The sequence below is a fragment of the Microbacterium sp. zg-Y1090 genome (assembly GCF_030246945.1).
GTDB lineage: Bacteria > Actinomycetota > Actinomycetes > Actinomycetales > Microbacteriaceae > Microbacterium > Microbacterium wangruii.
Window position 1 is genome coordinate 113,895 of the sequence record NZ_CP126742.1, and the last position, 57,671, is coordinate 171,565.

Consider the following 57,671-nt stretch of genomic DNA (forward strand, 5'->3'; position numbering starts at 1 on the left):
ATGACCGTCCGGCCCGCTCCTACGATGAGCGTCCGGCCCGTTCGTACGGCGACCGCCCGCAGCGCGATGACCGTCCCGCCCGCTCCTACGACGAGCGCCCGGCTCGCTCGTACGGTGACCGCCCGCAGCGCGATGACCGTCCGGCCCGCTCCTACGGCGACCGCCCGGCGCGTTCGTTCGACGACCGCCCCCGTCGCGATTCCGCTGACCGTCCGGCCCGTTCGTATGGCGACCGCCCCGCGCGTTCGTTCGACCGTCCGCAGCGCGACGACCGTCCCGCCCGTTCGTATGGCGACCGCCCCGCGCGTTCGTTCGACCGTCCCCAGCGCGACGACCGTCCCGCCCGCTCGTTCAACGACCGCCCCGCGCGTTCGTTCGACGACCGCCCGCGTCGCGATTCCGGTGACCGTCCGGCTCGCTCGGACTGGAACGCCGAGTCCAAGACGAAGGCCCAGGAGGCCCACGTCGACGTCGTGCACGAGCGCCTGCAGGCCGAGGCCGTGCAGGCCGGCGAGGTCGCCGATGTGACCTTCTCGAGCCTCGGACTGGGCGACAACATCGTCCGCGTCCTGCAGGACCTCGGCGCACCGACCCCGTTCCCGATCCAGGCGGCGACCATCGCCCCGATCCTCGAGGGCAAGGACGTTCTCGCCCGCGGCCGCACCGGCTCCGGCAAGACCATCGCCTTCGGCGCTCCGCTCGTGGAGTCGCTGCTGCGCTCGCAGGCCGGCAAGCGTCGCGAGTTCGGTCGCCTGCCCAAGGCGCTCGTGCTCGCCCCGACCCGTGAGCTCGCGCTGCAGATCGACCGCACCATCCAGCCGATCGCGCGCAGCGTCGGCATCTTCACCACGCAGATCTACGGCGGTGTGCCCCAGGCGCGCCAGGTCGGCGCGCTGAAGAAGGGCGTCGACATCATCATCGGCACGCCCGGTCGCATCGAGGACCTCGTCGCACAGGGCAAGCTCGACCTCTCCGAGGTGCAGATCGTCGTGCTCGACGAGGCCGACCACATGTCGGAGCTCGGATTCCTCGAGCCGATGCAGCGCATCCTGCGCCTCGTCGCCGACGGTGCGCAGAAGCTGCTGTTCTCCGCGACACTCGACCGCGAGGTCGCCGCGCTGGTCGACGAGTTCCTCGTCGAGCCGGCCGTCTACGAGGTCGCCGGTGAAGACCAGGACTCCAGCACGATCGACCACCGCATCCTGGTGATCGACCACCGCGACAAGGCCGAGATCCTCACCTCGCTCGTGGACCGCGAGGGCAAGACCCTCGTGTTCGCCCGCACCCGCGCCTACGCGGAGATGCTCGCCGAGCAGTTCGACGACGCCGGCATCCCGGCCGTCGCGCTGCACGGTGACCTCAACCAGGCCAAGCGCACCCGCAACCTGCAGCGCCTCACCGAGGGACGCGTCAGCGTGCTCGTCGCCACCGACGTCGCCGCCCGCGGCATCCACGTCGATGACATCGACCTGGTCATCCAGGCCGACGCGCCCGACGAGTACAAGACGTACCTGCACCGCTCGGGCCGCACCGGCCGCGCGGGTCGTGCGGGCCGCGTCGTCACCCTCATCCCGCGTCAGCGCCGCCGGCGCATGACCGAGATGCTCGACCGCGCCGAGATCGAGGCTCCCTTCGACGAGGTGCGCCTTGGCGACGACCTCCTCGAGGAGATCGCCGGCCGTCAGCTGGCCGACGTCGACGCGTAAGCACGCTCCCGAAGCGCCGGTCGCCCCCACCCGGGCGGTCGGCGCTTCGTCGTTCCCGGGGCGGTCGGCGCTTCGTCGTTCCCGGCGTAGGAGATGTCGCGGGCGTAGGCGGTTCCGGCGCGGATTCGTCCTGCGCTGGTCGCATCTCCTGCGCTCGTGACGGGGCGCCGAGGGTGCCGCTCCGTGGGTGGGGTGCCGGGGTGCTCCCGCGCTGACGGGGTGCGGGGGTGCCGCTCGTGACGGGATGCCGCGGGCGCGCGTCGCCGCAGGGCGGGCCTGCCGCCGTCAGAACAGCGCCGGTGCCGCCGTCGCGGCCGCGGCCGCCCGCCCGCGAGCGGTCGTGACCACGGGGCCGGGGCGTGCGGGACGGCGGGGCTCGTCGTCCTCTTCGCCACCGGTGAGCCGGTGAAGGCGCAGCAGCGGCCGCACCCGTCGTGCGAGCCAGGTGCGGTACGCCTTCGGCGCCATCACGGATGCCCCGGGGTAGAGCCCGTGGTACGACGACACCAGCTCCGGATGCTCCCGCGCGAGCCACTGCAGGAACCAGGGCTTCACGCCGGGGCGGAGGTGCATCGCGCCCCACACCACGCGCCCGGCACCCGCGGCGGAGATGCGGCGCAGCGCATCGTCGAGCACCGCGACCGAGTCCGTGAGGTGCGGCACGATCGGCATGAGGAAGACCGTCACGCGGAACCCCGCCTCGCGGGCCGCGCGCACGGTGTCGAGCCGCGCCTGGAACGACGGCGCCCCCGGCTCGATCGCGGCACGCAGTGACTCATCGGCCACGGCGATCGACATCGCCAGCGAGACCCGCACCTGCTGGGCGGCGTCGCGCAGCAAGGGCAGGTCGCGACGGATGAGCGTGCCCTTGGTGAGCACCGAGAACGGCGTGCCCGATTCGGTGAGCGCGCCGATGATCCCCGGCATGAGCCCGTAGCGGCCTTCGGCGCGCTGATACGGGTCGGTGTTGGTGCCGAGCGCGACCGTCTCGCGCGCCCACGACCCGCGCCGCACTTCGCGCGCGAGCACATCGGCGACGTTGATCTTCACGACGATCTGCGAGTCGAAGTCGCGCCCGGCATCCATGTCGAGGTACTCGTGGGTGCCGCGCGCGAAACAGTAGACGCACGCGTGGCTGCAGCCCCGGTAGGGGTTGACCGTCCAGTCGAAGGGCATCGCCGACACCGCCGGCACGCGGTTCAGCGCGGACTTGCACTGCACCTCATGGAAGGTCATCCCCGCGAACTCGGGCGTCGTGACCGAGCGCACCAGGCCGTCGATGCGCTCCATTCCCGGAAGCGCATCGGCGTCCACCACCCCGAGCTCCTGACCCTGCCACCGCATCGTTCCACGGGAACAGATCTTCGACACTCTGTCAATGCGGCGGCGCGGCGCACCTCGAACACTCCCGCGCGGCCGATGCTGTCGGGAGCGCCGCGACGGGGGACAATGAAAGGGTGACGGACCCCCGACCGCCCGAATCGCGACGCGCGCTGCGCACGGCGCGAGGTTCGGCGCGCGGTGGAACGGCGACCGCGACGGCGACGGCCCCCGTGGCCCCGGGCCCACGGCGCCGGCGCCGAGCGGCGCGGCGACGCGGCGCCGTCGTGCTCACGCTGCTGACCGTGCTGATCGTGTGGGGAGGCGTCTCGCTCGTGACGCTGCTGTCGGGCTCCGGCGACGGCAGCGGCGACGCGCTCTCACCGACGCCCGCCGCGGCTCCCGCGCCGCGGGTGACGGCTCTTCCCGTGCCCGCGCTGACCCCGCCGCCCGTCGCGGATGCGGTCGCGGACACGCCGCCGGCGCCGGCGGCCGTCGAGGGCATCTGCGCCGAGCCGGCCGTCTCGGCGGCGCTCGAAGCCGGCGACGATGCCGCCGCGATCGCCGCCGCGGGCGGTGCCGCCGTCTTCCGCGAGGCCGTCGCCCGCGGGGCGGCGCTGTGCATCGACCTGTCCGATCCGGCGCGGCTGTGGGCCGTCGTGAACAAGCAGCGACCCTATTCCGTCCCCGATCACGTTCCGGCGTCGCTCGTGTCCGCCGGCTCCATGCAGGGCGGCAACCAGGTGATCCTCCGTGAGGACGCGGCCGCGGCGCTGCAGGCGATGGCCGATGCTGCGCGCGCGGCGGGGGCGGAGTTCGGGGTGCAGAGCGGGTACCGCTCCTTCGGCATGCAGCAGTCGATCCATGACGCGCAGGTCGCCCGGCTGGGCGCCGCCGAGGCCGAGCTGGTCAGCGCCCGGCCGGGATACAGCGAGCACCAGTCCGGCCTCGCGGCCGACGTCGTGTCGTGCGTGGACGGGTGCGGCACCCTCGACGGCCTTGCGGGCAGCGCCGCCGACCGCTGGATCCGCACGCACGCGTGGGAGTACGGCTGGATCGTGCGGTACGAGGACGGGTACGCGCCCGTCACCGGATACGCGTACGAGCCGTGGCACCTGCGCTACCTCGGCCACGACCTCGCCCGCGCCTACCATGACGGCGGATTCCACTCGCTCGAGGAGTTCTTCGAGCTCCCTCCGGCGCCGGCATACCCGGGCTAGCGTCACCCTCCAGAGTCCGGAACTCAGTTCCGCACTTCACGGCATCCGATCCCACAAACGCGCACCTCGAGACCGGCCCAGAGCCTAGACTCGGGTCATGGCGGCGCCGCCCGAGCGGGCGCAGCGTCGCACCCGGATCCACAGAAGCACGGCGGCCGCGGCGCCGACCGACACCGAAGGAGGCGCGCCATGGAGCGTGACATCTACGACGAGGACCACGAGGCATTCCGCGAGGTCGTCCGCGAGTTCATCAAGCGCTACGCGACGAACGAGAAGCGCGAGAAGTGGGATGCCGACGGCGAGATCGACCGCGAGACCATGCTCGCCGCGGGCGAATCCGGCCTCATCGGGCTGTCCGTCCCCGAGGAGTTCGGCGGCGCCGGCATGCTGCAGGACTACCGCTTCCGCACGATCGTCAACGAAGAGGTCATCGGCGCCGGCGCCGGGTCGCTCGCGGGCGCGTTCGGCATCCAGGACGATCTCGCGGTGCCCTATATCGTGCACATGGGCACGCAGGCGCAGAAGGAGAAGTGGCTGCCCCGCATGGCCACCGGCGAGGTGCTCGGCGCCCTGGCGATGACCGAGCCCGGCGCCGGCAGCGACCTGCGCGGCATCAAGACCACCGCCAAGAAGGTCGACGGCGGCTACATCGTCAACGGCGCGAAGACGTTCATCTCCTCGGGCAAGACCGCCGACATCGTGGTGACGTTCGTGAAGACCGGCGAGGGCACCCGCCCCGACGCCTTCAGCCTGCTCATCCTCGAGAACGGGATGGAGGGCTTCGACCACGGCAAGAAGCTGCACAAGATGGGCTCCCACGGCCACGACACCGCGGAACTGTCGTTCACCGACGTCTTCGTGCCCGAGGAGAACCTCATCAGTGGCACCGAGGGCCAGGGCTTCGTCCAGCTGATGATGAACCTGCCGCTCGAGCGTCTGTCGATCGGCATCGCCGCGGCATCCGCCTCGCAGGCCGCCCTGGCGTGGACGGTGGAGTACACCAAGAGCCGCGAGGCGTTCGGTGAGCGCATCATCGACTTCCAGAACACTCGCTTCAAGCTGGCGGACGTCGCCACGACCGTCGACGTCATGTGGGCGTACCTCGACAAGGCGCTCATGTCCTACAAGGAGGGCAAGCTCACCGGCGAAGAGGCCGCGAAGGTGAAGTTCTGGACCACCGACCGCGAGTGGGAGATCCTCGACACCTGCGTGCAGCTGCACGGCGGGTACGGCTACATCACCGAGTACCCCATCGCCCGGGCGTTCCTCGACGCGCGCGTGCACCGCATCTACGGCGGCACGAACGAGATCATGCGCGACATCGTCAGCCGCAAGATCGCCGGCAAGCGCTGACCTGCACCTGACGCACCCGGATGCCGCGGCCCCACCGGGGGTCGCGGCATCCGTCGTTCGCGGGGAGGTCAGCCCCGTGGCCAGAAGACGACCAGCAGCGCCCCGGTCACGATCCAGAAGGCGACGACGAAGACGGTGTCGCGGGTGCGCCAGGGCACGAGATGCCGCTCGGTGCGGTCGGGGTAGGCCCCGAAGGCGCGGGAATCCATCGCCAGCGCCACCCGCTCGGCGTGACGGATGGCCCCCGCCAGCAGCGGCACGAGGTATCCGGCACCGCGGGCGATCGCGGCGAACGGCCCGCGGCCGCCGTGCGAGCCGCGCACCCGGTGTGCCTGGCGGATCACGTCGAGCTCGTAGCGGAACCGCGGCACGAACCGGAAGGCCGCCAGCGCCGTGTAGCCCACCCGGTACGGCACGCGCAGCTGCTGAACGAGCGCGCGCACCAGGTCGGGGCCGGTGGTGGTCAAGCCGGCCATCAGTGCCAGCGCGACGATCGCGCCGAGCCGCAGCGCCGTGGCCATGCCGATCTGCAGCGCGCCGGCATAGAGCGTCCAGCTGCCCGCCTGCAGCACCGGGGCGGTGGCGGCGACCCGGTCGGCATCCACCCAGACGCTCATCCCGAAGCCGATGAGCAGGATGCCGAGGGGCACGGCGGCCAGCAGCGTCGCCGCCAGCCGCGGCGTCCAGCGGGCGCCCACGATGACGACCAGATATGACAGCAGGAGGAAGGCCAGCGGTGTGGTGAGGTCACGGGCGAAGACGAGGATGGTCATCGCCGGGAGCGGGGCGAGGAACTTCGCCAGCGGGTTCAGTCCGTAGAGGAACCGTGCCGCGGGCGCGGGTGCCGCCTCGGCGTAGGGATCGGCCACCACCGTCATCGTCCGCCTCCCGGGAGGTCGGCCAGGCGCACCACGGACTGCAGGCGGGGATGCCGCGTCACCCCGCGCAGCGCCTCCCGCAGGGGCGGCGGACGCAGTCCCGCCCGCGCGAGCAGGGCCTCATCGGCGAACACCTCGGCCGTCGCTCCGGCGGCGAGCAGACGGCCGTCGCCGAGCACGACGGTGCGGTCGGCGTACTCGGTGACCAGCTGCATGTCGTGGGTGACGACGATGATCGTCGTGCCCTGGCGGTTGAGGTCGCGCAGCAGTGTCAGCAGCTCGTCGGCGCGGGCACGGTCCTGGCCGAAGGTGGGCTCGTCCAGCACCAGCACCGGCGCCCCCGCCACGAGCGCCGTGCCCACCGACAGGCGTCGCTTCTGGCCGCCGGACAGCAGGAACGGGTGCACGTCGGCCTTGTCCGCGAGGCCGAACCGCTCGAGCAGCTCGTCGGTGCGCTCCCGCACCTGGGGCTCGGGCACCCGCTGCAGCCGCAGGCCGTGGGCGAGCTCGTCGAACACGGTGCCGGCGATGAACTGGTGCTCGGGATTCTGGAACACGAAGCCGATGCGACGGTGCAGCGTGCGGGCGTCCGCACGGCCCGGATCGATGCCCCCGACCTCCACACGCCCCCGCGGCGGGCGCACGACCCCGGCGATCGCCTGCACGAGCGTCGTCTTGCCCGCCCCGTTGGCGCCGACGACGGCGACGAACTCGCCCGCGCGCACATCGAGGTCGACGTCGTGCAGCACCTCGCGGCGCCCGCGGGCCACGGTGAGTCCGCGCACCTGCACGACGGGGGCGTTGCGGCGGCGGGCGGGGGCGGATGCCGGCGCCGCGTCATCCGCGGTCCCGGTCGGCGTGACCGGGGCGGGCTCGGCCTGCAGGGCGTCGCGCAGCTCTCCCGGGGTCAGCGGCAGGGGGTCGAGACGGTATCCCGCACGGCGCAGGCGCAGCGCCGCCAGCGTCGCGGTCGGCAGCCACACCCCCATGTCGTGGAGTTCCGCGGCGCGGGTGCGCAGCACGTCGCCGACGGGGCCGTCCACGACCGTGCCTCCCGCGGCGTCGAGCGCGACCACCCGGTCGACGAGGCCGATCGCGGCATCCAGGTTGTGCTCGATGAGCAGGATCGCCCGGTCGCCGGTCGTGGCGATATCGCCCAACGCCCGGTAGAACTCCTCGATGCCCCGCGGGTCCAGGTTGGCGGTCGGCTCGTCGAGCACCAGCAGGGGCGAGTGCAGCGCCAGCGCGCACGCGATGGCCAGGCGCTGCCGGCCGCCGCCGGAGAGGTGGTCGGGGTTCTCGCCGCGACGCTCCCACAGTCCCACCCGGTGCAGCGCCTCCTCGGCGCGGGCCAGCACCTCGGGTGCCGGAAGCCGCAGGTTCTCCGGTCCGAAGGCCACCTCGTCCAGCACCGTCCCCGTCACCAGCTGGGCGTCGGGGTCCTGGAACACCATGCCCACGCGGGTCGCCAGTCGCGCGACGGGGGTGGTGCCGGCATCCTCTCCTGCCACGCGCACGCTCCCCGTCACCGCGGCGGGCACCGCCTGCGGGATCAGCCCGTTCAGCGACAGCGCGAGCGTCGACTTTCCGGAGCCGCTCGGTCCGAGCAGCAGCACCACCTCGCCGGGATCGATCGAGAGGGTCGCCGATGTCGGCGCCGACGACGCTGCGCCCGGGTAGCGCACGGCCAGGTCGCGCACCCGCAGCAGCGGCGGCGTGGGGTCGGCGCTGTCCGCCGGGACGGACGCGGCGGACTCGTCGCGGGGAGCGGAGGTCACAGGCATCCAGAGCGCAGGGGGACGGGGTCTCCCCCCACGGTAGCCCGCCCTATCTTCGCTGCCAATCGCGCACGCTCAGCGCGCGACGGCGCGGGCGACGCCGGCGTTGCGCAGGCCGCGACCGACCGCGAGCCCGGCCGCCGTCCACGCCACCGGTCCCAGCACCGATACCGAGAGGTAGGTCACCTGGGCCCAGGGCGCGAGAGAGCCGAGGTCGGCGACCATCGCGACCACGAACGCCACGATGGCGCCGAGGATGACCGCCGAGATGAAGAAGCGCCAGGCCTGCCACACCCGGTAGCGGGTGGCGGCGGCGACGAGCTCCTGGATGCCGCCGAACAGCAGCGCGGTGCCGATGAACCGCAGGGCCCAGTGCGGCGCGAGCGCCGCCCCGACGAGGGCGGCCATGAGGTGGGTGAGCAGTGCCACCCACGGCAGGCGCAGCGCCTCCTGCGCGATGATGCCGGGCAGCACGTGCACGCCGAGCACGACGCCGTAGATGATCGGGAACGCGGCGATGACCAGGGGCGTCAGCCAGCTTCCGACGGCGGCCATGATTCCGGTGGCGACGCCGATCGCGGCGCAGGTCAGCAGGACGCGCGTCGAAAGTCGGGAGGTCGCAGGCACCCGTCCAGGCTAGCCGTGGCACCTGCATGGCGGGCGGGAGGACGACCGGAGAAAACCGAAAGACCGGGAAGCGCCCGCTCAGAGACCCTGGGTCAGATCCGGCGCCGTCGGCGGGTCAGGCGCACCCCTGGCAGCGGCGGGGCGGGCACGCGCTCGGGGCCGTGCCCGACGACGTGCCCGAAGCGGTCGGAGTCGGCCTCCCATGCCTCGCGTGCCTCGACGATCTCCTCGTGCGAGCGGCCGACGAAGTTCCACCACATGACGATGTCGCTCTCGAACGGCTCTCCGCCCAGCAGGAACAGGGTCGCCGGTTCGTCGGCGGTGACCTGCACGCCGGAGGGCCCCGGCGGAAGGTAGAGCAGCTGCTGCGGGGCGAGCGGCACGTCGTCCTGCCCGTCGAGGTGTACGAGCGTCGTGCCGGTCACCCCTGCCAGACCGTGCTCCCACGCCGCCTCGAGCGGCAGGTGCACGCGGGTACCCGCGGGCAGGCGCACCTCCGCGCCGACGAGGGGGGTGTACACGGATGCCGGTGAGGCGGTGCCGGCGAAGCGCCCCATCACGACGGTCGCCTCGGCTCCGTCGTCGAGCGCGACGACCGGGAGCTGCTCATGCTGCTCGAACGCGGGCGACCCGTGCCGGCGCGACTCCGGCAGCGCCACCCACAGCTGCAGCGCGTCGAGGGGTGCGGGGTCGTCGCCGAGCGAGTACTCCGAATGGGCGATGCCGGCGCCGCTGGTCATGAGATCGAGCGACCCGCGGCGCACGATCACGTCGCTGCCCAGGGTGTCGCGGTGGCGCACCTCGCCGACGAGCGGCCACGTGACGGTCTGCAGGCCGATGTGCGGGTGCGGCTCGACCCGCATCACCGTCGACTGCGGTCCGAACCGGTCGAAGAAGCACCATGCCCCGATCGTGGGGAGGGCGCGCTGCGGCAGGCTCCGGTGCACCGTCATGGCCCGCAGGCCCCCCAGCGGCACCTCACGGGCGTCGAGCATCAGCACCCCGGCGCCGGGGGCGGTGGCCGTCGCAGCGGGGGTGGGCGCGTCGGTGGGGGCGGCCTCCGCGTCCCAGCGGGTCATGAGTCCTCGGTGTCGGGGTCCGTGCTGCCGAGGTCCTCCACGAGCGGCCAGTGCACGGTGAGCCCGGGCACGTCGTTCTCCTTCAGGTAGGACGCGACGAAGGGGCACAGCGGCTCGACCTCCTCGCCACGGCCGGCGACGTCGGCCAGCGACTCGGCGACGAGGTCGGTGGCGAGACCGCGCCCGCGGAACGCCGGGTCGATCTCGGTGTGGGTGAAGCGCAGACGCCCGTGGCCGTCGGGCTCGAACTCGGCATAGCCCGCCAGTACGTCGGCGACACGGATCTCGTAGCGGTTCTCCTCGTCGTCTCGCGTGACGGACGGCGGTGTTTCGAGCAGGGCCATGGTGGCTCCTTCCGGTCGATTCGTCCCAACGTATGCGGCAGGGCCGTTGTTCCGCGAGGGTCGGGGTCTGCCGTTCATCGCGCGTCCTGTGCCGTTCGTCGCATCCTCGTGGCGCCGCCGACCGCGACAGCGGCGCCGGTTCCTACTTTGGAGGCACGCAATGTCGCGTGCCCGAAGGAGACCCGATGACCGCTCATCCCCCCACGCGCGGCGGCGCCACCGCGCCGCCGGAACCCGACGCAGACCTTCCTCCCGTCGCCGTCCCCGAAGCCGAGCTCGAGCGCGAGGCGCGCTGGACCCTCCCGAAGATCCTGATCTGGACCGCGATCGCCCTGCTGGGCGGTGTCGCCTGGGTCATGCTCGCCATCGTCCGCGGCGAGACGGTCAACGCGATCTGGTTCGTCTTCGCGGCCGTCTGCACCTACCTCATCGGCTACCGCTTCTACTCCAAGGTGATCGAGAAGCACATCACCCGCCCCGACGACCGGCGTGCGACCCCGGCGGAGTACCGGCAGGACGGCAAGGACTACGTCCCCACCGACCGTCGCGTGCTGTACGGGCACCACTTCGCCGCGATCGCCGGCGCCGGTCCCCTCGTCGGTCCCGTGCTCGCCGCGCAGATGGGGTATCTGCCCGGCACGCTGTGGATCATCGTCGGTGTCATCCTGGCCGGCGCCGTGCAGGACTACCTCGTGCTCTTCTTCTCGATGCGCCGAGGCGGCCGCACGATCGGTCAGATGGCCCGCGACGAACTGGGCCGCATCGGCGGGACCGCGGCGATCCTGGCATCCCTGCTCATCATGATCATCATCGTGGCGATCCTCGCGCTCGTCGTCGTCAACGCCCTCGGCGAGAGCCCGTGGGGCGTCTTCAGCGTCTCGATGACGATCCCGATCGCCCTGTTCATGGGCTGCTACCTGCGGTGGATCCGCCCCGGGCGCATCACCGAGATCTCGATCATCGGCTTCGTGCTGCTGATCGCGGCGATCGTCGCAGGCGGCTGGATCGCCGACACCGAGTGGGGCGCGGCGGTGTTCACGCTCGACCGCACCACCATCGCCGTCGGCATCATCATCTACGGCTTCATCGCCGCGGTGCTGCCGGTGTGGCTGCTGCTGGCGCCCCGAGACTACCTGTCGACCTTCATGAAGATCGGCGTCATCGTCATGCTGGCCGCGGCCATCGTGCTCGTGCGGCCGGAGATCACGGTGCCGGCCTTCAGCGAGTTCGCCGGCGGAGAGCTCGGACCGGTGTTCTCGGGACCGATCTTCCCGTTCCTCTTCGTCACCATCGCCTGCGGCGCCCTCTCGGGGTTCCACGCCCTCATCGCCTCGGGCACCACCCCGAAGCTCATCGAGAAGGAGCGCCAGACCCGCTTCATCGGCTACGGCGGCATGCTGATGGAGTCGTTCGTGGCGATCATGGCGCTGGTGGCGGCGATCTCCATCGACCGGGGCATCTACTTCGCCATGAACGCCTCGGCCGCGGCGACCCTCGGCACCGTCGAGGGCGCGGTCGCCTTCGTCAACGGCCTCGGGCTCTCGGGCGTGAACCTCACGCCCGAGATGCTCACGTCCACGGCCGCAGCGGTCGGTGAGGAGAGCATCATCTCCCGCACCGGTGGTGCCCCCACGCTCGCCCTGGGCCTCGCCCACATCATGCAGCAGGCCCTCGGCGGCCAGGCGCTCATGGCGTTCTGGTATCACTTCGCGATCATGTTCGAGGCGCTGTTCATCCTGACGGCGGTGGATGCCGGCACCCGCGTCGCCCGCTTCATGCTGCAGGACTCGATCGGGGTGGTCATCCCGAAGTTCCGCGATGTCTCATGGCGACCAGGAGTGTGGATCTGCACGGCGGTGATGGTCGCCGGCTGGGGCGCGATCCTCATCCTGGGCGTCACCGATCCGCTCGGCGGCATCAACACGTTCTTCCCGCTGTTCGGCATCGCCAACCAGCTGCTGGCCGCCATCGCGCTGGCGGTGGTGCTGGCCATCGTGGCCAAGCGGGGGAAGAGCTACGTGAAGTGGCTGTGGATCATCGTGCTGCCTCTGGGCTTCACGGCGGTCGTCACGATCACGGCATCGATGTACAAGATCTTCTCGCCGGTGCCTCAGGTGGGCTACTGGGCCAACAACGCCGCGTTCCGTCAGGCGCTCGCCGACGGCGAGACGTCGTTCGGCACCGCGCCGACGGTGGCGGCGATGGAGGCGGTCGTGCGCAACACGGCTGTGCAGGGAACGCTGTCGATCATCTTCGTGACGCTGGCGATCATCGTCATCGCCACCTCCGCCATCGTCACCATCAGGGCCATCCGCGCCGGCGGCGGCGCCGACCACGAGGACCCTGCCGTCCCGTCGCGCCGGTTCGCACCTGCCGGCTTCATCGCCACGAAGGCCGAGCGCGAGATCGAGAAGCAGTGGGAGCAGCTGCCGGCCGATCGGCAGCCCACGGCGAGCGGCCGTCACTGATCGGGGGGTCGGTGATGAGCCGGGCGGATGCCGCAGCCGCGTCGCACGAGGGACTGTGGTCCCACGTGCGACGGGCCGGCCGCGGCATCCGCTGGTACATCGAGACGCTCATGGGCGACCGTGCCTACGAGACCTACGTCGCGCATCACCGCACCGTGCACCCCGGGGAGGCGCCCCTCACGGAGCGGCAGTTCTGGCGCCAGAAGATGGACGACCAGGACCGCAACCCCGGCGCGCGCTGCTGCTGAGCGCCCCTAGGCTTCGCTCATGCCGGATGCCGTGGTGATCGCCGGCCTCGTGGGTGTGGCCGTCGGGGCGGCGCTGGCGCTGGGGCTGGTGTTCGCGCGCCGGGTGGCCCGTGGCACCCGCGACCTGGGCAGCGACGCGGAGCGTGCCGAGCACCGCACCCTGCACCTGGCCGCTCAGGCGGCGGCGGCGCTGCGCGGTGGCGGGGCGCCTGCGGACCGCGCCCGCGCGGCGAGACACCTGCGCACCCTGCTGGGAGCGGGGGCGGTGGCCATCGTCGGGCCGCACGACGACGTCGCCGTCGACGGCGGCGCGGCCGATGCCGACACCGTGGCCCGCCGGGTGGCGGCGCGCGTGCGCGCGACGGGACGCCGTCAGGTGTTTCCCCGACCGCAGGCCGGCCAGCCGGAGTCGGTGGGGGCCCCGATCATCGTCGACGGTGAGCCGTGGGGCGCGGTCGTGGCGTTCGCCGACCCGGTGCGCGCTCCCCTCGTGCGTGCCGTCGGCGACGTCGCCGACTGGTGCGCGGCGCAGCTCGCGCTGGGGGAGCTGGAGACGAACCGCACCGCCCTGGCCGAAGCGGAGCTGCGGGCGCTGCGGGCGCAGATCAGCCCGCACTTCATCTACAACGCCCTCACCGCCATCGCCTCGTTCATCAGCACAGACCCGCCCCGGGCGCGGGAGCTGGTGCTGGAGTTCGCGGACTTCACGCGGTACTCCTTCCGCCGGCAGGGGGAGTTCACGACGCTCGCCGAGGAGCTCGGCAGCATCCACTCCTACCTCGCCCTCGAGCGCGCGCGCTTCGGCGAGCGGCTCGCGGTGCGCCTGCGTGTGTCCCCCGAGACGCTGTCGACGGTGATCCCGTTCCTGTCGGTGCAGCCGCTGGTGGAGAACGCCGTGCGGCACGGTCTCGAACCGGGCGAGCGGGGCGGCATGGTGACGATCGCGTCGGTCGACGACGGGACGCACACCGAGATCACCGTCGAGGACGACGGGGTCGGCATGTCTCCCGAAGCCGCCGCGGCACTGCTGGCCGGGGAGCCGACGGCGGGGCACGTGGGGCTGCGCAACGTCGACGCGCGGCTGCGCCAGTTGTACGGTCCGAGGGGCGGCCTCGTGCTGGAGACGAACCACGGCGCCGGCACGCTGGTGCGCCTGCGGGTGCCGAAGTCGCAGCCCCGTCACGAGACGGGCGTCGCGTGAGCGCGGCGCCCGGTGCCGACGACACCGCGCGTCGGCCCGCGCCGGTCATCGACGTGCTCGTGGCCGACGACGAACCGCCCGCCCTGGCCGAACTCGTGGCGCTGCTGGGCGGCGACGGCCGCATCGGCACCGTGCACGCGGCATCGGGCGGGCCCGAGGTGCTGCGGCTGCTCGAGCGGCACCGGGTGGCCGCGGCGTTCCTCGACATCCACATGCCCGGCCTGTCGGGGCTCGACCTCGCCCGAGTCTTCGACCGGTACGGCCCTCGGCCGGCGGTCGTCTTCGTCACCGCCGACGAGGCGCGGGCCGTGGACGCGTTCGACGTGGACGCGCTGGACTACGTGCTCAAGCCGGTGCGGGCGGAGCGCCTGCGGCGGGCGGTCGACCGGGCGATCGCGGCAGCCTCGGCGGAGGCGGGGCCGGTCGCCGCCGTCGCCGACGAGACCGTCCCGGTGACCGTGGGGTCGGCGGTGCGGCTGGTGCGCCGCAGCGAGGTGCGCTGGGTGCACGCGCAGGGCGACTACTCGCGGCTGTGGACCCCGTCCGGCGGGCATCTCGTGCGCATCCCCATCTCCGAGCTCGAGGAGCGGTGGGCTGCGGCCGGCTTCATCCGCGTGCACCGCTCCTACCTCGTGCACCGCGACGCGGTGGTGGAGGTGCGGCTGTCAGGCGCGGCGCCCACCGTCGTGCTGGCGGAGATCGAGCTGCCCGTCAGCCGCCGCCTCGCCCCGGTCGTGCGCGAGCGTCTGGTGCGGCCCGCCTGAGGGCGTGGGCGGCAGCGGTAGCGTCGGGGCATGGATGCCGGGAGCGGGGGCGGGCCGCCCGAGCGGGTGCGCGTGACGGCGCCGGCGGCGCCCGCCGTGGCATCCGTCACCCGGGGTATCGCCGCGTCCGGCGCTCCGGTGCGTGAGGCCGGCACGGTCTATGTGCGCTCGCTCGTCCGTGTGCAGCTGCGCCTGGCCCTCGGATGCCTGCTGGCGTTCCTCCTCGTGGCCGGAGCGTTCACGGTGGCGATCTTCGTCGTCGCCGGCCTCGACGAGCCGGTCGTCGCGGGGGTGCCGCTGTCGTGGTTGATGCACGCGTACGGCTACTACCCGATCATCCTCGCCTTCGCCGTGGTCTTCGCCCGCGCGGCCGGACGCAACGAGCGACGGTACCGCGCACTGGCGGAGCCGGAGCCCGCGGAAGGGACGGCGCCGGCGTGAGCCCGCTGCTCGATCTCACCGCCATCGCCCTGCTCGTGGCGGCGACGGCCGTGCTGGGGTTCGCGGGGCTGCGCATCAGCCGCACCACCGGTGACTTCTTCGTCGCCTCCCGCAGCGTGCGCCCGGTCTGGAACGCGTCGGCCATCAGCGGTGAGTATCTCTCGGCGGGCACGTTCCTCGGCCTGGCCGGACTCGTGCTGCTGTCGGGGTCCGACGGCTTCTGGTTCCCGATCGGATACGCCGCCGGATACCTCCTCGTGCTGCTGTTCGTCGCCGCACCGCTGCGCCGCAGCGGCGCGTACACGATCCCCGACTTCGTCGAGGCGCGACTGGAGTCGCGCATCGCACGTCGCGTCACGAGCGCGATCGTGCTGATCACCGGATGGCTCTACATCGTGCCGCAGCTTCACGGCGCCGCCATCGCCCTCGGCGTCGTGGCCGATGTGCCCGGGTGGGTGGGGTCGGTGGTGGTGGCGGTGCTGATCGCCGGCATCGTCGCGGCGGGCGGCATGCGCGCCGTGACGGCCGTGCAGGCCATGCAGTACTGGCTCAAGCTCACCGCGCTGGCGCTGCCGGCGGTGCTGCTGCTGATCGCCCTGTCCGACGGCGAGCCCGCGTTCGACCCCGCCGCCGTCTTCCCCGCGGAGGCGGGACCGGCCGGGGCGGACGTGTACCGCACGGCGTCGCTGCTGCTGGCGCTGCTGCTGGGGACCATCGGCCTGCCGCACGTGCTCGTGCGGTTCTACACGAGCCCAGACGGCGTCGCGGCCCGCCGCACGACGGTGCTCGTCATCGGGATGGTGGGGGTGTTCTACGCGGTGTCGAGCACGATGGGCCTCATCGGCCGGGTGGTCGCACCCGACCTGGCGCACCCGGGCATGGCCGACACGGTCGTGCTGGCCCTGCCCTCGCGGGTGTTCCCCGGGCTGCTGGGCGAGCTGCTCACCGCGCTGATCGTGGCGGGCGCGTTCGCGGCGTTCCTCGCCACCTCGTCGGGCCTGGTGGTGTCACTGGCGGGCGTCATCAGCCAGGACGTCTTCTCGGGCTCGGTGCGGTCTTTCCGCCTCTCGGCGGTGCTGTGCACGATCGTGCCGCTGGCCGTCGCGCTGCTGACCGTCCCGTCGGGCCTCGTCTCCAGCGTCGGCACGGTGTTCGTCTTCGCCGCATCGGCGCTCACCCCGGTGCTGCTGCTGGGGGTGTGGTGGCGCGGCCTGACCGCCCGCGGCGCGACGGCGGGGATGGTGTGCGGTGCGGTGTTCTGCGGCGGCGCGCTGCTCGCTTCGGGGCTCGCCCCCGTCGAGGGGTGGACCGCCGGCCCCGTCGTGCGCGCCCTGCTCGACCAGCCGGCGGCGTGGACCATTCCGCTGTCGACCCTCGTCGTCGTCGCCGGCTCGCTCGCCGACCGTCGCCGTCGGCCCGGTCGCACCGAGCGGTATCTCGCGCGCCTGCACCAGCCCGAGCGCCGGGCGGACGCGGCCGGTTGAGTGCGTCAAGCCCGCGGGTCCGCGGGCGCCGCGGGGCGGCGATGGCCGCGCGCACAGCCGCGTCGGGCAGACTCGACAGGGTGACCCTTCTCGACGCCGTCCGTGCCGCCCCCGAACCCGACGGCGTGTACGACGCCTTCGTCGGCTGGGCCGCCGAGCGCGGCTTCGCCCTGTACCCGGCGCAGGACGAGGCGGTGATGGAGCTCGTCTCCGGTGCCAACGTCGTGCTGTCCACGCCCACGGGAACCGGCAAGTCGCTCGTCGCGATCGCGGCGCACGCGGCATCCCTCGCCCAGGGTGGGCGCACCTATTACACCGCACCGATCAAGGCGCTCGTCAGCGAGAAGTTCTTCGCCCTGGTCGACATCTTCGGCGCCGAGAACGTCGGCATGGTCACCGGTGATTCCTCGGTGAACCCCGAGGCGCCCATCGTCTGCTGCACCGCCGAGATCCTCGCGAACATCGCGCTGCGTCAGGGGGCGGATGCCGAGGTCGACCAGGTCGTGATGGACGAATTCCATTACTACGGCGACGTCGAGCGCGGCTGGGCATGGCAGGTGCCCCTGCTGCTGCTGCCCCGCGCGCAGTTCCTGCTCATGTCGGCGACCCTCGGCGACGTCACCGGCATCGCCGACGACCTCACCCGCCGCACGGGGCGGCCGACCGCCATGGTCACCGGCGTCGAGCGGCCGGTGCCGCTGCATTTCTCCTACGAGCGGCGCCCCGTGCACGAGGTGGTCGCGTCGCTGCTGGATGAGAAGGAGCGGCCGGTGTACATCGTGCACTTCTCGCAGGCGGCGGCGCTCGAGCGCGCGCAGGCCCTGGCCAGCGGCAAGGTCGCCACACGCGAGCAGCGGGATGCCATCGGCGAAGCCATCGGCGGCTTCCGCTTCAACACCGCGTTCGGCAAGACCCTCTCGCGCCTGGTGCGCGCCGGCATCGGAGTGCACCACGCCGGCATGCTGCCCCGCTACCGGCGTCTGGTCGAGACGCTCGCCCAGCGCGGACTGCTGCAGGTGATCTGCGGCACCGACACCCTGGGGGTGGGCATCAACGTCCCCATCCGCACCGTGGTCATCACGGCGCTGTCGAAGTACGACGGCACCAAGATGCGCCAGCTCTCCGCGCGCGAGTTCCATCAGGTGGCCGGGCGCGCGGGCCGCGCCGGCTACGACCCGTACGGCAACGTCGTGGTGATGGCGCCGGAGTGGGAGATCGAGAATGAGGCGGCCCTGCGACGCGCCGGCGACGACGCCGCCAAGCGCAAGAAGATCGTGCGCAAGAAGGCGCCCACCGGGGCGGTCAACTGGGGCCTCGGGTCGTACGAGAGACTCATCCAGGCCCAGCCCGAGCCGCTCGTGCCGCACCTGCAGCTGACGGCGGCGATGCTCATCAACGTCATCGGCCGCGGCGGCGACGTCTTCGGCAACGTGCGCTCCCTGGTGTTCGACAACCACGAGCCGCGATGGCGGCAGTACGAGCTCGCACGGCGGGCGCTGGCGATCTTCCGCACGCTCGTGGCCGCGGGGATCGTGGAGTCCGCGGCTGACGGCATCCGCCTCACGGTCGACCTGCAGCCGAACTTCGCGCTCAACCAGCCGCTGTCGCCCTTCGCGCTCGCCGCCATCGAGCTGCTCGACCGCGACGTCGAACTGGGGCGGGGGGCGGATGCCGCGGCGGGCTCCGTCGGTACCGGGCACTACGCTCTCGACGTCGTGAGCGTCATCGAGGCGACGCTCGACGACCCGCGCGCGATCCTGAACCAGCAGGAGTACAAGGCGCGGGGCGAGGCCGTCGCGGCGATGAAGCGCGACGGCATCGAGTACGAGGAGCGCATGGAGCTTCTCGAGGAGATCACGTACCCGAAGCCGCTCGCCGAGCTGCTCGCCCAGTCGTTCGAGGTGTTCGCGTCGAGCCAGCCGTGGGTGCGCGACTTCCATCTGTCGCCGAAGTCGATCGTGCGCGACATGTACGAGCGCGCGCTGTCGTTCGGCGAGTTCGTGGCGCTGTACCAGCTCGGCCGCAGCGAAGGGCTCGTGCTGCGCTACCTCAGCGACGCGTTCCGCGCCATCCGGCAGACGGTTCCCGCCGAGGCGCGCACCGACGACCTGCTCGACGTCATCGAGTGGCTCGGGGAGCTCGTGCGGCAGGTGGACTCGAGCCTCGTCGACGAGTGGGAGGCGCTGACCCACCCGTCCGACGACCCCGACGCGCCGGTCGTTCCGCCCGCACCGCCGTCGGTGCTGACCAACCGCCGGGCGTTCACGGTGCTGGTGCGCAATGAGATGTTCCGCCGCGTGCGGCTGGCGGCGCTGCAGGACGACGAGGCGCTCGAGGCGCTCGACCCCGACGTCGGATGGCCCGACCGGCTCGACGCGTACTACGACGAGCACGAGGAGATCCTGGTGGGGGGACCCGCTCGGTCGCCCGCGCTGTGCGTCGTGGACGAGTCGGATGCCGCCGAAGGGCTCTGGCGGGTGGACCAGATCATCGACGATCCCGCCGGCGACCACGATTGGCGCATCCGGGGCGAGGTCGACCTTGCGGCATCCGCCGAAGAGGGCGCCGCCGTCGTACGCGTGACCGAGGTCGTGCGCCTGTAGCGGGTGCGCGTCCGGACGGTGCGGACGGCGCCCGCCGCGGGCACAATGGCACGGTGACGACCTACCTGGCGTTCCTGCGGGCGATCAACCTGGGGGCGAAGCGGGTCTTCCCGAAGGACGACATCCGCCGCGTCGTCGACGAGGCCGGCTTCGCCGACGTCGCGACGCACATCAACACCGGCAACGTGCGGTTCACGACGTCGATGCGCTCCCGGGCGCGCATCGAAGACGTGCTCGAGCGGGCGTTCGCCGCCGACCGCGGCTTCGACGTGCCCACGATCGTGTTCTCCCGCGAGGAGTTCGCCGAGGTCGCCGCCGCTGCCCGCGAGCTCACGGCATCCCACCCCGGCCTGGCGCGCCACTACGTCTACCTCATGAAGCAGCCGCCGTCGGACGATGCGGTCGCGGCGGTGACGCAGACCGCGTCGCCGCTCGGTGAGATGGTGGTGCGGGGCCGCGCCGCGCATGCGCTGCTGCGCCCGGGCTACGAGGACGGCCGGGTCGATCCGCTGGGCGCCGCGAAGCTGCTGGGGGTCGCCACCAACCGCAACGCCAACGTCATCGCCGCCATCGCAGAGCGGTGGTGCTGAGCGCTCGAGCACGGGCGGGGAGTCATCCGCACGTCGTGGCTTTCCGGCGGATCGCGGCGTAGCCTGTCGCCACCGACGGAGGGGGAGCGATGGCCCTGTGGAGACCGCGACGACAACGCGACTCCTCTGGCGCGGTGACGGACGAGGAGCGCATGGCGCGCTACGTGTACCTGCTCAGCACGCTGCCGCCCACGGTCATCGAGCGTGCGCACGAGGCGGCGTTCGGCCGGCTGTCGCTCGAGCGTCGCAAGGAGATGTTCGAGCGCCTGCGGCCGTTCATGTCGGCGCGGGAGCGCGTGCGCGCGCCGCAGCCGGCACTGCTGGCGAGCGTGCTGCAGAGATTGATAGTGGGTGCGGGGGGCGCGGCAACGGGAGCGAGGGCGATCACCGGGGTCGGCGACGATCGGGGCGGCACCGACGCCGCGGGCAGGCGAGAGCGTGCCGGAGTCTGGCCGTTCGACGACCCGCTGCTGGTGGCGCTCGTGGCCGGGCACTTCCTCACCTCGGCGACGATCGTGTCGTATTTCTCCGTGGGCGCCGGGTCGCTGTCGCTCGCGGGAGAGCCGGCGTGGGTCGGCGAGATCGCGGGGGTGCCCGCCGACGGCGGGGCGGTCGGGGGCGGCTTCGACGGTGGGGCGGGGTCCGGTGACGGCGCGTTCGGCGGGTTCGACGGCGGCGGGTTCGGGGGCGGGTTCGACGGCGGCGGGGGCGGCTTCGGGGGATGACCTCAGCCCGGTGTCAGCGGGCCTGGGTAGGGTGTTCGGGTGACAGACGGGCGTGAGACGACGGATGCCGGCTGGGCGCCGGTCGAGGCACCCCCGTTCGATGCCTACGAGCCGCCGCCCGACGAGTGGGCGCCCCCGCCGGACGACGGCTGGATGCCCCCGCCCGACGAGGCGTGGTCACCGCCCCGCGCGGCAGCCGCCCGCGCGGCCCCGCCCACCGCGGCATCCGCCGGGCTGAGCCTGCCGCCGCGCCGGGAGTTCACCGGTGCCGACCCGGCGGTCGTGCTGAAGGAGGTCTTCGGCTACGACGCGTTCCGCGGCGACCAGGGCGACATCGTCTCGCACGTCGTCGGCGGCGGCGATGCCGTCGTGCTCATGCCCACCGGCGCGGGCAAGTCGATCACCTACCAGGTGCCGGCGCTCGTGCGCCCGGGCACGGGACTGGTGATCTCGCCGCTCATCGCGCTCATGCACGACCAGGTCGACGCGCTGATCGCCAACGGCGTGCGCGCCGCCTACCTCAACTCCACGCAGTCCGCAGCCGAGCGGCAGGCCGTCGAGCGGGACTATCTCGCCGGCGAGCTCGACCTCGTCTACGTCGCCCCCGAGCGGCTGTCGAGCCCGCAGACGACCGCGCTGCTGCAGCGCGGCAAGCTCAGCGTCATCGCCATCGACGAGGCCCACTGCGTGTCGCAGTGGGGCCACGACTTCCGTCCCGACTACCTCGCGCTCGGCGATCTGGCCGACCGGTTCCCCGGCGTGCCGCGCATGGCGCTGACGGCCACCGCGACCCGCGCGACGCACGAGGAGCTCACTCAGCGCCTGCAGCTGCCGACCGCGCGGCACTTCGTCGCGAGCTTCGACCGGCCCAACATCCAGTACCGCATCGTGCCGAAGGTCGACCCGCGCCGCCAGCTGGTGTCGTTCATCCGGTCGATGCCCGACGGGTCGGCAGGCATCGTCTACGCCCTCAGCCGCAAGTCGGTCGAGCAGACCGCCGAGTACCTGCGCACGCAGGGCCTCGACGCGCTGCCGTACCACGCAGGGTTGGATGCCGGCATGCGGGCGCGGCACCAGTCGCGGTTCCTGCGCGAGGACGGCGTCGTGATGGTCGCCACGATCGCGTTCGGCATGGGCATCGACAAGCCCGACGTGCGCTTCGTCGCGCACATCGATCTGCCGAAGTCCGTCGAGGGGTACTACCAGGAGACCGGTCGCGCCGGTCGCGACGGCGAGCCCGCCATGGCGTGGATGGCGTACGGCCTCGGCGATGTCGTGCAGCAGCGCCGCCTCATCGATCAGAGCCCCGGCGACCGCACGTTCAAGATGCGCATGGGGCAGCACCTCGACGCCATGCTCGCGCTGTGCGAGACGGTCGAATGCCGGCGCCAGAACCTGCTCGGGTACTTCGGGCAGGAGTCCGGTCCCTGCGGCAACTGCGACACGTGCCTGGAGTCGCCCGAGACCTACGACGGCCTCGTGCCGGCGCAGAAGCTGCTGTCGACGATCGTGCGGCTGCAGCGCGAGCGCAACCAGTCGTTCGGCGCGGGGCACCTCATCGACATCCTCCGCGGCGCCGACACGGAGCGCATCCGCCAGCAGGGTCACGAGCGGCTGGCGACCTATGGGCTCGGGGCGGACCTCACCGACCAGGACTGGCGATCGATCGTGCGGCAGCTGCTGGCCCGCGGCATCCTCGTGGCACGGGGCGACTACGGCACGCTCGCGCTCGGGGAGCCCGCCGGGGCGGTGCTGCGCGGCGAGACCGCGGTGCCGCTGCGCCGTGACACGATCGGGCGACCGGCGGCGGGGGCGCGGGTCCGCAAGGCCTCGGCGGCCGACAGCCTGGGCGAGGGCGACCGCGGCCTGTTCGAGGCGCTGCGGGCGTGGCGCGCCGAAACCGCCCGCGAGCAGGGCGTGCCGGCGTACATCGTCTTCGGCGATGCGACCCTGCGCGCACTCGCCGAGCACCGGCCGCGCACGCTCGCGGACCTGGACGGCATCACCGGCATCGGCGCCAAGAAGCGCGAGGCTTTCGGCGAGGCCGTGCTGGCCGTCATCGCCGCCGCCTGAGCGCTCGCGCTCGGGCATCCGTGCTCGCGACGCCCGATCGGTGAGTCGGTCGTGCTCCCGCTCGGCGGGTCGGCCATGCTCCCGCTCGGCGGTGAGTGTGGGGATGGCACAACCGGGGCGGGCGGTGCGCGCGCCGAAGGGTGTGGACACTGTGCAAACGGTTTGGGTCGGTGTTGTGGGACACCTACGGTCGAAAGACTCCGTCCACCTCGCCGAAGGGTGACCCATGACCGACGCCGCCGTCCGTCCTCACAAGCCCGCGACCAGCACGCGCACCCCCGCCGGCGGGGCGCCCACCGCTGCGCACACCGCCGAGCAGGCCCACGACGCCCGCATCGACATCCCCGCCGTCACCGAGCTGCTGCTGGGGACGTGGGCCGACACCCGCCGCGAGGCGCGCGAGATGGTCAAGGACCCCGCGCTGTGGCGCGTCGACGGACTCTCGATGGTCGAGCACCGCGAGCGGGTGCTCGAGCAGCTGCGCATCGTCGTGCGCCACGGCGGCTCGCGCCGTGCCTACCCGAAGGAGTACGGCGGCCTCGAGGACAACGGCGCCAACGTCTCCGCGTACCTGGAACTGGTGCTCGCCGACCCCAGCCTGCAGGTCAAGGCCGGCGTGCAGTGGGGCCTGTTCGGCTCGGCGATCCACCACCTCGGCACCAAGATCCACCACGACAAGTGGCTGCACGACGTGATGACCCTCGATCTGCCGGGTGCCTTCGCGATGACCGAGACCGGGCACGGCTCCGACGTCGCGGCCGTCGGCACGACGGCCACCTACGAGCCCGAGACCGAGGAGTTCGTCATCCACACCCCCTTCCGGGGGGCGTGGAAGGACTACCTCGGCAACGCCGCGCTGCACGGCCGCGCGGCGACCGTGTTCGCCCAGCTCATCAGCGGCGGCGTCAACTACGGCGTGCACTGCTTCTTCGTGCCGCTGCGCGACGAGAAGGGCGACTTCCTCCCCGGCGTCGGCGGCGAGGACGACGGCGTCAAGGGCGGCCTCAACGGCATCGACAACGGCCGTCTGCACTTCGACCACGTGCGCATCCCCCGCGAGAACCTCCTCAACCGCTACGGCGACATCGCCCCCGACGGCACGTACTCCAGCCCGATCGCGAGCTCCGGCCGCCGCTTCTTCACGATGCTCGGTGCGCTCGTGCAGGGCCGGGTGTGCCTCGACGGCGCCGCGACCAACGCCACCGCCGCCGCCCTCACGATCGCCGTGACCTACGGCAACCAGCGCCGCCAGTTCGACAGCGGCACCGGCACCGACGAGGTCGTGCTGATGGACTACGCGCGGCACCAGCGCCGCCTGCTGCCGCACCTGGCGGCCACCTATGCGCAGTCCTTCGCCGGCGACGAGCTGATCAAGAAGTTCGACGGCGTCTTCAGCGGACGCGCAGACTCCCCCGAGGAGCGCGAAGACCTCGAGACGCTCGCGGCGGCGCTGAAGGCGCTGTCGACGTGGAACGCCCTCGACGCCATCCAGGAGGCCCGCGAGGCGTGCGGCGGCGCCGGGTACCTCGCCGAGAACCGGCTCGTCGGCCTGCGCGCCGACCTCGACATCTACGCCACCTTCGAGGGCGACAACAACGTGCTGCTGCAGCTGGTGGGCAAGCGCCTGCTGAGTGATTTCGCGAAGCAGTTCAAGGGCGCGGATGCCGCCGCCCTCGCCCGCTTCGCCGTCGGCCAGACCGCGGGCAAGGTCTTCCACGGCGCCGGCCTGCGCCGGCTCGGCCAGACCGTCACCGACTTCGGCTCCACCGCGCGCTCGGTCGAGCTGGGCCTGCGCGCCGATCAGCAGCACGACCTGCTGTCCGCACGGGTGCAGCAGATGGTCGCCGACATCGCCGGACGCCTGCGCCCGGCCGCGAAGATGTCGCCGGCCGACGCCGCCGCCCTGTTCAACGAGAACCAGTCCGAGCTGATCGAGGCCGCCCGCGCCCACGGGGAGCTGCTGCAGTGGGAGGCCTTCACCGACGGGGTGAACCGGGCCCCCGACGACGGCACCCGCCAGGTGCTCACCTGGCTGCGCGACCTGTTCGGGCTGTCGCTCATCGAGAAGCACCTCGCCTGGCACCTGATCCACGGCCGGCTCTCCACCCAGCGTGGTGCGGCCGTGTCGAGCTACATCGACCGCCTGTGCGCGCGGCTGCGGCCGCACTCGCAGGACCTGGTCGACGCCTTCGGCTTCGAGCCCGAGCACCTGCGCGCGCCCATCGCCTCGGGCGCCGAGCACGAGCGGCAGGAAGAGGCCCGCGCGCACTATGCGGCGCTCGCCGCGTCGGGCACCGCTCCGGTGTCGGAGAAGACGCTGCACAAGCGCCAGAAGTGACAGGCCCGGCCGGGCGGGGGCCCGAACCCCGCCCGGCCCACTCTCCCCGCACCGCCGTCGTCGTCCGGCCGTAGGGTGGCGGGGTGAATCCCGCCATCCGTATCGGCCCCGACGGCCTGGCCCGGTGCGCGTGGGCGGACGCCGACGACGAATACCGCCGCTACCACGACGAGGAGTGGGGTCGCCCGCTGCACGGCGACCGCGCGCTGTTCGAGAAGCTGAGCCTCGAGGGCTTCCAGGCCGGCCTGTCATGGATCACGATCCTCCGCAAGCGCCCGCGGTTCCGGCAGGTGTTCGCCGGCTTCGACCCCGCCGTCGTCGCCGACTTCGACGAGAGCGACGTCGAGCGGCTGATGGCGGATGCCGGAATCGTGCGCAACCGGGCGAAGATCCTCGCCGTCATCGGCAACGCCCGCATCGTGCGCGAGTGGGACCCGGGTGAGCTGGACGCGCTGATGTGGTCGTTCGCGCCGTCCCCGCGCGCGGAGCGCCCGACGACCTTCGCAGAGGTGCCCGCGGTCACCCCGGCATCCGCGGCGCTGTCGAAGGAGCTGCGCCGGCGCGGCCTGCGCTTCGTGGGCCCGACGACCATGTACGCGCTCATGCAATCGGCCGGGATGGTCGACGATCACCTCGTCGGCTGCTGGCGCGCGTGAGCCCGACGGCATGGGGAGTTCTCCCCACAGGAGCGGCGCGCCGATCACGTTAGGGTGGACAGCGGCGCCGACGAGAGAGTCGGACCCGACGCCACGCAAATCGCTGGATGAGACAAGGGGGATCGTCCTTCCATGAGGTCCTTTGCGTGGATCGGTGCGCGCCCGCGCACCCTGGCGTCGGCGGGCATCGTCACCGTCTCCGCTCTGGCGATCACCACGATGGCGTTCCTCTACGAGGGGTTCCCGACCACCGACGTCGAGCTCAACGACGGCTCCGTCTGGGTCACCAAGCAGGACAGCTACCTCGTCGGACGCTTCAACGACGCCTCCGGCGTGCTGGACGCCGGGCTGCGCACGGTCTCGGACACCTACGACATCGTGCAGCACGGCCGCACGGTGCTCGTCCTCGACGAGGAGAACTCCTCCGTCGCCCCTGTGGACGTCGCCACGGTCTCCACGACCGCCGATGTCGACATCCCCGCGGGGTCATCGGTGGGCGTGGGCGGCGACACGGTCTCGGTGCTGGAGCCGACCGACGGCGCGCTGTGGGTCACCTCGCCCTCGGCCCTGCAGGGCTTCGCCGCCGCTGCGGACGACCCCGTCGCCAGCTTCGGCAAGGGCGCCGTGTCGGTCACCGGTGCCGACGGCACCGTCTACGTCGCCTCTCCCGAGCAGGGGACGGTCACCACGGTGCGCCCGGGTCCCGAGCAGGCCGACGTCTCGGCGCAGGAGGTCGAAGGGCTCGACAAGGGCGACGACGTCGCCATCACGGTCGCCGACACGACGCCGGTGGTGCTGAACCGCACGGACGCGCGGCTGTGGGTGGCGGGTCTCGGCCTGCGCGACCTCGACGGCGTCGCCGACGCGGTGCTGCAGCATCCCTCGACCTACAGCGGCCATGTCGGCTACGCGACCCCCACCAGCCTCGTGACCGTGCCGCTCTCCGACGGTCCCGTCGCCGAGGTCGAAGCCGGTGGCACCGGTGCGCCCGCCGCGCCCGTCTCCCTCAAGGGCTGCGTCTACGGCGCCTGGGGAGGCTCTGCCCGGTTCGCGCGCGACTGCCCGCACGACACCGACGACCTGGTCTCCGACATCCCCGGCATGGCGGCGGATGCCGCCGTGGTGTTCCGCGTGAACCGCGACGTCGTCGTGCTCAACGACGTCGTCGCCGGCTCGGCGTGGACGGTCACCGACGCGCTCGAGCTCGTCGACAACTGGGACGACATCATCCCGCCGGAGGGTGGTGACGAGACCGACCAGACGTCGACGGAGGTGGCCGAGGAGACGTCGCTGCCCGAGCGCACCGAGATCAACCACCCGCCGGTCGCCGAGGACGACGACTTCGGCGTGCGGCCGGGACGCACCACCGTGCTGCCCGTGCTCGACAATGACAACGACCCCGACGGCGACGTGCTGACCGCGACGGCGCAGGGCGGGGTGTCGATCGGGGAGATCGCGCCCATCTACGGCGGGCGCGCGCTGCAGATCACGGTTCCCGAAGGCGCGACCGGTCGGGACGTGTTCACCTACGAGGTGAACGACGGCCGCCCTGGCGGCACCGACCAGGCCACCGTCTCCCTCGAGGTGCGACCCTGGACGGTGAACCAGGCGCCGGTGCAGCGCAAGGTGCCGGTGGTGGTGGTCGAGCAGGGCGGGCAGGTGACCTACAGCACCCTGCTGGACTGGGTGGACCCCGACGGCGACGACATGTTCCTGCGGTCGGCCGTCGTCGATGGCGGTGACGAGGTCGATTTCGCCTCGGACGGCGAGATCACCTTCCGCGCCGTGGGCTCGGTGCAGGGCCGGCGCGAAGTGGCGATCACCGTGTCCGACGGCGACAAGGACACCGTCGGCGTCGTGCAGGTCGATGTGCGCCCGGTCGGCTCCACGAAGCCGATCACCACGCCCGATCACGTCGTGCTGCGGGTGGACGAGAAGGTCACCGTCTCGCCGCTGGACAACGACGTCTCGCCCAGCGGCGCTCCGCTGCGTCTCGCCCGGGTGACCGAGGTCGCCGGTACCCGATTGCAGCCCGACTACAACGCCGGAACGTTCTCGTTCGCGTCGTCGACTCCCGGCGTCTACTACGTGCAGTATCTGGCCACCGACGGGCCGCAGACGGTGATCGGCCTGGTCCGCATGGACGTGCTGCCCCAGGCGGACGCCGACGAGAAACCCGTCGCCGTGCGCGACGTGGCGCTGCTGCCTTCCGGGCAGGATGTGCGCATCGACGTGCTCGCCAACGACTCCGACCCCTCCGGCGGCATCCTCGTGGTGCAGTCGGTGACGGTGCCGCCCGACGCCCGCGTCTCGGTTGCCGTCACCGACCACCGCTACCTGCTCGTGACCGACCAGTCGGGTCTGTCGCAGCCGGTGACCATCCAGTACCAGATCTCCAACGGACGCCACTCCGCGCAGGGCGACGTCGTGGTGATCCCCATCCCCGCCCCCGCGCAGCTGCGCCCGCCGGTGGCCGCCGACGACTCCATCGTGGTGCGCGCCGGAGACGTGGCGACGATCCCGGTGATGGAGAACGACTACCACCCCAACGGCGACGCGATCCGGGTGCTGCCCGACCTGATCGACCCGTTGATGGACCCTGCTGACGGCGAGGTGTTCGTCTCGGAGGACACGTTGCGGTTCCGCGCCGGTCCCGAGGCCAAGACCGTCTACGCCACCTACGAGGTCGCCGACTCCCAGGACCAGAAGGATGCCGGCTACGTCACCATCCAGATCCTCCCCGTCGACGCGGAGAACAACCAGGCGCCGCGCCCGCGCGACCTGACCGCCCGCGCGCTCAGCGGCACGGCGGTGAAGATCCCGATTCCGCTCGACGGGATCGACCCGGACGGCGATTCGGTGCAACTGGTGGGCGTGGCATCCGCGCCCGGCAAGGGTCGCGTGCTCGAGGTGGGACAGAACTTCCTGCGGTACGAGCCCTTCGGCGACGCCACGGGCACCGACGAGTTCACCTACACGGTGCAGGACCGGCTCGGCCGCTCGGCGACCGCCTCGATCCGCGTGGGCATCGCCCCGTCGGCGGCGGTGAACCAGGCGCCCTTCGCGGTGAAGGACGTCGTGCTGATGCGGCCGCAGCGCACCGTCGCGGTGCCTGTCACCGTGAACGACTCCGACCCCGAGGGCGACGAGATCGTGCTGCTCGAGAGCGGGCTGGAGGTGCCCGAGGGCATCGAGGCGTCGGTGACGGGTGACCGCGTGTTCATCACCAGCGGTGAGGAGCCGGGGACCAAGACCCTCACCTACACGATCCGCGATGCGCAGGGCGCGTCGGCCGTGGGCGCCCTGGTGGTCACGGTCGACCCGGACGTGCCCCTGCAGGCGCCGATCGCACGCGATGACCGGGTGACCATCGCCGACATCGGCGACGGCGAGACGGTCGACGTCGAGGTGCTGCTCAACGACGAGGACCCCGACGGCGTGCGCGATCGCCTCGCGATCACCACCGACGAGGAGGACGTGTCGGTGGGCTCCGGCGGTGTCGTGCGCGTGCCCGTGCTGCCGGAGGCGCGCGTCGTGCGCTACGACGTCACCGACGGCGACGACCTGTCGGCCGCGGCGTTCATCCACGTGCCCGGCATGGCCGACCTGCGCCCCTCGCTGCGCACGACCGGTGCCATCGAGGTGATGAGTGGGGAGCAGGTGCAGATCCCCCTCGCCGACCACGTGCTCGTCGCCGGTGGCGGCCGGGCGATCGTGACGGAGGCGGCCAAGGTCTCGGCGGTGCACTCCAACGGCGAGCCGCTGGTCAAGGACGCCGACGTGCTCGTGTACACCTCGGCGGACGGGTACCACGGGGCGGATGCCATCACCTTCGAGGTCACCGACGGCACCGGCCCCGACGACCCCGAGGGCCGGGTCGCGACGCTGACGCTGCCGATCACCGTGCTGCCGCCCGACAACGAGCCGCCCACCCTCTCGGGCGCGGCGCTCACCGTGTCGCCGGGCGAGGAAGCCGCGACGCTCGACCTGCGGGCGCTGGCATCCGACCCGAACGAGGAGGACGAGCTCACCTTCCGCCTGGCCGGATCGGTGCCGGACGGCTTCTCGGCCTCGGTGTCCGACGCAGTGCTGAGCGTGTCGGCGGACACCTCCACCCCCAAGGGCACCATCGCGCCGATCCAGGTCGAGGTCACCGACGGCGAAAGCGACCCCGTCGCAGCCACGATGACCGCCACGGTCACGGCATCCAGCCGCCCGCTCGCCGTGGCCAGCGACGACGTCCTCTCCGAGGCGCCGCAGGGCGTGACGCAGACGATCGACGTGCTCGCCAACGACCAGAGCCCGTTCCCCGACCAGCCGCTGACCGTCATCGACGCGCAGGTCGAGGTGGGACAGACCAAGGGTCAGCCGCGGGCACTGCCCGACGGCCGCGTCGAGGTCACCCCGGGGGCGGAGTTCGTCGGCAGCCTCGTGGTGCGCTACCGGGTGCGCGACGCCACCGGCGACGCGGACCGCGACGTCGACGGTCGCATCCGCCTCACCGTGCAGGGGCGTCCCGAGATCCCCGGCACGCCCACCGTCTCGAGCGTGCAGGATCGCACCGTCGTGCTGTCGTGGACGCCGCCGTCGAACAACGGCGCCGAGATCACGTCGTACACGGTCACCTCGACCGCGGGGAACTACACGAAGACGTGCGCGTCGACGACGTGCACGCTGGACGGGCTGACCAACAACGTCGAGTACAACTTCACCGTCACGGCGACGAACCGCGTCGGCACCTCCGACGCGTCGGCGCCGTCGGCCACCGCGCGCCCCGACGCGCGACCGGACACGCCGCAGCCCCCGCGACTGGGCTTCGGCGACCGTGCGCTGGACATCTCGTGGACGACGCCGACGACACCGGGATCGCCGGTGGAGTCGTTCGACCTCGAGATCTCGCCCGCGCCGCCGTCCGGTGCGACGCAGAAGACCGGCGTCACCGGCAACGCGTTGCGGTGGGAGGGCCTGGAGAACGGCACCTCGTACCAGGTGAGGGTGCGCGCCGTGAACCGCGCCCCGGAGCCGTCGAGCTGGAGCAGCTGGTCGCCGAGCGAGATCCCGGCGGGCCCGCCGGCCGCACCCGCTGCGCCCACCACCGCCCGGCTCTCGCCGGTCGGAACGCAGGCGCAGCTGCAGGTGAACTGGTCGCCCCCGGCGGCGAACGGCGACCCCATCAGCTCCTACACGCTGCAGGTGATGCGCGGCGGCGCCGTCATGACCACCCTGGAGAACATCGGCGGCGGGGTGACCTCGCAGGCCGTCAATGTGGAAGCCTCGACCACGGACTACACGTTCTCGGTCGCCGCCACCAACAAGGCGGGGCGGGGCGCGTTCAGCGCCACCTCGGCCCCGATCCGCGCCTTCGTGAATCCGGGCGCGCCGGGCGCCGCACAGGCCCGACCGGGTGACCGGCAGCTCGTGGTCACCGCGCAGGCCGCTGCGGGCAACGGGGCGAACCCGGCGGAGCTCGACTACCAGTACTCGCTCAACGGCGGCGAATGGCGCGGCGACTGGGCCGCGCTGGACAAGAGCGCCACCATCACCGGCACGATCGCCGGTCTCGGCAACGGGACCGGTTACTCGGTGCGCCTCCGGGCCGTCAACAGGATGGACGCCGCCTACGCCAGCGCCGCCTCGCCGGCGTCGAACCAGGTGGTCCCGTACGGCAAGCCGAACACGCCGGGGGTCAGTGCGCAGCGCGACGGCACCTCCGTGGTGTTCAGCTGGTCCAAGCCCGCGCTCAACGGCCGCGACGTGACGGTGCAGATCAAGGTCAACAACGGCGGTTGGGAGAGTGTCGCGGCCAACGGCAGCCGCCGTGTGGGCAACGGCTACGACCAGACGCACGGGATCCGCGTGCAGGCCGTCGACACCGAGGGTCAGGTCAGCGCCGCCGGTTCCGCACAGGCCTCCACCGCGCCTCGGCCCGCGCCGCAGAACGGCGCGCAGACGGCGAAGGGCGCGGTGACGGGCGGGTGCGCCACGACCTGCTATTTCCTGACGGTGCAGACCGAGCGGGACTTCCCCGCGGGGAACTATCGCTACCGGTGCCTCGCGAACGGCAGCCAGTTCAACGACTGGGAGGGCCCCGTCTACTTCGCCGCAGGCGGGACCACCCCACTGCAGTGCTGGTACGGAAACCCGGGGCGGGGGCACACCGTTCAGGTGCAGCTCCCGGGGGTGCCCGACGCGAGCCAGCCGAAACCCACGACGTGGTGATGACTGACCAACCCGAGGAGATGCGCAAGATGACGATGACCGTGGAGCAGGCCGCCTGGTTCCGTGACACCTTCACGCGCCTGGCCGACAACGTCGGTCACGCCGTGCTCGGCAAGGACGAGGTGGTGCGTCTCGTGCTGACCGCCATGCTCGCCGAGGGACACGTGCTGCTGGAGGATGCCCCCGGAACCGGCAAGACGAGCCTCGCGCGCGCCCTGGCGGCCACCGTGCAGGGCACGAGCAGCCGCATCCAGTTCACGCCCGACCTGCTGCCGTCGGACGTGACGGGCGTGACGATCTACGACCAGGCCACCCACCGGTTCGATTTCCACAAGGGACCCGTGTTCGCCCAGGTGGTGCTCGCCGATGAGATCAACCGCGCGTCGCCCAAGACCCAGTCCGCCCTGCTGGAGGTCATGGAGGAGTCACGTGTGACCGTCGATGGCGTCGCCCACGAGGTGGGGCGGCCGTTCCTCGTCATCGCGACGCAGAACCCCATCGAGCAGGCCGGAACGTACAAGCTGCCCGAAGCGCAGCTCGACCGCTTCCTGCTGAAGACGACGATCGGCTATCCCGACCTCGCGGCCGCCGAGCGCATCCTCGCCGGCTCCGCCGACCGCAACCCCACCGCACACCTCACGCCCGTGATCACCTCCCACGCCGTGGCGGAGATGGCCGACCTCGCGGCCACGGTGCACGTGGACCCGGTGCTGCTGCGCTACGCCGCGCAGCTGGCCGAGGCCACCCGTGACACCCGCGAGACGACCCTCGGGGTGTCGGTGCGCGGCATGCTCGCGATCGTCCGCGCCGCCAAGGTGCGCGCGGCATCCGACGGTCGGCACTACGTGCTGCCCGACGACATCAAGGCGCTCGCGCTGCCGGTGTGGAGCCACCGACTCGTGCTCGACCCCGAGGCGGAGTTCTCCGGCGTCACCGCAGCCGGCATCCTGCAGCGCGTCCTCGAGGACACCCCGGCGCCGCAGGCGCGCGCGGCGGCATGACGGCCGCCGCCGAGCCCGCCACCCCGTCGCTGCCCCGGCGGGGTGCCCGCCGCACGGTCACGGCGGCTCCGCGCCGAACCCTGCGGGCGCGGTACGAGGCGTCCGTCGCGCCCGTCGTCGGGCCGATCGTCGCGCCGGTCGCGCGCCGGATGGGACGCGTGCTCGGCGTCGTCACCCCGCTCGGAGCCGGCGTCGTGGTCGCGACCGTCGTCGCCGGTCTCGCCGGGGCTGTGCTGGGGTGGTGGGAGCTGACCACCCTGGCCCTGTGCGGCGTGGCCCTGCTGGCGGTGTGCGCCGGCTTTCTCATCGGACGCACCCGCTACGACGTGTCGCTGGATCTCACGCGCCAGCGCGTGGTGGTGGGAGAGCGCGCGGTGGGCAGCCTGACGCTGCGCAACCCCGGCACCCGGGCCATCCTGCCCGCGCGCGCCATCCTCCCCGTCGGGCAGGCCCGTCCGGTGTTCGAGGTGCCGCGGCTGGCACCCGGGGCCGCCCACGACGACCTCTTCGCCATTCCCACCACCCGTCGTGCCGTGCTCACCGTCGGCCCGGTCAGCGCCGTGCGCGGCGACCCGCTCGGCATCTTCCAGCGCACCCAGGCGTGGAGCGATCCGCTGGAGCTGTTCGTGCACCCGCATACGGTGGGGCTCGACGGGATGTCGGCCGGGTTCCTGCGCGATCTCGAGGGCCTTCCGACACGCGACCTGTCACGGGACGACGTGTCCTTCCACGCCCTGCGCCCCTACGCCCCGGGCGACGATCGCCGCCACGTGCACTGGCGCTCGACCGCGCGCACGGGAACGCTCATGGTGCGACAGTTCGAAGACACCCGTCGCTCGCACATCGTGGTCGCGCTGTCGCGCAACGCCGCCGAATACGCCGATCCCGATGAGTTCGAGCTGGCCGTCTCCGCCGCCGGCTCGATCGCGGTGCAGGCGCTGCGTGACGACCGCGAGATCTCCGTGATGAGCCAGGACTTCGGCGTCCCCACCGTCGCCGGCAGGCCGCTGCTCGATGCCCTCTCGCGCATCGAGACGGCGCACGCGGTGGCGTCGACCCCCGAGCTCGCCGCCCGCGTCAAGACCGAAGCGCTGCAGGCGAGCATCGTCGTCATGCTCACCGGCTCGCGGGTCTCCACGTCGGTGCTGCGCTCCGCCGCACGCACGCTGCCCTCGGGCGCGCGGGTGCTGGGGGTGTCCTGCACGCAGGGAGGGCCACCGGATCTGCGGCGGCTGGGGGATGCCACGGTGCTCACCCTCGGCGCCCTGTCGGATCTTCCCGTGGCGCTGCGGCGGGTGCTGGCATGACCGGCCCGCGCGCGACCCCGGTCGCCTCTCCCCGCCTGCCGGTGCGCGCCGCCGTGGACCTCGCCGCCGTGGCGGTGCTCATCGGCGTCTCCATCGTCGGGTTCGGCCCGGCCTTCGAGACCTCGTTCTTCGTCGTGACCGGCTTCGGCGCCCTCCTGATCGGCCTGGGCGTGGCCGTGGCGGGCGCGCGGCTGCGCTGGGGGCTGCTGCCGGTGGCCGCCCTCACCGTCGCGGCCTACTTCCTCTTCGGCGCCGCGCTGGCCGTCCCCGCCACCGCGCTGGGCGGGGTGGTGCCGACCCTCGACAGTCTGGTGACCCTCGCCGGCGGGGTCGTGTTCTCATGGAAGCAGTTCGTCACCGCCGTCGCGCCCTTCGAGGCATCCGACGCGTTCCTGGTCGTGCCGTATCTGTCGGTGCTGCTGACCTCGGTCATCTCGGCGTCGGTCGCCCTGCGCGCCCGGGCGTACGGCTGGGCTCTGCTGCCGGCGGGGGTGCTGCTCGTGCTGGCGATCGCGTTCGGCACCACGCAGCCCGCCGCGCCGCTCGTGCAGGGAGCCGTCTTCACGGTGGCGGCCATCGGGTGGACGGCCTACCGCCGCGCACTCGCGACGCGGCAGCAGTCCGCCGAGGCGGGCTCCATCGTGACGCAGAAGCCCGCCCGCCGCCTGATGGCCGGCGCGGTCGTGCTCATCCTCGCGGCCGGGCTCGGCGCCGGCGTCAGCGCCGCCGCGGCGCCGTCGGGCCCGCGCTACGTCGTGCGCGACGCGATCCTGCCCCCGATCGACCTGCGGGACTACGTCAGTCCTCTGCAGTCGTTCCGCGCGTACGTGCGCGACAAGGCCGACGACACGCTGTTCACCGTCGAGGGACTGCCCGAGGGGGCACGGGTGCGCCTGGCCACCCTCGATGCCTACGACGGCGTCATCTACAACGTGGCCAGTGAGGGCGCGGGAGCGTCGGCCAGCTTCCAGCGGCTGGGCGATCGGGTGCCCGCCGCCGTCGACGGCGAGCAGGCCACCGTCGAGGTGGAGGTCGGCGCGCTGCGCGGCGTGTGGCTGCCCGGCGTCGGCTATCTCACCGGCATCCGCTACGACGGCGACCGCGCCGACGACCTGCGTCGCTCGACGTTCTACAACCGCGCGACGGGCGTGGGCGTGGTCACCTCGGGGCTGCGCGAGGGTGACCGGTACACGCTGGACGTCGTCGTTCCCCGCACCCCCACCCGAGGCGAGCTCGAGGAAGCCGCCGTCGCCCCGCTGCAGCTGCCGCCGCAGAAGAACGTGCCCGAGGGTGCCGCCTCGGTGGCGGGATCCATGGCCGGCGGAGCGTCGTCGCCCTTCGAGCAGGCCGCTGCGCTGGCGACGGCCCTGTCGACCAAGGGGTTCTTCAGTCACGGGCTCGAAGGCGAGGCCGTCTCGCGGGCCGGCCACGGATCGGAGCGCGTTCAGGCGCTGCTGGCCACGCCCGAGCGGATGGTGGGCGATGACGAGCAGTACGCCGTGACGATGGCGCTGCTGGCGGGACAGCTCGGGCTTCCGGCCCGGGTCGTCATGGGCTTCTACCCCGACGAGGATGCCGCCGGCAGCACCTTCACCGCGACGGGCGACAACCTGCACGCCTGGGTGGAGATCGCGTTCGACGAACACGGCTGGGTGGTGTTCGATCCCACCCCGCCCGAGGATCAGATCCCCACCGACCAGCAGACCGTGCCGCAGACCCAGCTGCAGCCCCAGACCCTGCAGCCGCCGCCGCCCGCTCAGGATCCGGTGAACCTTCCGCCCGACGTCCCCGAGGACGAAGGCGCGGACGACGAGGACGACGAGGGGGCCTTCGCCTGGCTGGGCGTGCTGGGTCTCATCGCCGCCGCGGTGGGGCTGCTGCTCGTGCTGGCGGCGCCGTTCCTGGCCGTGCTGCTGCTGAAGCTGCTGCGCTACCGGCGTCGCCGCGGGCGGGGCGCGCCGTCGGAGCGGGCGCAGGGCGCATGGGACGAGATCGTCGACACCGCGCGCGACCTCGGCGCGAAGCCGCCCACCGGCGGCACGCGCCGTGAGGACGCGCGCGAGGTGGCGGAGGCGCTCACGGCGCCCGGGGTGGTCGTCGTGGCCGAGCGTGCGGACGCCGGGATCTTCGGCCCGGGAGAGCCGGCCGACGAGGACGTCGAGGCGCTGTGGCGCGACGTCGACGAGGTCATCGGGGGCCTGCGCGGCTCGGTCGGGTTCTGGCGTCGGCTACGATCGCGGCTGAGCCTGCGGTCGCTGCTGTCGCCTGCGGGCGCGCACCGCCGCACCCCCCGAGGCGGCACTTCACCCGCCGCTGTGAAGGAGCAGCCATGACCGCACCACGCCCTGAGCCGGCCAGGCATCGCCCTGGCGGCGCCTACGCCGTGGCCGCCCCGCACGGCCTGGCGCTGCTGGCCGCCGAGGCCGAGGTGGCGGTCGTGGAAGGGGTGTGGCGGGTGCTCGCCGCCGGCGGAGGCCCCGGCGACGTGCTCGATGCCGCCACCGGTGCAGGTGGACGTTTCGCCGACCTGCCGCCGCTGGCGCTGCTGTTCACCGGTGACCCTGCCCGCGTGCTGCTGCGAGGGGCGGTGGAAGCGCGCGTCACCGACGCCGCCGGGCGCACCTGCGTGCTCAGCGGGGCGGGGGTCGCGACGTGGGCGGAACACGTCGTCGCCGACGCGCACGCCGTGACCCTGACGGTGCTCCCTGCCGAGGCGGACACCGCCCCCGGGCTGCCGCTCGTCGACGGCGTTGCACGCGCCGACGCCATCACCGTGGAGCTGCGCTCCGCGAGCGTGGATGACGGCGACGCGCGCGCGGACGTCTCTGCTGCGGGCGCGGCCGGCGCCGGCACTCGGGCGGATGCCGCGCCTGTGGATGCCGCGCCTGCTGCGGATGCCGCGTCTGTCGCGGCGGCTCCGCCTGTCGCGGGCGCGGCTGCGCCCGGAGGTCTCGCTGCCGCCGGGGTGCCGGTCGCCGGCATCCTCGCCGAGGTTCCCGCCTGGGTGACCGGAGACGTGGAGGCGGCGACGCCCCACCATGCCGTCGCACCCGGCGCTGGCGGCGCGCCCGCCGGTGACGACGGCCCCGCCGCCGCCTCCGGGGAAGGTGCCGTGGCCGCCGATTCCGAGGGCACGCCGACCGGTGGTGACGCCGAGCCGCTCGACACCGTGAAGTCGGACAGCCGCGGGCGGTTCGCGCATCTGTGGGGGGAGACGGTGATGTCCTCGGTGGCCGCCGCCGCCGTGGCCGAACCCGCCGAGGACGACGCCGCCGCACCCGACGCCGGGGCGCGCCCGGCGGCAGCGGATGCCGCAGCGCCGACGCCGCCGATCGGAGCCCCCGCCATCGAGCCGGCCGCCCCCGATGCCGCGGCCGGCCCGCCGCTCGTCCGGGCGGGCGACCACGACGGGGCCACACTCTCCCTCGCCGCGGCACGGGCCCTGCGCGCCCAGCGCGCCGGCGACCTGCCGCCCGTGCCCGCTCCGCCCGTGCCCGGCCCGCCCGCGGTGGGGAGGCTGGAGCTGTCGACCGGCCGCACCCTGCTGCTGGATCGGGACGTGGTCATCGGGCGTCGCCCCCGCGCGACCCGCGTGGGCGGCGAGGCGCCGCAGCTGATCACGGTGGAAAGCCCCAGCCAGGACATCTCCCGCAGTCACATCGAGGTGCGGCGCGAGGGCGAGTCCGCTGTGGTGGTGGACCTCGACACCACCAACGGCACGGTCCTGCATCGCGACGGGGTGAGCCCGATGCGCCTGCATCCGGGGGAGGCGACGATCCTGCTCGACGGCGACGCGCTCGACCTCGGCGATGAGGTCACCGTCACCTACCGGGAGGGTTGATGAGCGCCGCGCGCCTTCCCGCCTCGCCTCCGGAGCTCCCCGGATTCACCTACCGGGAGCTGCTGGGCTCGGGTGGCTTCGCCGACGTGTTCCTCTACGACCAGGCGCTGCCCCAGCGGCGCGTGGCCGTGAAGGTGCTGCTGGCGGACCGCCTCAGCCAGGGCTCGCTGGACGACTTCGCCGCCGAAGCCAACATCATGGCGCAGCTGTCGACCCATCCCGCGATCGTCACCATCTATCAGGCGGGCGTCTCCGACGACGGCCGGCCGTACCTGGTCATGGAGTACTGCTCCCGACCCAACCTGCAGGCGCGCTACCGCCGCGAACCGTTCTCGCTGGCCGAGGCGCTGCGCGTCGGCGTGCAGGTGGCGGCTGCCGTCGAGACGGCGCACCGCGCCGGCATCCTGCATCGCGACATCAAGCCCGCCAATATTCTCGTGACGGAATACAACCGTCCCGCTCTCACCGACTTCGGCATCGCCACGGCCGCCGACACCGACGCCGAGCTGACCGGCATGTCGATCCCGTGGTCGCCGCCCGAGGCGTTCGCCGAGGCCGGATCGCCGGGCGTCGCGGGAGACGTCTACGCACTGGGCGCCACGGTGTACACGCTGCTGGCGGGCCGCTCGCCATTCGAGCTGCCGGGCGAGCGCAACGGCAGCGCCGATCTCATCCAGCGCGCCCTCACGATGGCCCTGCCGCCGCTCGGTCGCGCCGACGCGCCGGCGTCGCTGCAGCGGGTGCTCGAGCGATCGATGGCCACGGCCCCGGCCGATCGCTACGCCAGCGCGCTCGATTTCGCGCGCGCGCTGCAGCGGGTGCAGCTCGAGCTGAACATGGCCGCCACTCCCATCGACGTCATCGACGACAGCGCCCCCGAGGCTCACGATGACGACGACGACGGCGCACTCACCCGCATCCGCGGGATCGTCAGCATCGATCCGTCGCTGCCGCCGCCCGTCGTGCGGCCCTCCGGGGCGACCGCGCCGGTGGCCGCGACGACGGCGCCGCCGGCGGGCACCACCGTGGGCGCGACGATGCTGCGCCCGGGCGCCGGCGTCCCCGTGTGGCAGAGCGCTCCGCCGGAGGCGACGGTGCGCCGGTCCGCTCCGCTCGGGGCGCTGCGCGACGCGGCGCCTGCGCCCGCCTTCCACGAGCCCGCTCCCGCGGGGGTGGATGCCGCCGGCGGGCACACCGCCCCCGCCGATCCCGCCGCCTCCGACGGCGCCGACGGCGCCGACGGCGCGGAGGCTGCGCCGGCCCGGCCACGCCGGACGGGCGCGCTCGTCGGCGGCATCCTCGCGGCTGTCGTCGTGCTCGGTGGCGCCGGCATCGCGGTGGCCGCGGGGGCGGGACTGCTCGCCCCGGCGCCGGAGCCGTCAGCCGCCCCGGCCGACGAGGAAGGGCCGGTGGACATCCTGCCCGGGGGTGGGGTTCCGGCGGTGGCCGAGCTCACCGGCACCGTCGAGGGCGACAGGGTGGTCTTCGCCTGGCGCAACGGAGCGGCCGAAGAGGGCGACTCGTTCCTGTGGGGGGTGCAGCGACTGGGGGAGGACACCAAGCTGCAGTCCACGACCGACACCACGGTCACCGTCCCGGCGGAGCCGGGCGGCCGCACCTGCATCGAGGTCACCCTGGTGCGCGCCGATCGGCAGAGCTCGCCGACCGCCGAGGTCTGCGCGTCCTGAGATCAGGATGCCCGGGTGGGCACCGGTCCGGTGTCGCCGGTGTGGCTGAGGACCTTCACGATCACGCCGCGGCGGCGCAGCTCGGCGATCGTGCGGGATTCCTCGTCGACGTCGCGGCCCAGGGCGTGCACGGTGGCGACCACGACGACGTCTCCGCGCGAAAGCCGTCCGAACAGCCGGGTGAGGCGCTCCTGCCAGGTCTCCATCGTCTCGGGCGCGGGGTGGCGGAACCCTTCGATCGGCACGCCGAAACGGGACAGCTCGTCGCGCTGCTGCACGATGCTGGGCATGTCGTCGCGGGCGACCACGAGCCCCACGAGCCGCGATCCGGCGGGGCGGGCGAGCCACCAGTCCCGCGACTGCTCGAGGTCCCGGAACGCCGGCGGCAGGGCGTCGGGCTCCACGGGCAGGGCGATGGACTCGGCGTAGTCCGCCGGTGCCCGGTGCTGGTCGTCGAGGCCGGGCGCGGGATCCTGCGGCGTGACATCGATCATCATGGGCTCCTTCGTCCCTTCCATTCTGGCGCAGGGCACCGCGCGATCCTCATTCGTCCTCGCCGCTCAGCCGCAGGCGCAGACTGAGCTCCTCGGCATCCAGCTCCGCCAGGGCGTGACGCAGCGCCTCCGAGCCGAGGCCGCTGCGCGACAGCTCTCCGAGGCGGTCCCTCATGACCGCAATCAGTCGAAGTCGCAGCTCCAGCCGGTCGCGCACCATCACGGTGTCGTCGTCGTCGGGCGCCGCCGCCATCCGCGCGCCGGCGTGTTCGAGCAGCTCCGGCGGAAAGGGTGTCCCGTCGGCGCGTCGCAGCGCGTTGCCGGCCAGCGCCTGCTGCGCCGCCCTCCGCAGCTCGGCGTCGATGCGCTCCTGCTCTTCGCGTGACCGCACGCCGGACTCGGGCGGCAGCCTCAGCAGCCGCGTGAAGAACGGCAGGGTGAGCCCCTGCACGAGCAGGCTGATGAGGGCGACGAGGAACGCGGTGAGGATCAGCAGCTCGCGCGCCGGCGTCTCGCGCGGCAGGGTCTGGGCCGCGGCGAGCGTGACCACGCCGCGCATGCCCGCCCACACGATCACCCCGCCGTGCTTCCAGCCGATCGGCGACGCCTGGTAGTAGTCGATGTCGGCGAACGAGCGGGCCACGCGACGGCGCCACGTCGCCAGTCGGCGCTCGACGCGGGGCCGGTCGACTCTGCGGCCACGTCGGTCGACGGCGCGCGGCGGCGGGTCGTCGAGATAGGTCTCCTCGTAGGCGTCGATGCGGGCGTCGATGGCCCCCAGCCGGGCGCGCTGCGCGCCGTGGGCGCGCCGCCCCTGCACCAGCACCAGGAGCGACACCCAGCCGGTGCGCATGACCAGCACGATCACCAGCGCACCCGCCGCCAGCAGCAGAGCCCGCTGGGGGCCGTTCTGCTCCGCGAGGTTCTGCTCCCACAGGTCCTTCAGCTCCAGACCCATGATGAGGAAGACCGCGCCCTCGAGAACGAGTTCGATCGTGCGCCAGTTGAGCCGGTCCGACATCCGCTGCTCCGCGGTGAACCATCGCGCCGATCCCTGGCCGGTGACGATGCCGGCGACGACGGCGGCCACGAGGCCGGAGCCGCCGAGCTGCTCGGTGGGCAGGTATGCCGCGAACGGGACGGCGAACCCGATCGCGGTGTTGGCCGCGGAGTGGCCCACCCAGGCGCGGAAGCGCAGGGTGAGAAAGCCCACGAGCGCGCCGAGGACGACCGCGATGAACACCCCCCAGGCGAACGCCGCCGCGAACTCGCCCGCGGCGACCGCTCCTCCGGTCGCGGCGGCGGCGATCGCGGTGCGCAGCAGCACGAGGGACGTGGCGTCATTGAGCAGGCTCTCGCCCTCGAGCATCGTCACGACCCGCCGCGACAGGCCCAGCTGCTTCACGATCGACGTCGCCACGGCATCCGTCGGGCTGAGGATCGCGCCGAGCGCGATCGACAGCAGCAGGCCGAGCTCCGGGATCGCCCAGAGGAAGAACGCGGCCAGCGCGAGGGTCGTCAGGACCACCAGCACCACCGACAGCCCGGAGATGGGAGTGAGGTCCCGGCGAAACTCGATCGCCGGCAGCGACACCGCCGCCGAGTACAGCAGTGGGGGCAGGATGCCGACGAGGATGATCTCCGGGTCGATCACGACCGCCGGCACGAACGGCAGCAGGCTCACGCCCAGTCCCACGACGACCAGCAGCAGCGGGCCCGCGATGTTCACCCGGGGGGCCAGCGCCGTCGCCGTGGCGATCACGACCACGCCGAGGATCGCCAGCATGAGGACCATGTCCACGGGCACCACCTCCGTGATGATTGTGCCCCCTCGAGGGCGATCGGGGACTGCGGCTGTCCGCGGTGACGGGCACACTGGGTTCGGAGAGGAGATGCCGATGGCTGATTCCGCCCCCGCCGGCACCGCACCCGCCGCCTCCGCCGCCGACGCGCACGAGGTGATCCGCGTCGTCGGCGCCCGGGAGAACAACCTGCAGAACGTCGATGTCGACCTGCCCAAGCGGCGTGTCACGGTGTTCACGGGCGTCAGTGGGTCCGGCAAGTCGTCGCTCGTGTTCGGCACCATCGCCGCCGAATCGCAGCGGCTCATCAACGAGACGTACAGCACCTTCGTGCAGGGGTTCATGCCCACCCTGCCGCGACCCGACGTCGACCTGCTCGAAGGGCTGACCACGGCGATCCTCGTCGACCAGGAGCGCATGGGCGGCAACTCCCGTTCCACCGTAGGCACCGCCACCGATGCCCACGCCATGCTGCGCATCCTGTTCAGCCGGCTCGGCGTGCCGCACATCGGCCCGCCCCAGGCGTTCTCGTTCAACGTCCCGTCGGCCACCGGCAGCGGGGCGGTCACCGTCGAGGGCAAGAAGACCGAGAAGCGCGAGTACACCGTCACCGGCGGCATGTGCCCGCAGTGCGAGGGCACGGGCGAGGTCAGCGACATCGACCTCGACGAGCTGTTCGACCGCAGCAAGTCGCTCGCCGAGGGCGCGTTGACCATCCCGGGATACAGCGTCGACGGCTGGATGGTGCGCGGCTTCACCGAGTCGGGGTTCGTCGACGCCGACAAACCGATCGCCCAGTACACGCCGCAGGAGCTGCACGATTTCCTCTACCGCGAGCCGACGAAGGTCAAGATCCAGGGGATCAACATGACCTACGAGGGGCTGGTCCCCAAAGTCACCAAGAGCTTCCTGCAGAAGGACCGCGACGCGCTGCAGCCGCATGTGCGCGCGTTCGTCGGCCGGGCGGTGAGGTTCACGACGTGCCCGGCGTGCGGCGGCACCCGGCTGAGCGACGCCGCGCGCTCGTCGACGATCGGCGGGGTGAGCATCGCGGATGCCGCAGCCATGCAGATCACCGACCTCGCCGCCTGGCTGCGCACGATCGACGACCCCTCCGTCGCGCCGCTGCTGGCAGGGCTGCGCGACACGATCGACTCGTTCGTCGAGATCGGTCTCGGCTACCTCTCGCTCGACCGCCCGAGCGGCACGCTCTCGGGCGGCGAGGCCCAGCGCACCCGCATGATCCGGCATCTGGGGTCGGCGCTGACCGACATCACCTACGTCTTCGACGAGCCCACCGCGGGCCTTCACCCCCACGACATCCAGCGCATGAACGCCCTGCTGCGCCGCCTCCGCGACAAGGGCAACACCGTGCTCGTGGTCGAGCACAAGCCCGAGGTCATCGAGATCGCCGACCACGTCGTCGATCTCGGCCCCGGCGCGGGCCGCAACGGCGGCCGCATCATGTACCAGGGTGACGTGGCGGGGCTGCGCGCCTCGGACACCGTCACCGGGCGGCACCTCGACCACCGCGCGCGGCTGAAGGACGCCGCGCGCGGGGGCCGCGACGTGCTCGGCATCCGGGGTGCGTCGCAGCACAACCTGCAAGACGTCGACGTCGACATCCCGCTGGGTGTGCTCACCGTCATCACCGGGGTCGCCGGATCGGGGAAGTCCTCGCTGATCCACGGCAACCTCCCCGCCCGCGACGACGTGGTCGTCGTCGACCAGTCCGTCATTCGCGGGTCGCGTCGCAGCAACCCCGCGACGTACACCGGACTGCTCGATGTCATCCGCAGCGCGTTCGCGAAGGCGAACAAGGTCAAGCCCGGCCTGTTCAGCGCCAACTCCGAGGGCGCCTGCGCGGCGTGCAAGGGGCTCGGGGTCGTCATCACCGAGCTGGGCTTCATGTCCACCGTCGAGACGGTGTGCGAGGTGTGCGAGGGGCGCCGGTTCACGGACGAGGTGCTGCAGTACCGCCTGGACGGCAAGAACATCGATGAGGTGCTGTCGATGTCGGTGGGCGAGGCGGCGGAGTTCTTCGCCACCGGGCCCGCTCACACGACGCTGGCGCGCATGGTCGATGTGGGACTGTCGTACCTGACGCTCGGGCAGCGGCTGAACACCCTGTCGGGCGGAGAGCGGCAGCGGCTGAAGCTCGCGATCTCGATGGCGAAGAAAGGCGCGGTGTACGTGCTCGACGAGCCGACGACCGGGCTGCACCTGGCCGACGTCGACAACCTGCTGGGGCTGCTCGACCGACTGGTGGATGCCGGCAACTCCGTCATCGTCATCGAGCACCACCAGGCGGTCATGGCCCACGCCGACTGGATCATCGACCTCGGCCCCGGCGCCGGGCGCGACGGCGGCCGCGTCGTGTTCGAAGGGACGCCCGCCGACCTCGTCTCGCGCGCCGACACCCTCACCGCCCAGCACCTGCGCGCCTACGTCGCCGGCTGAGGAGCGTGCCCCGCGGCTCGTTGAGCGAGCGGAGCGCCCCCGGGGTCGTTGAGCGAGCGGAGCGCCCCCGGGGTCGTTGAGCGAGCGGAGCGCCCCCGGGGTCGTTGAGCGAGCGGAGCGAGACGAAACGTCGTTCCCGGTGTTCTTGCCGCGCTTCGTCTCGGGCCTGCGGCCCTCGCTCACCGACCGGTTGCCGCCTGCGGCCCTCGCTCAGCGACCGGTCGCGCCCCGGGGTCGTTGAGCGAGCGGAGCGAGACGAAACGTCGTTCCCGGTGTCCTCGCCGCGCTTCGTCTCGGGCCTGCGGCCCTCGCTCAGCGACCGGTTGCCGCCTGCGGCCTCGCTCAGCGACCGGTTGCCGCCTGCGGCCTCGCTCAGCGACCGGTTGTGCCCCGGGGTCGTTGAGCGAGCGGAGCGAGACGAAACGTCGTTCCCGGTGTTCTTGCCGCGCTTCGTCTCGGGCCTGCGGCCCTCGCTCACCGACCGGTTACGACCGAGGGAGGGCGCCGAGCTCCCGCACGGCGTCGCGCTCGGCGGCGAGCTCGGCGACCGACGCGTCCAGGCGGGCGCGGGCGCGGGCGTCGAGATCCAGGCCCTCCACCACGCGGTAGCCCGTGCCGTCGCTGGTGACCGGGAACGAGCACACGAGGCCCTCCGGCACGCCGTACTCGCCCCGCGACACCAGGGCTGCCGAGGTCCATCCCGCGCGGGTGCCCAGCGCCTCGTCGCGCACGTGCGCGATCACGGCGTTGGCGGCCGATGCCGCGGACGACGAGCCACGGACCTCGATGATCTCCGCCCCGCGGCGGGCGACCCGCGGGATGAACACCTCGTCGAGCCAGGCCGCCGCGGCATCCGCACCGCCCAGCTTCTCTGCCAGGGCCGCTCTCACGGGAGCACCGTCCACGGCGGCGTGGTCGATGTCGGGGAACTGCGTGGCGGAGTGGTTGCCCCAGATCGTGACCCCCTGCAGCTGCGCGGGACCGACCTCGAGGGTGGCGGCGAGCTGCGCGACGGCGCGGTCGTGATCGAGGCGGGTGAGGGCGCTGAAGCGCTCGCCGGGGATGCCATCGGCCGCCGCGGCGGCGATGAGCGCGTTCGTGTTGGCGGGGTTGCCGACAGCCAGCACGCGCACGTCTGCGGCGGCGTTGGCGGCGATCGCCGCTCCCTGCGGCGCGAAGATGCCGGCGTTGGCGGCGAGCAGGTCGCTGCGCTCCATGCCGACCATGCGCGGGCGCGACCCGACGAGCAGCGCCCGGTCGGCGTCTGCGAAGGCGACCGCGGCGTCGTCCGTGACCTCCACGTCCCGCAGCAGCGGGAACGCGCAGTCCTGCAGCTCGAGCGCGGCGCCCTCCGCTGCGCGCATCCCCTGCGGGATCTCCAGCAGGCGCAGGCGCACGGGCTGATCGGGGCCGAGTGCGTCGCCCGCGGCGATGCGGAAGAGCAGTGCGTAGCCGATCTGCCCGCCGGCTCCGGTGATGGTCACGGTGACGGGAGCGATGGCATCCATCCCCTGAGCCTACGGGCGCCGGACGGGCGCGAGCATACCCGACCGGGCCTTCATCGGTCCGGCGCCCACCCTGGACACCGCTGGGGCAGTACCTTGTGCGGGTGACCTTCAACGACAATGCCCGCGTCGGCGGCAACACCGCGAAACGCCGCGGGCGCAATGCCGCCATCGTCGGCGGTGGAACGGTCGGTGTCGGGGCCATCGTGGTGCTGCTGGTCGGCATGTTCACCGGCGTCGATCTCAGCGGGCTGCTGGGCGGCGGTGGCCAGGGGCAGGGGGCGCCCGCGGCCGAGTCGAGGATCGAGGGGTGCGACACCGGCGCCGACGCCAACGCCAAGGACGACTGCCGGCTGGCCGCCGCCTCGCTCAACCTCGACCAGTACTGGGAGCGCGAGCTCGACGGCTACCGGCCGCCGCAGCCGATCATCGTCGACGGATCGACGGAAACCGCGTGCGGCACGGCATCCAACGCAACCGGGCCGTTCTACTGCCCGCCGGAGGAGACGGTCTACGTCGACCCCACGTTCTTCAGCGTGCTGCGCGAGCAGTACGACACCACGGCCGGCCCACTGGCGCAGCTGTACGTGCTCGCGCACGAGTACGGCCACCATGTGCAGCAGATCACCGGGGTCTTCGATCGCTACCCGAACAACGGCACCGGCCCTGACAGCAACGGCGTGCGCGCCGAGCTGCAGGCCGACTGCTTCGCGGGGGCGTGGGTCGCCGATCTGCCCGAGCAGGTCGATGAGGAAGGGGTGCCGTTCATGAAGGAGCCCACGACGACGCAGCTGCGTGACGCCCTGGACGCCGCCGCCACGGTCGGCGACGACAACATCCAGCAGCAGTCCGGCGGCGGCGTGAACCGCGAGAGCTGGACCCACGGCTCCAGCGAGCAGCGGCAGCGATGGTTCGACACCGGCTACGAGGGTGGCCCCGCCGCGTGCGACACGTTCTCGGTGTCGGGGGCGGAACTGTGAGCGGCCAGCCGCAGCTCGACGGTATCCTCTACCCGCCGATCGAGCCGTACGAGACCGGCGAGCTGCTCGTCGGTGAGGGCAACCGCGTGTACTGGGAGCAGTCGGGAAACCCCGAGGGCAAGCCGGTGGTGTTCCTCCACGGCGGTCCCGGGGGCGGCACCTCGCCCTGGCAGCGGCGTTTCTTCGATCCGGAGGTGTACCGGATCGTGCTGTTCGATCAGCGCGGCTGCGGGCGCAGCACCCCGCACGCCGGCGACCCCGGCGCCGATCTGCGTCACAACACCACCTGGCATCTCGTGGCCGACGTCGACCTGCTGCGCCGGAGCCTCGGCATCGCCCAGTGGATGGTCTTCGGCGGGTCGTGGGGGAGCACCCTGGCCCTGGCATACGCGCAGGCGCATCCCGCCGCGGTGAGCGAGCTCGTGCTGCGGGGGATCTTCACGCTGCGGGCCCACGAGCTGGAGTGGTTCTACGAGGGCGGGGCATCGGCGCTCTTCCCCGACCTCTGGGAGGAGTTCATCGCCCCGATCCCGGTGCTCGAGCGGACGCAGCTCATCGAGGCCTACCACCGGCGTCTGTCCGACCCCGACCCGGCTGTGCATGTGCCGGCCGCCGTCGCGTGGACGCGGTGGGAGGCGTCGACGGTGACGCTGCTGCCCGACGAGGCGCTGGTGGCCGACATGACCACCCCCGCCGAGGCGACGGCGTTCGCACGCATCGAGAACCACTACTTCGTCAACCGCGGCTGGCTGCGTGAAGGGCAGCTGATCGAGGACGTGGGGCTGATCCGGCACATTCCCGCCGTAATCGTGCAGGGGCGCTACGACGTGTGCACGCCGATCATGACCGCGTGGGATCTGCACCGGGCGTGGCCGGAGGCCGAGCTCGTGGTGGTTCCGGATGCCGGGCACTCCGCCGCAGAGCCGGGCATCGCCGCCGCGCTGCGCGCCGCCACCGACCGCTTCGCCGCGCCGGCGGACCCCGCCGATTCCTCTGGGTCCTCCGACCCCACCGCCCCCGCCGCCCTCACCGAGTGAGGACGCCGGGGGCGAGCGGGGCTCACTCGCGCGCGAGGACCATCGCCATGCCCTGGCCGCCGCCGACGCACATCGTCTCCAGCCCGTAGCGGCCGCCCGTCGCAGAGAGGCCGTTCAGCAGCGTCGCCGTGATGCGCGCGCCGGTCATCCCGAACGGATGACCCACGGCGATCGCCCCGCCGTGCACGTTCAGCCGATCGGGGTCGATGCCGAGCTCCCGGGCCGAGGGGATCACCTGCGCCGCGAAGGCCTCGTTGATCTCCACGAGGTCCATGTCGTCGATGCCGAGACCCGCACGCGCGAGCGCCTGCCGTGACGCGTCCACCGGCCCCAGCCCCATGATCTCCGGCGACAGTCCGCTGACCCCGGTCGAGACGATCCGTGCCAGCGGCTGCAGTCCGAGCGCGTCCACCACACGCTCGGAGACGATGACGACTGCGGCGGCCCCGTCGTTGAGCGGACAGCAGTTGCCTGCCGTCACCGTGCCGTCGGGGCGGAACACGGGATCGAGTCCCGCCAAGCCCGCTTCCGTCACCCCCGCCCGCGGTCCGTCGTCCGCGCGCACCACCCGGCCGTCCGCGAGTGTCACCGGCGTGATCTCCCGGTCCCAGAACCCCGACGCGATCGCGGCTTCGGCCCGCTGCTGCGACCGCGCGGCGAAGGCATCCTGCTCTTCCCGGGTCACCCCGTGCACCTGTGCCACGTTCTCGGCCGTCTGCCCCATGGCGATGTACGGGTCGGGCATTCCGCCCTCCGCTCGCGGGTCGCCCCACCCGGGAGCGTCCGCTGTCGACCGTGACGCGGTGCGCTCGCCGGCGGCAGCGAACAGCGGGTTCACCGCCTCCGGGAGGTCCGCGAATCCGTGCGCGTACTGCGACACCGACTCCACCCCCGCCGACACGAAAACGTCGCCCTCGCCTGCCTTGATCGCGTGGAACGCCATGCGCGTGGTCTGCAGCGACGACGAGCAGTACCGGTTCACCGTCGTGCCCGGCACGGCATCCAGTCCGAGCATCACCGCGACGATCCGCGCGATGTTCATGCCCTGCCGCCCCGCCGGCTGCCCGGTGCCGATCATCAGGTCGTCGATGCGCGCCGGGTCCAGTCCCGGCACGGCATCCAGCGCCGCCTGCACCATCTGCGCGACCAGATCGTCGGGGCGCACGTCGGCGAGGGAGCCCTTGCGGGCGCGGCCGATCGGCGAGCGGGCGACCGAGACGATGTATGCCTCGCTCATGCGACGAACGCCTGGATGCCGGTGATCTCGCGTCCCACGATGAGCGTGTTCATGTCGTGCGTCCCTTCGAAGGTGTAGATCGCCTCGGCGTCGCAGAAGGCGCGCGCCGCGCCGTAGTCGAGCGTGATGCCGTTGCCGCCCATCACCTCGCGGCAGAGGGCGACGGTCTCGCGCATGCGGGCCGAGACGAAGGCCTTCGCCATCGCCGCCTGGGCGTCGGTCTGCGCGCCTTCGTCCTGCAGCTGCGACACCCGGGTGCACATCGCCAGGCACGCGGTGATGTTCGACAGCGCGGTGGCGAGCTTCTCCTGCACCAGCTGGAACGAGGCGATCGGCTTGCCGAACTGCTCGCGCGTGGCGGTGTAGCGCACGGCCGCCTCGTAGGCGCCGATGCCGTTGCCCAGCCCCTGCCAGGCGACCTCGGCGCGCGTCAGCCGCAGCACGATCGCGACTTCGGTGAACGACTCGATCCGCTGCAGGCGCAGCGCATCGGGGACGACGACGCCCGTCAGGGTGATGTCGGCGTTCTCCACGGCGCGCAGCGACTGCTTGCGCTCGATCTTGGTGGCCGAGTACCCGGGGGTGGAGGCGGGGACGATGAACCCCTTCATCTCCCCGTCTTCGGTGTCCCGCGCCCAGACCACGGTGATGTCGGAGAACCCGGCGCTGCCGATCCAGCGCTTCGCGCCGTCGATCACCCACTCGTCGGTGCCGTCGGGCGCCGTGCGGCGCGTGGCGGTCGTGCGCAGGCCGCGGGCCGTGTCGGATCCCGACAGCGGCTCGGTGAGGGCGAACGCCCCGACCAGCTCGCCCCGCGCCATCGGCGGCAGCCACCGCTCCCGCTGCTCGTCGGAGCCGCCGACCCAGATCGCGTTCATCGCCAGGCCGCTGTGCACCCCCAGGAAGGTGGCCGTCGAGGCATCCACCCGGGAGATCTCCAGTGCGACCCAGCCTCGGTACAGGGCGCTGTTGTCGTACTGGGCGACCTCGGGGATGCCGGCGCCCAGCATGCCCAGCTCGGCGAACCGGGGGAAGAGGTGCCGCGGGCTCTCCGCCCGCTCCCAGAACTCGTTCGCCCGGGGGGCGACCTCGTCGTGCAGGAACGCGCGGATGCGGCCCAGCTGCGCGCGTTCGGCGTCGGTCAGCGCGCTCTGCAGGTCGTAGAAGTCGGCGTCGAGCCGCTCGGCGGGTGGCGCGTGGGTCGCGTCGGCGGGTGGGCTGAAGGTGAGCGGCATCGCTTCTCCGATCGTCGGTGATCCGGTCTGTCGCCTATCATGCAACATTTCTCAGGATGTTGCATCTACGTCGTCCGGCGGTAGAGTTCCGGCATGTCCACCCCCATGCCGGTCACCGCCGTCATCGCGACGGTGGGGGTGGATGCCGCCCCCTCGTGGCTCTCCGAGCGCCTGGCATCCCACGCCGATGCGCGTCGCGCGTTCGACCTCGCCCGGGAGCAGTTCATCGCCGGGCAGCGGATCGACATGGGCGCGCTCGCCGCCGCGCTGGGTGTGGATCGCACCTCGCTGTTCCGCTGGGTGGGCAACCGCGACGCGCTGCTGAGCGAGGTGCTGTGGTCGCTGGCCGTCCCGACGCTGGTTCAGGCCGACCACGCGACGGTCGACCGTGCGGGCGCCGACCGTCTCGCCGAGCTGCTGACCCGCTTCGTCGCGGACCTCAACCAGGCGCCGTACTTCCGCGAGTTCCTGCGGCGTGAGCCTGCGCGGGCGCTGCGGCTGCTGACGACGAAGGAGAGCGAGATCCAGCGGCGCTACGTCGCCACCGCCGAGTGGCTCGTGCGCGCCGAGCTCGGCGACGAGCCGCTGGGGGGCGCGATCGACCCGCGCAACCTGGCCTACCTGCTGGTGCGGGTCTCCGAGTCGTTCACCTACGCCGACCTCATCGCCGGCGACGAGCCGAGTGCCGCCCGCGCACGCACCGCATTCCGCGTGCTGCTGCGCGCCGACTGACCCCTGGAGGACCGATGACGCACTACGGCGTGCGCCGCCCGTTCATGACCCGCTGGCGCGACAACGACCAGTACGGGCACCTCAACAACGTCGTGTACTACGAGGCGATGGACACCGCCGTGAACGCCTGGATGATCGCCGAGGCGGCACTGGACCCGGCGGCATCCCCCGCGATCGCCCTGGTCGTGTCGTCGTCCTGCGACTTCCGCGCCTCGGCGTCGTTCCCCGAGCCGCTCGACGTGGGCATCGGGGTCGACCGGCTGGGAACCACCAGCATCACGTGGGCGCTCGCGATCCTGCGGGAGGGCGCGGACGAGCCGATCGCGGTTGGCCGGTTCGTGCACGTGTTCGTGGATGCCGGCACCCGCCGGCCCGTGCCGGTGCCCGACGCCGTGCGCGCCGCCGTGGAGGCGCAGCTGCTGCGGTAGCGGTGGTTCCCCCCTCTCCCCTCCCCGGGGTCGGGGACTTTCCCGCGCCCCGAACCGCGGCCCCGCGGGGTTGGGGAGCCGATACGCGCCCCGAACCGGGTGGGGCGCGGGTTTGGGAGCCGGTACGCGACCCGAACCGCGGCCCCGCGGCATGTGGGAGCCGATACGCGACCCGAACCGCGGCCCCGCGGCGTGTGGGTGGCGATACGCGACCCGAACCGTGTCCCACCGTGCTCGGGAACCGATACGCGCGCCGACCGGGCCCACGCCGGGTTTGGGAACCGATTCGCGCCCCGAACGGTGTCCCGCCGTGCTTCGGGGGCCGATACGCGACCCGAACCGGGCCGACGCGGGGTTGGGGACCGATACGCGACCCGAACCGGGCCGACGCGGGGTTCGGGGACCGATATCCGACCCAAGCCGGACAGGGGTGGGGTGGGGCCGGGATCGGTGGTCTGGGGACCGACACGCGACCCGCGCCGTGACCGCGCCGGGGTTGGGAACCGATACGCGACCCGAACGGGGGTCTGGCCGGGGTTGGGGACCGATACGCGACCCAAACCGGGCCCACGCGGGGTTCGGGGACCGATACGCGACCCAAACCGGGGTTCGGCGGGGTTCGGGGGCCGATACGCGACCCGAACGGGGCGGGGCGTCGGGGCCGGGGGTCCCGGGCGGCGGGCGGCGGGTCGCCAGCGCGGCGGGGTTTGGTCACAAACCGACCAGGCGGTATGCTCGCAGGGCGGCGCGACGCGGCGCGGGGAGGGGTCGACGATGACCGATGTGCCGGGGCTCGACGTGCGGGCGCTCACGGAGTGGCTCGCCACCGCGCACCCCGACCTCGCGGACGGCGACCTCACCGCCACCGTCATCGCCGGCGGTCGCAGCAACCTCACCTACTCGGTCGACGGCGCCCGGCGCCCGCTCGTGCTGCGGCGCCCGCCGCTGGGGCACGTGCTCGCCAGCGCCCACGACATGCGACGTGAGCACCGGGTCATCTCGGCGCTGGCATCCACCCCGGTGCCCGTCCCCGTCGCCGTCGACGTGGTCGACGACACCGGCGGAGCGATCACCGGCACCACCTTCTTCCTCATGGAGCGCGCCCCCGGCCGGGTGCTGGCGCGCCCTGCGCACAACGCCGGATACGACCCCGCGGGCCTGGCGCGCCTGAGCGTCGACCTCGTGCGGACCCTCGCCGATCTGCACGGTGTGGACCCGGCATCCGTGGGCCTCGCGGACTTCGGCCGCCCCGACGGTTACCTCTCGCGGCAGATGTCCACGTGGAAGCGGCAGCTCGATGCGTCGCGTTCGCGGGACACCCCGACGCTCGACACTCTGCAGGAGCGACTGGGTGGGGGGATGCCGTCGAGCCGGCGCTCCGGCATCGTGCACGGCGACTTCCGGCTCGACAACGCCCTCGTCGACGGGGCCGGGCCGCGCCTGTCGGCCGTGCTCGACTGGGAGATGGCGACGCTGGGCGACCCGCTCGTCGATCTCGGGATCTTCGCGCTGTACTGGGACATCGCCGCCCTCCCCGCCGCGTTCGGGGGTGCGATCCCGAGCGCGGTCGACCCGGCCGCCGGCTACCCCCGCTTCGACGAACTGGCCGAGGCGTACGCCAGGCATGCGGGGACAGATCTGCCCGACCTCGGCTGGTACCGCGCGTTCGCGGCGTACAAGCTCGCCGTGATCCTCGAGGGCATCCACTACCGCTTCCGCGCCGGCGACACCGTCGGCGAGGGATTCGAGGGGATGGGTGCCCTGGTGGAACCCCTCGCCCACCAAGGACTGGAGGCGCTCTGATGCACTTCGCCCACGACGACACGACTCGGCAGCTGGCAGAACGGGCGCGGGCGTTCGTCGACGAGCACGTGATGCCCGCCGAGCCGGTGCTGCAGGAGCAGCTGGATGCCACCCCCGGCGAGTGGGGGTTTCGGCCGATCGTGTCGGAGCTGCGGGAGCGTGCCCGTGCGGCGGGGCTGTGGAACCTGTTCCTGCCGGGTGAGCACGGGGCGGGCCTGACGAACCTGCAGTACGCGCCGATCGCCGAGATCACGGGGTGGAGCCCGCGGCTCGCGCCGGTCGCGTTCAACTGCGCCGCCCCCGACACCGGCAACATGGAGGTGCTGCACGACTTCGGCACGCCCGCCCAGCAGGAGAAGTGGCTCGAGCCGCTGCTCGACGCCCGCATCCGCTCGGCGTTCTGCATGACCGAGCCGGACGTCGCCTCGAGCGACGCGACCAACATCGGCACGCGCATCCGCCGCGACGGCGACTCCTACGTCGTGACGGGGCGCAAGTGGTGGTCGACGGGGGCGATGAGCCCGGATGCCGCGATCTTCATCGTGATGGGCAAGACCGATCCCGACGCCGAGCGGCATCGCCAGCAGTCGATGATCCTCGTGCCGCGGGACGCCCCCGGCGTGCGGGTCGTGCGGCCACTGACGGTGTTCGGCTACGACGACCGCGACCACGGCGGACACGCCGAGGTCGTCTTCGACGACGTGCGGGTGCCGGCGGAGAATCTGCTCGCCGGGGAGGGCGACGGATTCGCGATCGCGCAGGCGCGGCTCGGCCCCGGTCGCATCCACCACTGCATGCGGGCGCTCGGAATGGGGGAGCGGGCGCTGGCGCTGATGACCGACCGCGCCAACGAGCGCATCGCGTTCGGTCGCACCATCGGGGAGCAGGGGGTGATCCGCGAATGGATCGCCGAGGCGCGGATCGAGCTCGAGGCGCTGCGGCTGCTCGTGCTCAAGACCGCCTGGCTCATGGACACCGTCGGCAACCGCCGGGCGATGACCGAGATCCAGGCGATCAAGATCGCCGTGCCGCGCGCGGTGCAGCGGATCCTCGACCGCGCGATCCAGGTGTTCGGTGCGGCCGGTGTGTCGCAGGACACCCCGCTGGCCGAGCTGTTCGCGGGGGTCCGGACCCTCCGGATCGCCGACGGCCCCGACGAAGTGCATCTGAACAGCCTCGGCCGCGCGCAGTTGCGCTCGCGAGTGAGTATTCGCGCTGCCGAGTGAGTATTCGTTCCCGCGAGTGAGTATTCGCATCGCCGAGTGAGTATTCGGCAGAAGTTCCGTTCAACGACGAAAGGACCATCGTGACCCACCGAAATGACCCCGCCATCGACGACCCCGGCTTCGCGACGCTGTCAGTCGCGAGCATCCTCGCCGAATCCGCACAGCGCCACGCCGAGCGCCCCGCGCTGGTGTTCGCCGGAGCCACCACGACCTACGGCGAGCTGTGGGACGAGGTGCGCGCGTACGCGGGCGCGCTGCGCGCCCGCGGCATCGGCCCAGGGGACCGCGTGGCGATGATCGTGCCGAACGTGCCCGACTTCGCCCGCGTCTACTACGCCGCGCTCGCGCTCGGCGCGGTCGTCGTGCCCGTGCACCTGCTGTTCAAGGCGGAGGAGATCGCGTACGTGCTGCGCGATGCCGAGGCCGACATCTTCGTCGTCGCCGCTCCGCTGCTGGGTGAGGCGATGCCGGCGGCTGCGGCCACCGGCATCCCCGTCGTCACCGTGCTGCTGCCGGCCGGAATGCCCGCGCCCGTCGGGGACCTTCCCCGGCTGGAGCAGGAAGCCGCCGCCGCCGAGCCCATCGCCCGGCACGCCGGCACCCGGCCGTCCGACCCCGCGACGATCCTCTACACCAGCGGCACCACCGGCACGCCGAAGGGCGCCGTGGGGTCGCACCTGGCTCTCGTCGAGCAGGTGCACTGCACCCTCATCGACTCGTTCAACCTGCACTCCGGTGACATCGTCTTCGGCGGCCTGCCGCTGTTCCACACCTTCGGGCAGACCGCGGTGATGAACATGGCGTTCCGGGTGGGCGCTGCGATCATCCTGCTGCCGCGGTTCGACGCCGACGAGGCGCTGGCGCTGATGGTGACGCACGGCGCGACCGTGTTCACCGCGGTGCCGACGATGTACGTCGGGATGCTGGAGGCGGCCCGCCGCAGCGATGTCCGGCCGCCGCTGCGTTACGCGGTCTCGGGGGGCGCGGCCCTGCCCGTCGCCGTGCTCGAGGCGTTCCGCGACACGTTCGGCGCGGACGTGCACGAGGGGTACGGCCTGACCGAGACGGCACCGATCGTGTCGTCGAACTCGCTGGTCGAGCCGATCCGGCCCGGCACCGTCGGGCGTCCCCTCTGGGGCGTCGACGTGGCGATCGCCGACCCCGACGTGGACGAGCGGATCACGCTGCTCACCGACCCGGAGGCGCTCGGAGAGGTGGTGGTGCGCGGGCACAACCTGTTCAAGGGATACCTCGGACGCCCCGAGGCGACGGAAGCCGCGATCGTCGACGGCTGGTTCCGCACCGGTGACCTCGGGCGTCTCATCGATGGTGTGCTCACGATCGTGGACCGCAAGAAGGACATGATCGTGCGCAGCGGCTACAACGTGTACCCGACCGAGGTCGAGGCCGTGATCGCGCGTCATCCGGGCGTCGCCGTCGCCGCGGTGTTCGGCGTGGCCGACGACCTGCGCGGGCAGGAGGTGCACGTGGCGGTCGTCCCGCACGACGGGCACAGCGTGGATGCCGATGAGCTGATCGCCTTCACCCGGGAGCGCATCGCGGCGTACAAGTACCCGCGGGTCGTGCACCTGGTCGCGGAACTGCCCCTCGGTGGAAGCGGCAAGGTGCTCAAGCGGGAGCTGGTGGCGCGATACTCGCCGGTGCCGAGCGCCACTGCCGCCGCCGTGGTCCCCGACGCCGGGGTGCGCCCCATCGCCTGACCGAACCTGCTGGACGACGCCGCGCCGGGGATCCCCTGGCGCGGCGTTGCGCTGCCGGGTGCGGACCGCGGGCATGGCGGGTGCGGACGATGGGAATGCCGGGTGCGGACCACGGGCATCGATGGCGAGGACGCACCCCACCCCGCCGCGGGAGACGCGCGCCGCCCCGGGGTCGAGGCCCAGGCCTCCGCGCCAGACGCACCCCACGACTTGCGGTAGCCGCACATCACCCCGCGCCAGACGCACCACACCCCCTGACGGAGCCCGCAGGCCCGTCAGGGGGTGTTGTGCGTTGACGCGCTCGGCGTCAGTTGCCGGGGACGCCGGCGCCGGTCAGCGGCACCGCCTGGCGCTCCACGGCCGAGACGCTGCCGTCACGCACTTCGTAGGTCGCGTCGAGGTAGTCCTGCACGCCCTGGTCGACCGTCGTGATGCCGACCCCCAGGTACGCCGCGTGGCTGTCGGGCCCGAAGGCGAGCGGCAGGATGCCGTTGCCCACGAGGTCGCCGGACTGCACCGCCGCCACGAGGCTCTCTCGCGTCGGGTTCTCGCCCGCTGCCGCCAGTGCCTCGGCGAACACGTACGCCACGCTCATGCCGAAGATCGTGTTGCCGTCGAACGGGGCGTCGCCGTTGTACTCGGTGTTGATCTCGCGGAAGAGCTCCACCCACTCGTCGTCGGCCATCGGCAGGTAGTTGGTGCCGGTGAAGCCCTGCAGGAGCTTCGGCGCCATGTCCTCGCCCAGGTAGCCCACGAGCGTCGGGTAGTCCGCACCCGACGACGAGGCGAACCACTGCGGGAACCAGCCCAGCTGGGCGGCGGTGCCCACCGCGAGCGCGGTGAAGCCGTTGATCGTCGCGAGGGTCACGATGTCGCAGCCGGCGCCCTGCAGCGCACCGATCTGGGCGGTGACGTCCTGGTTCGACACCGAATACCGCTGCACCTCGGTGATCCCGTCGGCGCCGAGGGCCAGCTCGAGGCCCTCGAGGAACTCGTCGCCGAAGTCGTCGTCCTGACCGAGCATGCACACCGCGGCGTCGGGGAACTCGTCGGCTGCGT

The 57,671-nt window shown here is 72.6% G+C and carries 41 protein-coding genes (2 of these 41 cut by a window edge); 29 read left to right on the forward strand and 12 right to left on the reverse strand.

Going from position 1 to position 57,671, the window contains the following annotated elements; translation table 11 throughout:
* A protein-coding gene (locus tag QNO26_RS00545) for a DEAD/DEAH box helicase (protein WP_257532726.1) crosses the window boundary here: on the forward strand, positions 1-1,706 show its 3' portion. It extends 472 nt beyond the left edge of the window; the window shows 1,706 of its 2,178 coding nt (coding positions 473-2,178); the start codon falls outside the window, past its left edge; its stop codon occupies positions 1,704-1,706.
* Positions 1,707-1,991: 285 nt separating this feature from the next.
* On the opposite strand, the gene QNO26_RS00550 is transcribed toward QNO26_RS00545, so the two are convergent.
* Positions 1,992-3,050 (reverse strand): Rv2578c family radical SAM protein, encoded by a 1,059-nt coding sequence (locus QNO26_RS00550; RefSeq protein WP_257532728.1) that lies wholly within the window; start codon positions 3,048-3,050, stop codon positions 1,992-1,994.
* Between the two features lie 263 nt (positions 3,051-3,313).
* Here QNO26_RS00550 and QNO26_RS00555 point away from each other — a divergent pair, with 263 nt between their 5' ends.
* Positions 3,314-4,246, forward strand: coding sequence for a M15 family metallopeptidase (locus tag QNO26_RS00555; protein WP_257532730.1), 933 nt, complete (start codon positions 3,314-3,316; stop codon positions 4,244-4,246).
* A gap of 189 nt (positions 4,247-4,435) precedes the next feature.
* Entirely contained in the window at positions 4,436-5,599 is a 1,164-nt protein-coding gene (locus QNO26_RS00560; protein WP_257532732.1) for an acyl-CoA dehydrogenase family protein, read from the forward strand.
* A gap of 68 nt (positions 5,600-5,667) precedes the next feature.
* Here QNO26_RS00560 and QNO26_RS00565 read toward each other — a convergent pair whose 3' ends face one another.
* From QNO26_RS00565 to QNO26_RS00585, 5 genes are all read right to left on the reverse strand, one after another.
* A complete protein-coding gene (locus tag QNO26_RS00565; protein WP_257638591.1) occupies positions 5,668-6,477 on the reverse strand; it encodes an energy-coupling factor transporter transmembrane component T in 810 nt (269 codons plus the stop codon).
* Positions 6,474-8,261 carry an ABC transporter ATP-binding protein gene (locus tag QNO26_RS00570; RefSeq protein ID WP_374679386.1) on the reverse strand — a complete coding sequence of 596 codons (1,788 nt, stop codon included), beginning with the start codon at positions 8,259-8,261 and terminating at the stop codon, positions 6,474-6,476. The genes QNO26_RS00565 and QNO26_RS00570 overlap by 4 nt, the downstream gene beginning before the upstream one ends.
* A 69-nt stretch (positions 8,262-8,330) precedes the next feature.
* Positions 8,331-8,882, reverse strand: coding sequence for an ECF transporter S component (locus QNO26_RS00575; protein ID WP_257532738.1), 552 nt, complete (start codon positions 8,880-8,882; stop codon positions 8,331-8,333).
* 92 nt (positions 8,883-8,974) lie between these two features.
* Positions 8,975-9,961 (reverse strand): pirin family protein, encoded by a 987-nt coding sequence (locus QNO26_RS00580; RefSeq protein ID WP_257638593.1) that lies wholly within the window; start codon positions 9,959-9,961, stop codon positions 8,975-8,977.
* Positions 9,958-10,305 carry a GNAT family N-acetyltransferase gene (locus tag QNO26_RS00585; protein WP_257532741.1) on the reverse strand — a complete coding sequence of 116 codons (348 nt, stop codon included), beginning with the start codon at positions 10,303-10,305 and terminating at the stop codon, positions 9,958-9,960. The genes QNO26_RS00580 and QNO26_RS00585 overlap by 4 nt, the downstream gene beginning before the upstream one ends.
* 185 nt (positions 10,306-10,490) lie before the next feature.
* Here QNO26_RS00585 and QNO26_RS00590 point away from each other — a divergent pair, with 185 nt between their 5' ends.
* The 18 genes from QNO26_RS00590 (at position 10,491) to QNO26_RS00675 (ending at position 39,952) form a co-directional block, all read left to right on the forward strand.
* Entirely contained in the window at positions 10,491-12,773 is a 2,283-nt protein-coding gene (locus QNO26_RS00590; protein WP_257638594.1) for a carbon starvation CstA family protein, read from the forward strand.
* Positions 12,774-12,787: 14 nt separating this feature from the next.
* Positions 12,788-13,021: a YbdD/YjiX family protein gene (locus QNO26_RS00595; RefSeq protein WP_285181686.1), complete on the forward strand. Its 234-nt coding sequence runs from the start codon at positions 12,788-12,790 to the stop codon at positions 13,019-13,021.
* Positions 13,022-13,040: 19 nt separating this feature from the next.
* Positions 13,041-14,222, forward strand: coding sequence for a sensor histidine kinase (locus tag QNO26_RS00600; RefSeq protein ID WP_257532755.1), 1,182 nt, complete (start codon positions 13,041-13,043; stop codon positions 14,220-14,222).
* Complete coding sequence (locus tag QNO26_RS00605; RefSeq protein ID WP_257638600.1) at positions 14,219-14,986, forward strand: LytR/AlgR family response regulator transcription factor; 768 nt, start codon at positions 14,219-14,221, stop codon at positions 14,984-14,986. Before QNO26_RS00600 ends, QNO26_RS00605 begins: the two co-directional genes overlap by 4 nt.
* Before the next feature lie 30 nt (positions 14,987-15,016).
* Positions 15,017-15,427 (forward strand): heavy metal transporter, encoded by a 411-nt coding sequence (locus QNO26_RS00610; protein ID WP_257532759.1) that lies wholly within the window; start codon positions 15,017-15,019, stop codon positions 15,425-15,427.
* Entirely contained in the window at positions 15,424-16,911 is a 1,488-nt protein-coding gene (locus tag QNO26_RS00615) for a sodium/solute symporter (protein ID WP_257638601.1), read from the forward strand. The genes QNO26_RS00610 and QNO26_RS00615 overlap by 4 nt, the downstream gene beginning before the upstream one ends.
* Positions 16,912-16,952: 41 nt before the next feature.
* Positions 16,953-19,514 carry a DEAD/DEAH box helicase gene (locus QNO26_RS00620; RefSeq protein ID WP_374679391.1) on the forward strand — a complete coding sequence of 854 codons (2,562 nt, stop codon included), beginning with the start codon at positions 16,953-16,955 and terminating at the stop codon, positions 19,512-19,514.
* Between the two features lie 53 nt (positions 19,515-19,567).
* Positions 19,568-20,104 carry a DUF1697 domain-containing protein gene (locus QNO26_RS00625; RefSeq protein ID WP_257532765.1) on the forward strand — a complete coding sequence of 179 codons (537 nt, stop codon included), beginning with the start codon at positions 19,568-19,570 and terminating at the stop codon, positions 20,102-20,104.
* A gap of 152 nt (positions 20,105-20,256) precedes the next feature.
* Positions 20,257-20,829 (forward strand): hypothetical protein, encoded by a 573-nt coding sequence (locus QNO26_RS00630; protein WP_257532767.1) that lies wholly within the window; start codon positions 20,257-20,259, stop codon positions 20,827-20,829.
* Positions 20,830-20,982: 153 nt separating this feature from the next.
* Positions 20,983-22,902: a DNA helicase RecQ gene (gene recQ / locus QNO26_RS00635; protein ID WP_257532773.1), complete on the forward strand. Its 1,920-nt coding sequence runs from the start codon at positions 20,983-20,985 to the stop codon at positions 22,900-22,902.
* Positions 22,903-23,128: 226 nt separating this feature from the next.
* A complete protein-coding gene (locus QNO26_RS00640; RefSeq protein ID WP_257532769.1) occupies positions 23,129-25,240 on the forward strand; it encodes an acyl-CoA dehydrogenase family protein in 2,112 nt (703 codons plus the stop codon).
* Positions 25,241-25,323: 83 nt separating this feature from the next.
* The gene (locus QNO26_RS00645) at positions 25,324-25,896 is read left to right on the forward strand and encodes a DNA-3-methyladenine glycosylase I (protein ID WP_285181687.1); all 573 of its coding nucleotides are present in this window, start codon (positions 25,324-25,326) and stop codon (positions 25,894-25,896) included.
* Between the two features lie 132 nt (positions 25,897-26,028).
* Positions 26,029-32,115: an Ig-like domain-containing protein gene (locus QNO26_RS00650; RefSeq protein WP_257638603.1), complete on the forward strand. Its 6,087-nt coding sequence runs from the start codon at positions 26,029-26,031 to the stop codon at positions 32,113-32,115.
* Between the two features lie 29 nt (positions 32,116-32,144).
* Positions 32,145-33,116: an AAA family ATPase gene (locus tag QNO26_RS00655; protein WP_257533136.1), complete on the forward strand. Its 972-nt coding sequence runs from the start codon at positions 32,145-32,147 to the stop codon at positions 33,114-33,116.
* Complete coding sequence (locus QNO26_RS00660; RefSeq protein ID WP_257638604.1) at positions 33,113-34,423, forward strand: DUF58 domain-containing protein; 1,311 nt, start codon at positions 33,113-33,115, stop codon at positions 34,421-34,423. The genes QNO26_RS00655 and QNO26_RS00660 overlap by 4 nt, the downstream gene beginning before the upstream one ends.
* Positions 34,420-36,756: a transglutaminase TgpA family protein gene (locus QNO26_RS00665; RefSeq protein WP_257638605.1), complete on the forward strand. Its 2,337-nt coding sequence runs from the start codon at positions 34,420-34,422 to the stop codon at positions 36,754-36,756. The genes QNO26_RS00660 and QNO26_RS00665 overlap by 4 nt, the downstream gene beginning before the upstream one ends.
* Positions 36,753-38,264: an FHA domain-containing protein gene (locus QNO26_RS00670; RefSeq protein WP_257638606.1), complete on the forward strand. Its 1,512-nt coding sequence runs from the start codon at positions 36,753-36,755 to the stop codon at positions 38,262-38,264. The genes QNO26_RS00665 and QNO26_RS00670 overlap by 4 nt, the downstream gene beginning before the upstream one ends.
* Positions 38,264-39,952, forward strand: a complete 1,689-nt coding sequence (locus tag QNO26_RS00675) for a serine/threonine-protein kinase (RefSeq protein WP_257532784.1) — start codon at positions 38,264-38,266, stop codon at positions 39,950-39,952. The genes QNO26_RS00670 and QNO26_RS00675 overlap by 1 nt, the downstream gene beginning before the upstream one ends.
* A gap of 2 nt (positions 39,953-39,954) precedes the next feature.
* On the opposite strand, the gene QNO26_RS00680 is transcribed toward QNO26_RS00675, so the two are convergent.
* Together QNO26_RS00680 and QNO26_RS00685 are read right to left on the reverse strand one after the other, a co-directional pair.
* Positions 39,955-40,446 carry a recombinase family protein gene (locus QNO26_RS00680; RefSeq protein ID WP_257532786.1) on the reverse strand — a complete coding sequence of 164 codons (492 nt, stop codon included), beginning with the start codon at positions 40,444-40,446 and terminating at the stop codon, positions 39,955-39,957.
* 49 nt (positions 40,447-40,495) lie between these two features.
* Entirely contained in the window at positions 40,496-42,256 is a 1,761-nt protein-coding gene (locus QNO26_RS00685) for a cation:proton antiporter (RefSeq protein WP_308208985.1), read from the reverse strand.
* An 88-nt stretch (positions 42,257-42,344) separates the two neighbouring features.
* Here QNO26_RS00685 and QNO26_RS00690 point away from each other — a divergent pair, with 88 nt between their 5' ends.
* Positions 42,345-44,708, forward strand: a complete 2,364-nt coding sequence (locus tag QNO26_RS00690) for an excinuclease ABC subunit UvrA (protein WP_257638607.1) — start codon at positions 42,345-42,347, stop codon at positions 44,706-44,708.
* Between the two features lie 485 nt (positions 44,709-45,193).
* Here QNO26_RS00690 and QNO26_RS00695 read toward each other — a convergent pair whose 3' ends face one another.
* A complete protein-coding gene (locus QNO26_RS00695) occupies positions 45,194-46,216 on the reverse strand; it encodes a malate dehydrogenase (protein WP_257638608.1) in 1,023 nt (340 codons plus the stop codon).
* 101 nt (positions 46,217-46,317) lie between these two features.
* Between QNO26_RS00695 and ypfJ the strand changes: the two genes are divergently transcribed.
* Together ypfJ and pip are read left to right on the forward strand one after the other, a co-directional pair.
* Positions 46,318-47,193 (forward strand): KPN_02809 family neutral zinc metallopeptidase, encoded by an 876-nt coding sequence (gene ypfJ, locus QNO26_RS00700; RefSeq protein WP_257638609.1) that lies wholly within the window; start codon positions 46,318-46,320, stop codon positions 47,191-47,193.
* On the forward strand, positions 47,190-48,230 hold the full coding sequence (gene pip / locus QNO26_RS00705; RefSeq protein WP_257638610.1) for a prolyl aminopeptidase: 1,041 nt from the start codon (positions 47,190-47,192) through the stop codon (positions 48,228-48,230). Before ypfJ ends, pip begins: the two co-directional genes overlap by 4 nt.
* A gap of 22 nt (positions 48,231-48,252) precedes the next feature.
* On the opposite strand, the gene QNO26_RS00710 is transcribed toward pip, so the two are convergent.
* Together QNO26_RS00710 and QNO26_RS00715 are read right to left on the reverse strand one after the other, a co-directional pair.
* Positions 48,253-49,467, reverse strand: coding sequence for an acetyl-CoA C-acetyltransferase (locus QNO26_RS00710; RefSeq protein ID WP_257532795.1), 1,215 nt, complete (start codon positions 49,465-49,467; stop codon positions 48,253-48,255).
* Positions 49,464-50,702: an acyl-CoA dehydrogenase family protein gene (locus tag QNO26_RS00715; protein ID WP_257638611.1), complete on the reverse strand. Its 1,239-nt coding sequence runs from the start codon at positions 50,700-50,702 to the stop codon at positions 49,464-49,466. The genes QNO26_RS00710 and QNO26_RS00715 overlap by 4 nt, the downstream gene beginning before the upstream one ends.
* A gap of 93 nt (positions 50,703-50,795) precedes the next feature.
* Between QNO26_RS00715 and QNO26_RS00720 the strand changes: the two genes are divergently transcribed.
* From QNO26_RS00720 to QNO26_RS00740, 5 genes are all read left to right on the forward strand, one after another.
* On the forward strand, positions 50,796-51,434 hold the full coding sequence (locus QNO26_RS00720) for a QsdR family transcriptional regulator (protein ID WP_257532799.1): 639 nt from the start codon (positions 50,796-50,798) through the stop codon (positions 51,432-51,434).
* Between the two features lie 14 nt (positions 51,435-51,448).
* Positions 51,449-51,862, forward strand: a complete 414-nt coding sequence (locus QNO26_RS00725; protein ID WP_257532801.1) for an acyl-CoA thioesterase — start codon at positions 51,449-51,451, stop codon at positions 51,860-51,862.
* Positions 51,863-52,636: 774 nt separating this feature from the next.
* Positions 52,637-53,665, forward strand: a complete 1,029-nt coding sequence (locus QNO26_RS00730; RefSeq protein WP_257532803.1) for a phosphotransferase family protein — start codon at positions 52,637-52,639, stop codon at positions 53,663-53,665.
* The gene (locus tag QNO26_RS00735; RefSeq protein WP_257532805.1) at positions 53,665-54,891 is read left to right on the forward strand and encodes an acyl-CoA dehydrogenase family protein; all 1,227 of its coding nucleotides are present in this window, start codon (positions 53,665-53,667) and stop codon (positions 54,889-54,891) included. Before QNO26_RS00730 ends, QNO26_RS00735 begins: the two co-directional genes overlap by 1 nt.
* An 80-nt stretch (positions 54,892-54,971) precedes the next feature.
* Positions 54,972-56,612 (forward strand): AMP-binding protein, encoded by a 1,641-nt coding sequence (locus QNO26_RS00740; protein WP_257532807.1) that lies wholly within the window; start codon positions 54,972-54,974, stop codon positions 56,610-56,612.
* Between the two features lie 307 nt (positions 56,613-56,919).
* On the opposite strand, the gene QNO26_RS00745 is transcribed toward QNO26_RS00740, so the two are convergent.
* Positions 56,920-57,671, reverse strand: partial view of an ABC transporter substrate-binding protein gene (locus QNO26_RS00745; protein ID WP_257638612.1) — the 3' portion only. It continues 562 nt past the right edge of the window; 752 of the gene's 1,314 nt are visible here — the last part of the coding sequence; its start codon lies off the right edge, out of view; the stop codon is at positions 56,920-56,922.

Excerpts from the sequence above, each read along its gene's own strand:
- QNO26_RS00735 (WP_257532805.1), top strand. The coding sequence starts at position 53,665 with ATGCACTTCGCCCACGACGACACGACTCGGCAGCTGGCAGAACGGGCG.
- QNO26_RS00715 (WP_257638611.1), bottom strand. The coding sequence starts at position 50,702 with ATGCCGCTCACCTTCAGCCCACCCGCCGACGCGACCCACGCGCCACCC.
- QNO26_RS00695 (WP_257638608.1), bottom strand. The coding sequence starts at position 46,216 with ATGGATGCCATCGCTCCCGTCACCGTGACCATCACCGGAGCCGGCGGG.
- QNO26_RS00665 (WP_257638605.1), top strand. The coding sequence starts at position 34,420 with ATGACCGGCCCGCGCGCGACCCCGGTCGCCTCTCCCCGCCTGCCGGTG.
- QNO26_RS00680 (WP_257532786.1), bottom strand. The coding sequence starts at position 40,446 with ATGATCGATGTCACGCCGCAGGATCCCGCGCCCGGCCTCGACGACCAG.
- QNO26_RS00560 (WP_257532732.1), top strand. The coding sequence starts at position 4,436 with ATGGAGCGTGACATCTACGACGAGGACCACGAGGCATTCCGCGAGGTC.
- QNO26_RS00660 (WP_257638604.1), top strand. The coding sequence starts at position 33,113 with ATGACGGCCGCCGCCGAGCCCGCCACCCCGTCGCTGCCCCGGCGGGGT.
- QNO26_RS00580 (WP_257638593.1), bottom strand. The coding sequence starts at position 9,961 with ATGACCCGCTGGGACGCGGAGGCCGCCCCCACCGACGCGCCCACCCCC.
- recQ (WP_257532773.1), top strand. The coding sequence starts at position 20,983 with ATGCCCCCGCCCGACGAGGCGTGGTCACCGCCCCGCGCGGCAGCCGCC.
- QNO26_RS00640 (WP_257532769.1), top strand. The coding sequence starts at position 23,129 with ATGACCGACGCCGCCGTCCGTCCTCACAAGCCCGCGACCAGCACGCGC.
- QNO26_RS00690 (WP_257638607.1), top strand. The coding sequence starts at position 42,345 with ATGGCTGATTCCGCCCCCGCCGGCACCGCACCCGCCGCCTCCGCCGCC.
- QNO26_RS00550 (WP_257532728.1), bottom strand. The coding sequence starts at position 3,050 with ATGCGGTGGCAGGGTCAGGAGCTCGGGGTGGTGGACGCCGATGCGCTT.
- QNO26_RS00730 (WP_257532803.1), top strand. The coding sequence starts at position 52,637 with ATGACCGATGTGCCGGGGCTCGACGTGCGGGCGCTCACGGAGTGGCTC.
- QNO26_RS00610 (WP_257532759.1), top strand. The coding sequence starts at position 15,017 with ATGGATGCCGGGAGCGGGGGCGGGCCGCCCGAGCGGGTGCGCGTGACG.
- QNO26_RS00600 (WP_257532755.1), top strand. The coding sequence starts at position 13,041 with ATGCCGGATGCCGTGGTGATCGCCGGCCTCGTGGGTGTGGCCGTCGGG.
- QNO26_RS00725 (WP_257532801.1), top strand. The coding sequence starts at position 51,449 with ATGACGCACTACGGCGTGCGCCGCCCGTTCATGACCCGCTGGCGCGAC.
- QNO26_RS00595 (WP_285181686.1), top strand. The coding sequence starts at position 12,788 with ATGAGCCGGGCGGATGCCGCAGCCGCGTCGCACGAGGGACTGTGGTCC.
- QNO26_RS00720 (WP_257532799.1), top strand. The coding sequence starts at position 50,796 with ATGTCCACCCCCATGCCGGTCACCGCCGTCATCGCGACGGTGGGGGTG.
- QNO26_RS00670 (WP_257638606.1), top strand. The coding sequence starts at position 36,753 with ATGACCGCACCACGCCCTGAGCCGGCCAGGCATCGCCCTGGCGGCGCC.
- QNO26_RS00570 (WP_374679386.1), bottom strand. The coding sequence starts at position 8,261 with ATGCCTGTGACCTCCGCTCCCCGCGACGAGTCCGCCGCGTCCGTCCCG.
- QNO26_RS00655 (WP_257533136.1), top strand. The coding sequence starts at position 32,145 with ATGACGATGACCGTGGAGCAGGCCGCCTGGTTCCGTGACACCTTCACG.
- QNO26_RS00585 (WP_257532741.1), bottom strand. The coding sequence starts at position 10,305 with ATGGCCCTGCTCGAAACACCGCCGTCCGTCACGCGAGACGACGAGGAG.
- QNO26_RS00630 (WP_257532767.1), top strand. The coding sequence starts at position 20,257 with ATGGCGCGCTACGTGTACCTGCTCAGCACGCTGCCGCCCACGGTCATC.
- QNO26_RS00620 (WP_374679391.1), top strand. The coding sequence starts at position 16,953 with ATGGCCGCGCGCACAGCCGCGTCGGGCAGACTCGACAGGGTGACCCTT.
- QNO26_RS00710 (WP_257532795.1), bottom strand. The coding sequence starts at position 49,467 with ATGAGCGAGGCATACATCGTCTCGGTCGCCCGCTCGCCGATCGGCCGC.
- QNO26_RS00675 (WP_257532784.1), top strand. The coding sequence starts at position 38,264 with ATGAGCGCCGCGCGCCTTCCCGCCTCGCCTCCGGAGCTCCCCGGATTC.
- QNO26_RS00565 (WP_257638591.1), bottom strand. The coding sequence starts at position 6,477 with ATGACGGTGGTGGCCGATCCCTACGCCGAGGCGGCACCCGCGCCCGCG.
- QNO26_RS00590 (WP_257638594.1), top strand. The coding sequence starts at position 10,491 with ATGACCGCTCATCCCCCCACGCGCGGCGGCGCCACCGCGCCGCCGGAA.
- QNO26_RS00650 (WP_257638603.1), top strand. The coding sequence starts at position 26,029 with ATGAGGTCCTTTGCGTGGATCGGTGCGCGCCCGCGCACCCTGGCGTCG.